Source organism: Microbulbifer hainanensis (assembly GCF_014904735.1).
GTDB lineage: Bacteria > Pseudomonadota > Gammaproteobacteria > Pseudomonadales > Cellvibrionaceae > Microbulbifer > Microbulbifer hainanensis.
This window is the reverse complement of the sequence record NZ_JACZCR010000027.1, coordinates 173015-230685: the sequence shown is the minus strand read 5'-3', so window position 1 is coordinate 230685 and position 57671 is coordinate 173015. Positions and strand designations below refer to the sequence as shown.

Here is a 57671-nt window from a genome sequence, read left to right as displayed (position 1 = left end):
GGCTTGCATTTGTTCCGGTGGGCGCAAGCGCACTGGCGTTCGCGCCGCCATTGCTGTTGATAGGGGTGGGAATCTCCTTTCCGTGGGGCTTGATGGATGGCCTCGCCGTGGCCGTTGTGCCCAATGAACGCGCAGGAATGGCGGTGGGATTTTTTGGTACTTCCCGGTTGGTCAGCGAGGGAACTGCCATCGTCGTCACAACCGCGCTGCTTGTTGAACTGCTCCAACTTCGTCTTCCATCAGAAACGGTATCCGCTCTCGTATTTGCTCGAGACCTGACTGGGGAAACGCCTATGAGCACCGGTGTGCTGGCGACCTATGCCAGTGCCTTCCAGTGGACTTTCCTTACTCTGGCAACGGTTGTCACTCTCTGTGCTCTTGCCATCTCAAAGGCGCTCTTGGTTCGAGACGATAATATTAGGGAGAGCTTGCCAGGGGATCGTGAAATGCTGCCAGCTAGTCGGCAGAAAGTTGAATCTCAAACAGAGGCGCGCTTCGCGCTGGAGGGTTCCGTATGAAGATCGGAGTTATTGGCGCCGCAACCGTCGGATGGACGCTCGCCACAAAACTGGCTGACAAGGGGCACTCCGTGCAAATTGCCAATAGCCGAGGGGTGGATTCGCTCGTGCCTCGGGTCGCCGATGCAGGCGTGCCGCTGCAGGCCGCTTCACTGGAAGAGGCGCTAAACAATGACCTTGTCTTATTGGCAGTGCCGTGGACCAAGGTGCGCGAGGTGCTCGGTCAGGATGTGGACTGGGATGGCCGGATCATCGTCGATGCTACGAATATCTTCACCTCTTACGCGCCCGACTTCCAGATCGAAGACCTGGGAAACGATAGCGGTAGTGAAATTGTTGCGCGTCTCGCACCCACCGCGCGGGTCGTCAAGGCTTTTAATACGCTGCCGATCGAGAAAATGTTCGCGCCTTTGCCCGCGAAAGAGTTGAAGCGGGTTCTATTTGTCGCCGGTGATGATGCCCGAGCTGTCCAAGATGTCATGAGCATCGTCGAGGACGTGGGTCTTGCGCCTGTTGCTATCGGATCTCTGGCCGTGGCAGGACGGCAAATGGAGCTCCAGGGCCCGTTCAGTGGACTGGAACTGTTTAGAATCGGGCGGGAGATTAGTTCGTGACCTCGTTAGGTTTTCTTCAAGTTACAGATATTTGACGGGTGCCAACAAATGAATTTGTTCTTGAATAATCTTAGATTCCTCATGCCTCGGGGAAGAGGTCTCGGCTCCAGGTCTCACTCATTCAGAAAATCAAACTGATTGTCGAAAAGCATCATATTCTCTGTTTTGTTGAACCGTTTTAAAGTCTCCGTGGAAATGTGTCGAGCTAGAAGGGCCATTGCGGAGACTCTTTAGATGAAATTATTGGCGCGGTATAAAGCGTACACAAACGGAATATAGATGCTGTTCAATTTCGGATACATGAAGCGCAAATTTTTCTCGGAAATTTACCCTAAAATCACAACGTCATTTCTATTTTTGAGATTGTTCTCGCTCCGGCAGAGCCATTGGTGACTTTATAATCAGCCTTAACAGGCGCTTGTAACCGTACTCCTTCAGGCTTCGGATCAGATGGTCGATCACAGCAGTTCCGGTAACGCTGCGATGTACGGTACAAGGACTCTCGGCCGGGAATTCTAAAAAATAGGGAAAGATCGATCGCAGCCCGCGGCTGCGATCACTCTATTTGCGCACCAGTAACAGTCCGGATTCCGTATGGTCGGTATACGGGAACTGGTCAAACAGTGCGAAGCGCTCCACCCGGTGGGTCTTGCTGAGTTCCGCCAGGTTTTCCAGCTGTGTCTCCGGGTTGCAGGAGATATACAGAATGCGCGGGAAGCGCGCGACCATCGCGCAGGTATCGGCGTCGAGGCCGGCGCGGGGCGGGTCCACCAGTACGGTGGAAAACTCATAGCTGTCCAGGTCGATATCCTTCAGGCGGCGGAAGGGCCGGACCTTGTCGATGGCCTGGGTAAATTCCTCGCTCGACAGCCGCACGATATCCAGGTTGTCGACGCCATTCGCCACGATATTTTCCTGCGCGGCGTTGACCGAGACTTTGGAAATCTCCGTCGCCAGCACCTTGTCGAAATGTTCGCACAGCGGAATGGTGAAGTTGCCATTGCCGCAGTAAAGCTCCAGCAGGTCTCCACTACTGTCGGCACAGGCGTCTTTCGCCCAGCTGATCATCGCGCGGCAGATTTCCCCGTTCGGCTGGGTGAAGCTGCCTTCTACCTGTTTGTACTGGTAGGTTTTATCGCCGATCGGCAGCTTTTCAATGACGTAATCCCGCTCCAACACCACCTTCTGTTTGCGCGAGCGCCCGAGAATGGGGAAGCCGAGCATTTCCTGCAGCGCGCGGGCTTCCGACTCCCACTGGTCATCGAGCTTCTTGTGGTAAATCAGCGTAATCAGTGCATCGCCGCTCAGGGTGGTCAGGAACTCGGCCGAAAACAGTCGCTTCTTGAGCGTATCGCTGCGGTTGACGGCCTCCAGTACCTTCGGCATCAGGGCATTGATCAATTCAGACCCTACGGTGAACTCGTCGATGATAAACGGCTGCTTGTACTCGCCCTGGCGGTACATCGCGTAGTGGGCCACCCCTTTTTCGTGCCACACCTTGAACTCTGCCCGCAGCCGATAGTGGATCGGTGGCGATGGGAACAGCTCGGGAGCCAGGTCGGTATAATCCCGGTAGGCCTCGCTCAGGCGCGCGGCCTTCTGCGCGAGCTGTTCGTTGTAGTCGTCGGTGTTAACGCGATGAATGGCCATACTAGAATTCGTTTGTGACAAGATTGGGCGGGCGCGGATTATAGCGGTCCGCGCATACTGCGGCCAGAAAGGAGTACACATGGCAATTGGCCAGTTAGAGATCTTAGTGCGGGGCCAGGGCCTACACGAGTTTACCGAACAGGTGGCCGACTGGCTGGCCGGGCAGGGTGCGGATGAAGGGTTGTGTACGCTGTTTATCCAGCACACTTCTGCCAGTCTGCTGATTCAGGAGAATGCGGATCCCTCGGCGCAGGTCGACCTGGAAAACTGGCTGAACCGGCTGGTTCCGGAAAACGACCCCCTGTACACGCACACTCTCGAGGGCCCGGACGATATGCCGGCCCACATCAAGGCGGCGCTGACCGCCACCAGCCTGTCCGTGCCCGTACTGGGCGGGCGCCTGCTACTGGGCACCTGGCAGGGACTGTACCTGTGGGAGCACCGTCACCACCGCGGCCACCGGCGGGTGATACTGCACGTCTAGGCGATCAGAGGCAATTTGTAGGCTTGGGCAGACCGGCGATCTTGCTGCCGATCCTGGCGGGGCTTGGAGGAAACAACTGCATCAGGTAGATACTGCGGCCCTTGTCCGCACCCAGGTGCTGGCCCACATATTTCACCAGTGGGCGCATGGCCGGGGACAACTCAAATTCACGGTAGAAATCCTGCAGCAGGGCGATCACCTGCCAGTGCGCCTCCGTCAGGGTGATACCTTCGGCTTCGGCGAGGTGTTTGGCCACGGCGGGGCTCCAGTCCTCGCGGTTGCGTAGGAAGCCCTCCTTGTCGAGTGCTATCTGGCGGCCTTCTATTTCGATGTTACTCATCACTTGAACCAGCTGACGACGGGATGATGTTCGGTACAGAGCGACACCCAGCGGGCGTCGTCGATGGCTTCGATTGAGCCGGGCACCGCCAGCCCGCGGGCGGCGGCGTCCGCTGCCAGGCAATAGAGTTTGGCGGCGGCGAGCTTTTCCGGCATTTCCCTGCTCAGTGCGTAAACGCCGTCCTCAATCAGTAACAGCGCGTCGCCATCCCGGACGGCATTGGCGCAGTCGCTCAGTGCACTCGAGCTGAATGGCGATTTGCTGACGATATGCAGTGTCATTCCGGCTCCGTTAAAAATTCAGCGCGATATCAAAACCGGCGATAAATTTACCGACATCGACGACCAGTACAATCTCTGCGCCGGTTATTTGCAGCTGCGCTGGATCGATACCCCGTTGGGAAAGGCTGAGTTTGCAGACATGCAGGGTTTCCACGCCGAACATCGGCAGGGCCTGCAGGTTGCGCTGCAGGCTTTTCTGCTCGATGGCCGCCGGTTCCTGGCCATCGAGCAGCTGGAAGACGCCGTCGTTCACAAACAGCAATTCCGGAGACTGATCCATGGCCGCAGCGGCGAGCACGGCTTCCAGTCCCTCGCGGGCGAGAGCGCTGCCGTAGGGCGCCTGGCGACAGATTGCCAGAGTGCGGTTGGCCATTGCGATACCTCCTATTGCCCGAAAGTGATCAGGCGGTCGGAATTGACTGCGGCGTCGGCGAGTTGGCCGAGCCCCGCCAGCTCGAATCCCTCGGCCAGATTTGCAGCGGGTTTTTCCAGCCGGTTGGCCTCGCTCGAATTGAGGACGCCGCGGCGCTGGGCGGCGGCGATACACACCACCAGATCCAGCTTGTGCGCACGCTGCAGTGCCTGCCAGCCCTCGGCAATGTCGGCCTCATCCTGCGGTGGCGCGGATAGGGCGCTGCCATTGTGCACGCCGTCGCAGTAGAAAAACACGCGATACAGCTCGTGCCCGGCAGCCAGCAGCGCGCGGGCGAAGCGCAGCGCGGTGGCCGCGGATTGGGAGGCGTGCGGGGCGCCGTAAACCGCCAGGGAAAATTTCATAGATTGCCAGATAGTAAAATGCCCCGCGGGGCGGGGCATTGACTGCTACCGGGTGACTAAAGCCACCGCTTTAATCGTCGGATGCGAAGCCGATGATGTGCAGCAGGCTGGTAAACAGGTTCAGGATATCCAGGTACAGGCGGGTGGTCGCCATCAGGTAGTTGGTCTCACCGCCGTGGATGATCGCGCTGGTGTCATACAGGATGAAACCGGAGAACAGCAGGGCGATAACACCGCTCAGGGCCACGCTGGCAAGCGGCAGGTAAACGCCGAACATACCGGCGATCACGAAGCCCAGTGAGCAGACTACCGCGGCGATCAGGCCGACAAACAGGAAGCCGCCCATAAAGCTGAAGTCTTTGCGGGTAGTCAGCACATAGGCGGACAGGGCAAAGAAGATCAGCGCGGTGGTTCCGAGTGCCTGCATGACAATCTGGCCGCCACCAGCCATGCCGAGGTAGTGGTTCAGCATCGGGCCGAGGGATGCACCCAGCAGACCGGTGAATGCAAACACGACGCCGACACCCTTGCCGGAATTGGCGGTGCGCGGCAGGACAAACCAGATCAGTGCCAGGGCACCGAGGGAGCAGATCAGGCTCATGCCGCGGCCCATGTTGATGGCCATGGCGATACCGGCGGTAAAAGCACTGAACAGAACGGTCATTGCCAGCAACGCGTAAGTGTTGCGCAAAACCTTGGCCGATTCCGAGCGATCCACTGCACGGGTTGTTGAATAAACTTGCGGCTGCATTAGCAACTCCTGCTATTGAACGATGGAAGAATCATATAGCCAGTGATATAGACCATCAAGTCGGTCCTTCAGTTCACGGCGCCGTCTCGAGTTAGCAATGGCGCTGGGCCTTATACCCATGATTGGGGCGATTCGCCGGAAAATCAATCCGCAATAGACGACATCCGCTTCATCCTTCATCGGGCAGTTCGATATCGGCGATCAGTGGCAGGTGATCGGAAGCCTGGCGCGTCAGTTCGGTGCGGGGCACAAGAATGCGGTGCACTTTCACTTCGGGCGACACGAAGATGTGGTCGATGCGGACCTTGGGCATGCGGCTGAAGAATGTGCCCTGGGGCGTGTGGTTGGGGGCCTCGATCTGCGCGTCGCGCAGGTGACCGTGCAGGCGCTTGATCTCGGCGGCGTTCGGCAATGCATTGAAATCGCCCACCAGTACCTTGTGCCCCTGACACTGTGGATGCGACAGCCATTCGGGCCCCAACAGCGCTTCCACCTGGTTCAGGCGCTCGGCTTTGGACAGGCCCAGGTGCGTGTTCAGGATATGTACTTTGCGGCCGTCGTGTTCCACCTCGATCCACACCGCGCCGCGGGGCTCGTCAGCGGCCGGATTGAAGAGACCTGCCTTGCCCGGCGGCGGTCCCGGCAGGATGTCTTTCTTCACGACGCGCATCGGCAGGCGAGTGAGTATGGCGTCGCCATAACGCTCTTCCTCCACGTGCAGCGCCGGGTGGAACTGGAAGTCCATCTGCAGCAGTCGCGCCAGGCGCTCGGCCTGGTCGAGACCACCGCTGCGCTCGCGCATGACATCCAGCTCCTGCAGGGCGACCACGTCCGGGTGATAACGGGCGATGACCCGCGCGATCCGCTGGGGGGACAATTTGCCGTCCATACCCTGACAGCTGTGCACGTTGTAGGTCATGACCCGCAGGGTTTTGACCTTGCCCGCGCGGGGCCGCGTCGGCCGGGGCTTTGCGCCGCGGAGAAATGCCCGCGCCGCCGAGCGCAGTTCTTCCGGTCGCCAATGTCCCCGATTCGGGTCCGGCGGCGGTATATCTTCCGGCATCAGGGCGAAGGCGTGGGTTTCGTTGGGACCGGCTCCACCGTGACTGCCGTTCTCCATGGCAAAGGTCATCGGTTCCGCGCCGTCGCACCAGCCGAACATCATGAAGTCGCCGGCATCCTCGTGGTGGCACAATTGAGCCATGTCGGCGGCGGTCTCCTCGGGAAAGGGGTGTCCGCGCCCGACGATGCGCGGTCCGTCTTCGGGTAGGCGGATGGGACCCTCTCGCCACCAGCCGTGAACCGGTGACTCGGGGTCTTCGGGAGCTGTTTTGTACAGGACCAGCGGCACCTGGGCCTTTTCCACGATCAGCTGGGCCACTTTCTCGCGGCCGAACCCGTTCAACTCGACGTTGTACAGCATCGCCACCGGTCCGAGCGCGGCCAGTGCCAGCGGCGCATCGCTCTCGGTGTGAGGTTCCGCGTCGCTCGGAATCAATTTTTCGATCCACTCGCTGCCGAACAGCCGCGCCCGCTCCAGCTGATGGCCGCGCTGGCCGCTACTGCGGTAATCATTTGCACCACTGGGCAGGTCCGCCAGGGCCTCGCTCAGGGCATCACCCAGGCTGCGGCCAAAGCGCTCCTCGTAGGGTTGGGTCTGTTCCTGACCGTGGTCGGAAATGATCCACACGTCGTAGTGGCGCCGGTCGGAGCGGTGCGCGGCGCGCCAGATGCGCCCAATGGCATCGTCAATGCCCTTGAGAACCCAGTGCGCAAAGGCCGAGCGCGGTCCGCGGCGGTGGGACTGCTCGTCGTAGCCGAGCAGGTTCACGTAAATTACCGGCAGCGCCCGGGCAATATCGATCTTGACGCCGATGGTGCAGAGTTCCCGCATCAGGATCGTTACGGCCACCCGCGTGGGCACAAACATCAGTTCGCGTATCAGGTCCTGTCCCTGAATCACGCCGCGGACACAATCGACCAGTGCCAGAAAGAACTCGACCACCACCAGCGCGCCGGTGCGCACCAGGCTCCAGGCATTGGTGAGCAGCAACAGAATGACAGTGAGGGGGCTCGCTTCCCGCAGGGCCGGTCCCCAGCCCTGGTCGGCGGGGCAGAAGTGCGCCTCGCCGTGCTCGGCGCCGGCGCGGAACAGGCTTAGGTAACAGCTGCCGCCCTTGAGTAGAGGATCCCGACACTGCGCAGTGAGTCTTTCTTCTACCCGGGCGGCCACTTCCGGGTCGTACATGCGCACGAGTTCTTGTGACTCCTGCAACATGAAACCGAACGCGGGAACCGCCTGGCGGATGCCGTAGAACAGCTCTGCCTGTACTGCGGGAGTCGTGGAGGGCACACCGGGATAGAGGTGCTCCAGGTGGTAGTGTTCCTTGCGGATCAGTCGCCGCAGAAATGGCATCTTTCCCTTGCCCAGCGCCTTTTCCAGCTGCGGATAGGCCAGGCCGTCGATCTGGATCAGGATCAGCCCGGGGTCACTGGCCGGGCACTCGCTGCGCGGCAGGCCCATCATCCGGGCCATCCATTCGCTGCGGCTGAAACGGCGGCGCCAGCGGCGCAGGGCGGACTCGATTCGGCTTAACATCGGACCAGTGGCTTATCGCTGCTGGGGTTGGGAAAAGGCGGCGCCGGCCGCGCTGGTGACGCCCTCGAGGATTTCCCACTGGGCGCCGATCATATTGCGCAGGCGCATCCACTGGGCAAAGAGGGAATCATCGAGGGACCAGGGCTGGTCGAGTAGGGGTTCATAGAGCTCCAGTGCGCGTTCAGCACAGTTGTCCATGGAAAAGTCTTCCGCCGTACGCAGGGCCTCGGCACGGAGCTTTTGGCGTTCCGCGGGCGGCATCTCCATCAGCCATTCCATTGCCGCGACAAATTCCGCTTCATCTTCCCGCGGTAGGAGGCGACCGTTGAGACCGTCGCGCACCACCTCGCGCGTGCCGTTGGCGTCGAGGGCAATGACCGGGGTGCCGGCGGCCATCGCCTCGGTCAGCACCATACCCTGGGTTTCGCTGGTGGAGGCAAACACAAAGGCGTCCATGGCGGTATAGGCATCCCGCTGGGCGTCACCCTGGAGCGTGCCAGGCATATGCAATCGCGCGCCGAGGCCGCGGGCAGAGAAATTCTCGCGAATTTGTGTGGCCATGGGGCCGCTGCCTACAAGTAGAAAGTGGGCCTGCGGATGGCGCTGCATACTGTCGGCAACGGCAGCGGTGAGAAATCCCAGGTTCTTTTCCGCCGCCAGGCGGCCCAGGTGTCCGAACAGCAATGCGTCTTCGGGAATACCCTGTTCGCGGCGTATCCGCCCGCCGTCGCCGCCGCGGTATTGCGCCACATCCACCCCGGTGGGCACTTCCGCAATCGGTGTGGTGACACCCCGTTCGCGCAGCAGTACGGCGATACTCTGGCTCGGGGCAAAGACCAGGCTGGCGAGATTGGCGTAGCGGGTAGCCAGTTCAATCACAAAGCGTTTTAGCGCCTGTGAATCTGCCGGGACATAGTGGGTATAGCGCTCGTAGAGCGTGTGGTGGGTAAAGACCAGCGGCAGCTGTCGCGAGCGGGCGATGCGCAACGCGGTCATCCCCAGCAGAAAGGGGTGGTGGGCGTGGACGATATCCGGGCGGAAGGCATTGAGCCGTTCGGTGAGGTCACCGGAAAACGGCAGGGCCACGGAAAAGTCGCTGCCGTTGAAATTCTGGATGGCGTGAATACGTAGCACATCTTTTTCGTGTTTCACGCGCTGGGCAAATTCGGGGGCCACGACTAAAACCTTGTGGCCGCGTTCGCGGTAGGCCTCGCTGAAGGCTGACACCGACCGCGCTACACCGCCCACGTGGGGCAGGTAGGTATTGGTGAGCATGACGATGTTCACAGAGGGGAAAGCTCCACGTAACTGGTCGCCGGATCCGCGCTGGCCGGTACATAGCCCAGCGCGCGTATCTCCATGGGCGGCGCTTGCCGGTACCACTCGGCATTCCAGCTCACACGCGGCTGGGCGCCGGGAGTGATTTCCAGCGAGATGCGGCCGAAGCGCGTCAGCGCCGGTCCGAAACGTATGGGGCCTTCCGCCGCGGTATCCGCCAGCCATTCCGGCGGCAGGCCGCCTATCAGCACCAGCGTATCGCCTTCCTCGCGCACGAAGCAATTGCGCTGCATCGCCACCCATTCGGCTGCGGCCCAGGCGTGCTGGCCGTCGCCCATGCAGCCACCGAGCGAATGCGGGTGAATGGCCTCGGGCCACTGGCCGGTTGGCGACGCCAGCTTGGCGACACTGCGCATCAGCTCAACGCAACGGGTATCGCCGGCGCGCAACAGCACCTGGGCAATGTGCAGCGTCAGGTAGGCGTTGATCCCGGAGTGGATCATGTCCTGGAAAAAGCCCCCGTGCACGAAGCACTGGTCGATCAGGAATTCCGCCAGATCGGTCAGACGCGGGTCATCGGGCGGATAGAGCTGCAGCGGATAACCCGCGGCAATAGACCCGATGGCACCGGCATCGAGACGCCGGTTGGGAGAGGCGGGCATGGCGGCCCGGCCGAGGCGCTCGGCACAGCCGGCGAGGCTTTTATCGATGGTTTGCTGAAAATCATCCGCCTGGGCGTTGAGTGTTGTGCTGTCACTATCCATTCCCTCCCGGGTACAGATGGCAGCGGCGGCGCGCTGTCCAGCCACGCCCCAGAAATCATCCCAGTAGTAGCAGTCGTTTGGTCCCAGGTGTTCGGCGCTGAATCCCGCCGGCAGCAGACCGCCGCAACGACCGCGGCCCTTGGGCTGACGCTTGGCGTCGATCCAGCGGGCGCCACGCAGGACCGGTTCGCGCCACACACCTTTCAACTTGCGGTTGGTGAGCTGGCAGTAGAGATCGTAAATCCACAGCGCTTCGCCGTTGGAATCCCATTCGCCGTCCTGGGAGTGGAAAAATCCGTCGCGTTTCTGCCGCGGGGCAAACTGATCCAGGGCCCGCTCCGCCCGTTCCACCAGGCCAGCGTACAACAGCGACTGGATCATGAAGGCGGCATCGCGAAACCAGAACCGCTTGTAGGTGTAGGGGCCGGGATAGACATCTTTCGGAGAGTGCAGCACCAGCGTGCGGATCGCTGCGTCGTAGAGAAATTGAAACTGCGGATCCGGCACTGTCATGGCGCAGTGGTCTTTCAGGTTGTCCGGCCAGTTGGCGGGCAAGCTGCCCTTGTGGCGGCCGCTGTACAGGGGGATTTTTACCTCCACATTCAGCGGCTGGCCGGGTTCTATCCGGAACAGGGCGCCGGCCGTCGCCATGCCCACGTCGCACTCGCCGTGGGTGCGGCCGCCCTGATCATCGAGGTGCAGAAAGATATCGCCGCCGCGGTAATCGGAGGCGAGGTGACGGTCGACGGCGCGGCCGAAATCCACCGCCAGTTTGTCTTCAATCATCCAGTGGTGGCGGCTGTCGTCGAGGCGGACCTTGTGAATGAAGCTGACCCCCTCGGCATTGCACGGGCGCAAGGCGACAACCAGCCAGCCCCCGGCATCGCTGGTGGCGTGCAGTCGCATCAGGCAATGGCTGTCACTGCTGTCCCGCTCCACGCTGGCGGAATTGGTCAGGCGTGCGCCGCCCTGTGCAGATTCGGTCACGACGGCGATATTGTCATTCATCTCGAGGCGCTGGGCGCAGTCCTCGAGCGTGGCCGGTAACAGGGGCTCGCCGCCGTCTTCCAACACCCAGGCATCAATCGACCAGCCATCGTAATGGGGTGTCAGCATTCCGCGCGGATCGACAATGGGCATCTCCTCGCAGTCGGGTATGCCCACAGCGGTCCAGTTGCGGTGGCTCAGGTTGCAGTGGGTGATGGAAAAGGCGCGCGGAATAAACGCGCTGTCGTAGGGATCGAACTGCCGCTGAATCCAGTAGGGCCAGACCCAGTCCAGGTTGTGTTGGATAACCTTGCTGTTCATCAGGGCGCGGGCGTGGAAAATTACTCCGGCACGCAGCAATTCGATGGGCTCCGCTACTTCCGAGGGTTCGGCGAAGCGCTGCAACCGCGCCATGACCGAGAGTGGATCGAGGAAGCCGTGCGCAGTGGCAAATTTGCGCACGAAGAACCGCCAGGGCAGCCATTTCATCCAGGGCATCAGAGATCCTCTCTATCAATTTTCTGCGCGAGGACACGTCGCGCGATGCGCGTCAGTCCGATCAGGCCGATCACCGCCAATACAAAACCGGTGCCATAGAGTGCCCACTGGAGCGGCGTGCGTTCCGGACCCGTCTGCCCAAGGGTAGTCAGGTCAGCGGCAATCGAGCCCAGGTACACATTGTTCAGAGTGATGGGAATGATCCCGAGCATATTCCCTAACACAAAGTCCCACAGGCGCACCGGCGTCAGCCCGAAAAAATAGTTGGACAGCTTGAATGGAAACAGCGGCACCAGCCGCGTCAGCATGATCATGCGCCAGCCTTCCTCCCGGATCACCTCCCCCAGGTGCGGCGGACGGACATGGGACATCAGCCAGCGCGATGGCCGTTCACCAACCACATAGCGCGCAATCAGGAAGGCGATCGTCGAGCCGAGTACGGTCCCGGCAACGACCAGCAGCATGCCCTTGATCACACCGAAGACGAAACCGGCACCCATGGTAAAAACCACGCCCGGCAGCAGCAGCACGATGGCCGCCGCCATGATCAGGATGAATAGCAGGCTCGCCTGCCAACCCCGGGCATTCAGCCACTGCATCACTTCGATCAGGCGATCATCCAGGTCGTAGTGGTGCAACAGGCTGAGCGCACCAACGACGGCCAGGATGCTGATTGCCAGAATCCAGATCGGGGCGTATTTGACCGACATCTTTACTTACGAGTCCTTCGGGCGCGCCTTTTAACGATTGCCACCTAAAAGACTAGCCAATTGGTGTCGCGAAGGGGTGGATTAGCAGTCCGGGGAGCCAGAGAAGTCCCGGCAGAAGGACATTCATTGCGTGACGCGCGAGTCGCTATTGTTGCGACTAGCTCCGCCTGCCGCTCTATGGTTAAGAGAGGCACTTGAATTCATGGATTCAAACTTTGTGGAGAGAGCAATATGCGCCTGTATATGGAAGTGCGTATACCGGTCGAAAAGGGCAATGTCAGTTTCGCCGACGGCACGATGGAAGAAGCGCTGATGGATTTTATTGATGCCGCCAAGCCAGAGGCGGCCTACTTTCACCTGCGCGATGGGAAGCGCGCCGCGGTGTTTATCTTCGAAGAAACCCAGCCAGCAAAACTGATGGCCCACAATGAAGCGCTGTTTGCCGCCCTCGACGCCGAAATCTGGACTCAGCCGACCCTGACGCTGGAGGATCTGAAAAGCCAGATGTAGTGAGCGCCGATCCCCGTCAAAATCGAAATTGCAGGGTCAGTTCGGTAAAGCCGGTGTCTTCCGATGGGCCGGTTTCACGAATGAAACTGCCGGGACTGAAAAAGGTGTGAATGGCGGTAAAGACCAGCCCGCGCCGGATCGTGTAGTCGGAGGTCAGTGACAGTGCCGCGCCGACAAAACGCTCCTTGCTGCCATCCGGGTTGCGGACTATCTGGCCACTGGGGCTGTAGATACCGTCTTCGGTCTGCAGACGCCAGAAAAAATTCAGGTCCGCGGTCAGTCCCCATTGCTCGCGGGGTTGCAGATCGACGAAGGTATGAAAATTATAGAAATTGCGCGGCCCCAGTATGGCCGCCTCGGAAAAGTAATTGCCGCGGGGGAATAGGGGGTTGAAGGTCTGCAGATCCGGGTTGTCAGGGTTTTTATCGCCGCTGGCAATGTTGAGGCTGAGTCGCAACTGTGGCTGCCAGCAGTTTTCGGGCCAGCGGTAGGCGGTTTCCGAAGCCACTGTCCAGGCGCGGATGTCCCCGTGATCAAATCGGCCGAACTGGTACAGCGTTTCCCAGTTCCAGCGCCAGTTGTCCCGCTCTCCCCACAAGCGCGCGCCGAGTGAGTGGCGGTGCTCCTGACCATCCCCCTGGGTATAGATTGCGTCCTCGTTTTCATAGCCGAGGTAATAGATATCCAGGTTGCCGCCCCGCGGGAGCGACTTGCGTGTGGCGTAAACACCCCAGAGGGCGAGCTCATCGTTAGTCCCGTCGTCGAATGTGCCCGGCCGGTCGCGGCGCGGACGCGCGACGATTGCGTTGATGTCCCAGTCGGGCAGGGTCGCAATTCCCCGTAAGCCATCGAAGGTGCGCCGAACATTGGGGCCCTCGCGCACATCCACCAGGCGACCGGACCCCAATACCACTTCCTGGCGGCCTGCGCGCAGCGTCAGCGTTCGCTCGTAATTTCGATAGAGCGGCAGGTCTACAAAGGCATTCTGCCAGGCCAGGCGATCCTCATCCACGGGGCTGGGGCCGCCACTGCGTCCGGCTTCCAGCGCGCTGGTCAGCTGGCCGAAAAAGCGCAATCCGTTGTGCAAGTGCCAGTCGCCGAACAATGAATAACGCTGTAACCAGACGCCCCGGGTATCCTGGGGGGCGTCGCCGAACTGGGGGTCCTTGGTGTACTCGTAGCGCTGACGAATTTCGCCGCCGAGTGTCAGATAGGATTCACCTTGCGGATCCAGGGGGATGAATTTCCAGCAGAGCGGCCAGTGCTGAGAACGGGGCAGGTCGCGTAACGCGCTGTAGTCCTCCTCGAAGCGCAATTTCTTGATCGGTGGCAGCGTGAACGTCTCTGCCGCGGAGAGGGCGGCCGGAAGGCAGAGTAGGGAAACGGCAATCCATCGCATCATCAAACAATCAGCGCCCCATTGTCATTGCATACCCGGATCACCTACCACAGGTGAGACTGTCATAGTGGTGCGGTGAGCTTCCGGTGCCAGCCAGTGGGTCACTAGCGGCTCCTTTTCGCCGGTGTGAAAGGCCCGGGCACGCCCCTGGATTTCACTGTCGAGCGCGGTGATGCGCTGGTGGTGGCGCAAATGGGCAACCCAGGAGTCCTCGATAAAATATTCGACCATACGGCCGGGTTGTGCCACATCCTCAAAAAGTCCCCAGGCATAAGCGCCGTGTCGCTTGCGGGACGCCTTGAGTTCGCGCATGGCAGCCATAAACGCACCGCGATCGGCCTGCTCGATTAGATATTCGACGGTCACCATCACCGGTCCGCGATCGAGTGCCACGTCGCTGGCAACCACGGGTTGTGGCCAATAAGCCGAGGGCGAGTGGTCGATCCCCTCACCGCGCAGTAGCTTGAAACGCCAGGCCAATGCGCCGGCGATGAGGATGCCGGCAGCGGCGCCCAACTGGGCAGTGGAAATGTCCAGATGTGACGCTACCTGTCCCCAGATCACGCTGCCGAGCGTCATGCCGCCAAAGAATACCGTTATGTAGATCGACAGCCCCCGCGCCCTGACCCAGTCGGGCAGGGCCATCTGCGCGGAGATATTGAGCCGTGACAGCACCGTGATCCAGCAGGCGCCGGCGAGCAGGCTGGCGGCAATGGCCGCATCGGCGCGCTTGACGACTGCCAGGACTACCAGCACCAGAGCCGTCCCGACGGTGCCCAGGGCCACCAGTTCATCGGGACTGAATTTCTTTGCGAGCCGGGGCAGGAAAAAAGCCCCGGCGACTGCGCCGACACCCACGGCGCCGAGGATGATCCCGTAGAGTTCCGGGCCGCCCTGTAATTCCTGCCGGGCAACCAGCGGCAGCAGGGCCCAGAAGGCGCTGGCAAACAGGAAGAATGCGGTCGCCCTGATCAAGGTCGAGCGCAGGGCACGGCTCGCTTTTGCATAGCGCAGCCCCGCGCGCAGTGCGCTCCAGAAGCGTTCGGCGGGCAGGTCACTTTCCTCTTCAGGGGGCGGTTTCCACCAGAGCAGCGCAGCAATCACAAACAGGAAACTGATCGCGTTGATCAGGTAGGGCCAGCCGATACCGAAGGCCGCAATGATTGCGCCGGCCAAGGCGGGTCCGATGGCGCGGCTGATGTTGACGCCTACGCCGTTAAGAGCGATGGCGGATGACAGATGTGGCCTGGGTACCAGCTGCGGAACTATAGCCTGCCACGCAGGAGCCACGAACGCCGCCCCGGCGCCGGACAAAAAAGTGAAGACCAGTAGCAGCCATGGATTGATCTGCTTGCCCATCACCAGCGCGGTTAATATCAGCGCTGTTACAGACATGGCCGCTGTCACGATGATCAACAGGCGGCGCCGGTTGACCAGGTCGGCAAGCGCGCCGGCCGTGAGGGCAAACAGAAAAACCGGCGCGCTGGTTGCGGCCTGCACCAGCGCGACCATCAGCGGCGAGGGCGAGAGGGAGGTCATCAGCCACCCCGACGCGACATCGTTCATCCAGGTGCCGATATTGGAAAGCACTGTCGCCGTCCAGAGTACGGTGAAGGCAATATGGGAGAAGGGCGCCCACGCTGGACTGCTTGGCGGCCTGGATTCCTCACTCATAAGCAGGCTTCAAAAGGCAAAACAGGAACAGCCCAGAGCGCCCCAGAATGCGGTTTTATCGGCCACGGGAATCGGCGAATTCCAGGCGATCTGGTGGCTGTGGCCATGCAGCGTGCAACCGCTGGCACAGCCATCACTGCAGGCCCGTGCGCCAGTGACAGGCGCTGTGACCCGGCCATAGGCGCGCATTCCCGGCGTCGGTTCGCTCCTCACCGGACTCCAGTCCGGGCTGACCGGCGGTAGCGGAGGGTCCAGGTCGCTAAAGGGGCCGGCAGCGTAGACGATGTCACCGCCCAGGATGGTCAATTGCGAAACGATCTGTCGAATCTCTTCCGCGGGTACCTTGAAATAGTCGGCCGACAAGACACTGAGATCTGCGTACTGTCCGGGTGCCAGGCTGCCCTTGACCTTTTCTTCACCGGAAAACCATGCGGAACCCTTGGTCCAGAGCCCCAGCGCCGTCTCGCGATCCATGAGGTTGTTCGAATCGTACAGTGCAAGGCCGCCGACGGTCTTGCCGGTGGTCAACCAGTAGAGTGCCACCCAGGGATCATAGGAGGCGACTCGTGTGGCATCGGTGCCGGCGCCTACCGGCAAGTCCATTTTTAACATCTGGGCGATGGGGGGCGTGTGTTTCGCTGCGTCGGCACCGTAGCGATCCACAAAATATTCCCCCTGGAAAGCCATCCTGTGCTGGACCGCGATACCGCCGCCGAGTGCCCGGATTCGCTCCATATTGGGCTCACTGATCGTTTCGGCGTGATCGATAATAAAGCGGGTCTTAAACGGGGTCTTGCCGTTTACCCGCTCAAATACCGTCAGAAACCGGTCGATGGATTGGTCGTAAGTGGCATGGATGCGAAATGGCCATTCCTTTTCCGCCAGCAGGGCGACAATCGGTTCCAGTTCTTTTTCCATTGTCGGTGCCAGATCCGGGCGCGGCTCGAGGAAGTTTTCGAAATCCGCCGCCGACCACGTCAGGTTTTCGCCCGCACCGTTCATTCGCAACAGCGCATCGCCAGCACCGGGCTCGGTCATGGCGACCCAGCGTTCGTAATCCGACAGTTCCTCACCGGCCTTCTGTGCAAACAGGTTGTAGGCAATGCGCACGGTCAGCTGGCCCTGGTCGTGCAGCTTCTGAATTACCTTGTAGTCATCGGGATAATTCTGCCCGCCACCACCGGCATCGATGACGGACGTGATACCCAGCCGGTTCATCTCGCGCATAAAGTGCCGGCTGGAATTCATCTGGTCGTCGAGGGAAAGTTTTGGGCCCTTCGCCAGCGTGGAATAGAGGATCAATGCGGACGGTTTGGCGATCAGCATGCCGGTCGGTTCGCCCTTGGCATCTTTCTCGATGACACCCCCGGGCGGGTTCGGTGTGTTGCGGTCGATCCCCACTGCCTTGAGGGCCGCCCTGTTGAGCAGCGCGCGTGCGTAAAGGTGCAGGATAAAGACCGGGGTATCCGGCGCCGCCTGGTTGATTTCGTCCAACGTCGGCATGCGCCGCTCGGCAAACTGGAATTCGGACCAGCCTCCCACCACCCGTACCCATTGAGGTGCCGGTGTATTCTCGGCCTGCCTTTTCAGCATGCGCAGCGCATCGGCCAGCGAGGGCACATTTTCCCAGCGCAATTCCATGTTGTAATTGAGGCCGCCGCGAATCAGGTGCATATGGCTGTCGTTGAGGCCCGGAATCACCCTTTTGCCCTCGAGATCAATCACGCGCGTTTTGTCATTGGCGAAACGCATGATTTCCTTTTCATCACCAATGGCCTGCACCACACCACCGGAGAGGGCGATGGCACTGACCTCCGGCTTATTCGCGTCCAGAGTCGTGATGGTGCCATTGTGCAAAATGGTGTCGGCCATCATTTTCCCTCTTTGGTCAGCGGCGCGGCCCGCGAGCGGCCCCAGAAAAGCCAGGGCGCCGAGCGCGGCAGATCCCTTGATCACATGTCGGCGTGTGGGGCCACCCTTGCCGGTGCCAGTTTTATCGTTGGATGAATCAGACATGCGGTTACCTCAATAACAGCCTTCAATCACTGGCAGAATGGTTGTGCAACATGGCAGGCCTACTTGGAACTGGTCACCGTGTTGTAACTGGTCATCAGGTTCCTGTAGTCCGGAATATGGTCGCTCAACAGAGTAGCCAGCCCTTCAACGTCATTGCGCCAGTCGCGGTGCAGCTCACAGGCCACACCAAACCAGGTCATCAGCTGGGCGCCGGCTTCGGCCATGCGGTTCCAGGCGGAGTGGCGGGTCAGTTCGTCAAAGGTTCCGGAGGCATCGGTCACCACGAATACCTCAAGTCCCTCCTCGATTGCCGAGAGGGCAGGGAAGGCGACACAGACCTCGGTGACAACACCGGCGATCAGCAGCTGCTTTTTACCGGTCGCTTTCACGGCTGCGACAAAGTCTTCGTTGTCCCACGCATTGATCTGTCCGGGCCGCGCTATGTAGGGGGCTTGCGGAAACTTCTCCTTCAATTCCGGAACAAGGGGCCCGTTGGGGCCGTCTTCGAAACTGGTGGTCAGGATGGCTGGAAGCTTGAAGTAGGCCGCGGCATCGGCCAGGGCGAGGACATTGTTCTTGAACTTGTCCGGGGGAATATCCCGCACCAGCGACAGAAGACCGGCCTGGTGATCCACGAATAGAACAGCGGCGTCATTCTTGTCGAGGCGTATATAGCGAGTGCTCATTGAAGATACCTTGCTGGTTGTTTGGCGGGCGGGTTAGGAGTCAAGTCACCGCCGGGTTGGGTGAGGGCGCGGATTGTTTGGTGTCGCGCCCGGATATTCGGCTTTCACAGTAGGGGACTGCTGCTATTTCTTGGCGGGCACAGGCTCCTGAACCGGACCGTGTTTCACCCGCTCGTCGGCTTTGTGCACCATGGTGTAGGCATAATCGACACCCATGCCGTAAGCGCCGGAATGTTCGCGGACAATATCCATGACCGCATCGTATGTATCCCGGTGGGCCCAATCCCGCTGCCACTCCAGCATCACCTGTTGCCAGGTTACTGGCACTACACCGGCTTGGATCATGCGTTGCATGGCATAGTCGTGGGCCTCTTTCGATGTCCCGCCGGAGGCATCGGCCACCATATAGATTTCATAGCCGCCTTCACGCATGGCATCGAAAGAGAAGGTGTTGTTGCAGACCTCTGTCCAGAGTCCTGATACCACCACTTTTTTCTGACCATTTTTGGCCAGTGCATCGCGGACTTTCTGGTCGTCCCAGGAGTTCATCGAGGTCCGCTCAAGCAGCGGGTGCTCGGGAAAAACCGCCAGCAGTTCGGGGTAGGTGTGTCCTGAAAAACTTTCGCTTTCCACTGTGGTGATCGTTGTCGGGATATTGAAAACCTTCGCCGCCTTGGCCAGTGCCACGACATTATTTTTGAGAACCTGGCGATCGATGGACTGCACGCCGAAGGCCATCTGCGGTTGCTGGTCAATAAATATCAGCTGGCAATTGCCGGGTATTAACAATTCGGGTTTGCTGGTCATTAAGGTACTCCTGGGGTGATCCTGCGATAGAGCGGTATTGTGCAAGGTAAGCGGACGCCGCTTTCTACCAAAGCTGACGTGACATTTTTCACCGAATGCTTCGGTATCAGATTAGATCAGGATTGGCCGAATTTTCGGGTGTAGGCACTCTGGCGCGTATTTCTGTTTAAAGACCAATGAATAGAACGACGCGATGAGCGCAAGGAAAATAGGCGGGCGGGAGAAAGCGAAGAGCGCCGGTTACCGATCTGCCATTCTCAAATGCGAGAGCAATTTAACTCGGTAATTGCAGTATTTTGGTTGAAATTAATTTTCCCACTGAATGAAAGTAGCGCCATATGTCCTGGCGGGATACGGGCTAAATTGGCTCAATTTACAACCGATCCACGTGGAACAAGAGCGTTCAAGTGACAAGTTCCACAATTGGGGTGGGGGATCTTTTGGTGCAAGAAATGCTAGCTCCATTCCAACCTGTCGAGGTGAGTAAGAAAGCTCCACATGGACATCTATTTTTTGTTCTGAGATTGATCGCCACTATTTTCAATCGACGTTGCCAGCATCCTCCAAGCTGTAACTTATTGAGAGGATAAATCGTCAGATAAATACCCTCGTCTCTGTAGATGTCGGCCAAGATCTCTAGATTAAGCAATGCATTGACGAAAACGGCTTTGATTATTGAAGAGTTTCAATAGCTGTCGGTGATGGCTATAGCCATTGCCTTTGTGACACTACCTGCGGCGTAGCACTACGCGGCATCGGTCGTTCCGGCGGTACCAGCCGCGACATCACCGAAAGAGCAACGAACCACAGAAAGTGGAAGGAAACGCCAATGACCCGCTTCAATTCTTCCCTCCTTTTGCTCTCGTTCATCCTGCTTGTGCCTTTGCCGTCGGTCCAGGCGTGTACTTATGTGAGGCTGGTCGGCGCCGATGGGTCTTCCCACCCTTCCCGGACCATGGAGTGGGGCGTATTCGAGTTCAATCATTTAGCCTTTACGGCTACGCCCCGCGGGGTAGAAATGAAATCGATGCCAATGCCCGACGGTAAGGCCGGCGCATCCTGGACAACCAAGTATGCCCTCGGAGGCATCACGATCATCCGCGACAGCGCTTACGCAGATGTGATGAACGAGCGGGGGCTGGCCATCAATCTCCTCTACTTGCCCGACTTTGCCAAGTATCAGACCTACGATCCGGACCAGGCTAACATTTCGATGAGCCCCACCGACCTAATGGCGTATCTGGCGAGCCAGTTCGCTACAGTGGCCGAGGTGAAAACCGGCCTGAAAAAAATTCGCGTTGTCCCCGTGGTCGAACCGGCCCTCGGCATTCCGGCACCCGTACATTACGCCATCACCGATGCATCCGGAGCGGAAATTGTGGTGGAGTATCTAGATGGCAAACTGAACATTTATGAAACCACAATCGGCGTCATGACCAACTCTCCGGGCTATGACTGGCACCTGACCAACCTGCGCAATTATGTGAACCTGCGCCAGACTGACGTGCCGCCCATCAAGGTCAACGATCTCAAGCTGACACAGATCGGTGTCGGCAGCGGGCTGATCGGCCTCCCAGGCGATTACACGCCGCCCTCGCGCTTCGTCCGTGCTGCCGCCTGGAGAGAGATGGCGCGCAAGACGCAGGGCGGGTTCGACACCACGCGTGAGGTGTTCCGGATCCTCGATAACTTCAATCTCCCCATCGAAGGGGCGGGCGACCATGTGCCCAAGGGTTTTGAGCCGGTTAAATACGGCTCGACCCAGTACACCATGTCCTTCGACATCAAGAACCTAATGATTTACTACCATACCGACGACAACCGGACCGTTAGGTCCATTGATATGAAGAAGGTCAATTGGGACGATTTGAAGGGTGTGCAGTCGATGCCACTGCGGACAAAAGATATTCCGCCCGTACGAGAAGTTACGCCGAAGTTCTGAGTTGCAGGTCCATTTGAATATTCGTATTCCGAGGCAGATGCAGATTGAGCCGATCTAACGCCCTAGGCAGTTTGGCAGGATTCAAGCGTAGGCGAGCACTTTAAAAACCGATACAAGCCGGGATCTCTCATGATGCGGAAGTAAAGGGTTAGCTTCGCTTTCGCTCGCTGGTCTCCGTGCTGGCGCATTCCGGCTCGAACGGGGTTCTCATCCAGGGCTGCCCCATCCCCATACAAAAAAACCCGGCATAAGCCGGGTTCTTTTGTCTGGCGGTGGGGCAGGGATGCGCTTCGCTGCGCTCGCGGCTCTCCGGGCTGGTGCCCTCCGAGTCGAACGGGGGTTCTCATCCAGGGCTACCCCAATCCCATAAAAAATCCAGTGTATGCCGGACTCTTTGATTAAGAGGAAGGCGGGATTAGCTTCGCTGCGCTCGCTGGTCTCCGCGCTGCCGCGCTCCGGCTCGAACGGGGTTCTCATCCAAATCCACCCCAACAGATATAAAAAAACCCGGCATGAAGCCGGGTTTCTTTATATGGCGGTGGGGCAGGGATTCGAACCCTGGGACCTGTTACAGTCAACGGTTTTCAAGACCGCCGCTTTCGACCACTCAGCCACCCCACCAATTTGTCCGGCGCATTATACCGGTCGGATTTCTCGGTACAAGGGGACGGACAATTTTTTTAAGCAGTTCAATGAGTTAGGCGATTAATTGAACAGCGCCGTTACCGGCGCCGTTCGATTTCCGCCCAATCACGAGCGCTTTCAGCCGGCCTCTGCAGAACCGTCGCTGACGCTGTCGTTCGCCTGCGGAGCCTGGCGGGCGACGCGGGGGTCGTTGGCCGGACGGGGCAGGGGACGCGGGTTGTGCTCGATCGCTGCAGGCTGGGCAGTGTCCAGCGGATGCAGCAGACCGATATCCCGGCGCTCAGTGACAATTTCCAGGTCGCGCAGCGGCTGCGGGTTTTCGCGCGGATCATTGCTAGCACGGCCACGCGGAGTCGCGGCGGCTGCCGGCTTCTCAGTGGTGACCTGGGCAGCAGTGGGTGTTACTTCAGCTGCAGCTTCTGCCGGCTTTTCCGCGGGCGCTTCTTCGGCTGGTGCTTCAGCAGTCACTTCCACTTCTGCTTCAGCTTCGGCTTCGGTAGCAGGAGCCTCCGGTACAGGGGCTTCTTCCGCCTTGGCCTGTTCGGCTTGCACGGACGGCTTTTCAGCGACCGCTTCTGCCGGCGCCTCGGCTTTTTCTGCCGGAACTTCGACCGCTTCCTCAGCAGCAGCGGCTTGGGCTTCGGTGACGGCGACCGTAGAGGCCTCGATGGGCGCTTCTTCGGTCGGAGTCGGTGCCTGCTTCTCCACGGCTTCTACTTCGGCCGGGGCCTCGGTTTCAGCTTTGACTGCCGGTTTCGGAGTCTCGGCCTTGGCTTCCGGAGCTTCAGGGGCCGGCGTTTCCTTGCGCTTCTCTTCGGCGCTGGGCTCGCCCGCGCTACCTGTACCCTCGGTTGCCTTTACTGCGGCTTCACGAGGTTCGGTCGGCTTGCGGCGCTTAGCGGCTTTTGCTTCGCTTTCCGCCTCGTCGATGGCCTCATTGACTTCGCGTTCCAGCTCTTCCTGGTTCTGGGCAACGGCGGCTGCAGCTGCGTTGTCACCGCGGCGGCCGCGGCGACGGGGCTGCGGGCGACCGCGAACATTGCTCGGCCGGCGTGCGGGACGTTGCTGGTCCTGCTGCTCGGTCTCTTCAACTTGCTGTTCTACGGCTTCCGCTTGTACTTCCGTTTCGCTGGTAGTGGCCTGCTGGCCCTCTTCGCGACGGCGGCGACCCTCGCCACCACGGCGGCGGCGGCGACGGCGTTGCTGGCCTTCGCCACGTGTACCTTCGCCACTGGCCTGTACTTCTTCACGCTTGTCTTCGCGCTTTTCCTCACGCCTGGTGTCGCGTTTGGCTTCGCGCTGGTCCTTGCGTTCCTCCCGTTTGGTTTCGCGCTTCTCCTCATCGCGACGCTCGTCTTTACGGCGCGCGGGACGGTTGCCACCACGGCCACCGCGATTTCCACGCTGCTGGCCGCGGGAACGCTGCTTCTGGTAGTTCTTGCCGCGGCCCTTGGACTTCTTGTGCTTCTTGGTTGCGTCTTCATCGCTCTCGAACAGGGAGGCGATGGCGCTGATCAGGCGACTGAAGAGACCAGGCTGCGGCTTTTCGACCGGGGTCGGCGCCGGTGCGGTGTGGGCGATTTGCTGTACCGCAGGCTGGGCCGGCGGACGTGTCGGCTCCTCTTCAGTGGCGCTGGTGTCCTCGATAGTGCCGGAAATCTTGTAAGAGGTTTCCAGGGTGGCGGAATCATCGTCGCGCAGGCGCAGTACTTCGAAGTGCGGTGTTTCCAGGTCGGCGTTCGGAACCACAACCACACGGGTGTTGTTGCGGGACTCGATGTTGGAGATGGCTTTGCGCTTTTCGTTGAGCAGGTAGGTCGCGACGTTCACCGGTGTGATCGCGCGGATCTCTGCACTGCGTTCCTTCTTCGCTTCCTCTTCCACCAGGCGCAGGATGGACAGCGCCAGGGATTTGGTGCCGCGAATAGTGCCCTGGCCGCTACAGCGGGGGCAGACGCGGAAGGTGGTTTCGCCGAGAGACGGACGCAGGCGCTGGCGGGACATCTCCAGCAGGCCGAAGCGGGAAATGCGACCGATCTGTACACGCGCGCGGTCCATGCCGAGGGCTTTCTCCATGCGCTTTTCAACTTCGCGCTGGTTGCCCTTGTTCTGCATATCGATGAAGTCGATCACGACCAGGCCGCCCATGTCGCGCAGGCGCAGCTGCCGGGCGATCTCGTCGGCGGCTTCGAGGTTGATATTGCGCGCAGTCTCCTCAATGTCACCACCTTTGGTGGCACGGGAGGAGTTGATGTCGATCGAAATCAGGGCTTCGGTCACGTCGATGACGATAGAGCCGCCGGAAGGCAGTTTCACTTCGCGCTCAAACGCGGTCTCGATCTGGCTTTCAATCTGGTAACGGTTGAAGAGCGGGATGGCGTCTTCGTAGTACTTCACCTTGTTGGCGTAGTGGGGCATGACCTGGCGGGCAAACTCCGCGGCCAGCTGGTAGGCGCCCTTGTCGTCGACGATCACCTCGCCGATATCGTCGCGCATATAGTCGCGAATGGCGCGGATGATGACGTTACTCTCCTGGAACAGGAAGTGCGGGGCCTTGGAGGTGTCTGCCTCGGTCTTGATGGCATCCCAGAGTTGCAGCAGGTAATTGAGATCCCACTGCAGTTCTTCGCCGCTGCGGCCAACGCCGGCGGTGCGCACGATGATGCCCATGCCGGAAGGTACTTCCACGTTGGAGAGGGCATCGCGCAGATCGGAGCGCTCGTCGCCTTCGATGCGACGGGAGATGCCGCCAGCGCGCGGGTTGTTCGGCATCAGCACCAGGTAGCGTCCGGCGAGGCTGATGAAGGTGGTCAGCGCCGCGCCTTTGTTGCCACGCTCTTCCTTGTCCACCTGGACGATGACTTCCATGCCCTCTTTGACCACATCTTTGATCTTGATGCGACCATCGATATCTTTGGGCTGCTTGATGAAGTACTCGCGGGAGATTTCTTTCAGGGGCAGGAAGCCGTGGCGTTCTTCACCGTAATCGACAAATGCGGCTTCGAGGGAGGGCTCAACGCGGGTAATTTTACCCTTGTAGATGTTCGCCTTTTTCTGCTGGCGGGTGCGGTTTTCGATGTCCAGGTCGTACAGCCACTGGCCGTCGACCAGGGCTACGCGCAACTCTTCCGGTTGAGTTGCGTTGATCAGCATTCTCTTCATGCGTGTCTTATATCCTTGCGTTGCGCTAGGGAGAGACACTGAAGTACGCAGGCTTGTTGTCTGGTGCCGCGCGGAAATGGCCGCGGGGCAGGCAGGGACGGGCGGGGAAGTGCTCCCGGAAGCCGTCTTTCGGCCCTTCGGAGCGGGTTTCTACCCGGTTGTCACACTGCTTTAACTCCGGATACGTGCAATGGGCACAGTATCCGTTGGTACCATTAGCACCATTTGGTAGTACTACCCGGCTCCGGCTTCGCGGATACCACGTTCGGGCCAGGCGCCATCCGCCATACATCGAGTCGGCGGGTAGCGAGGTTTACGTCTTTCGTTCGGCTCTGTTGTGATCGGCTTGTGGCCGATCCCCCCTGGGGTCTCTATGTTTTTCTGCCGGGTTGCTGAAACTTAGCCATCCGGTATGCCAGTTCGGTCGCTGGCGTTCTCTACAGAGCGGGACGTAAGTGTATGAGTCTTCCTTTCAAGCGCTGCGGGCTTCAGCCCGTCTTACCTTCGCGATAAATACCCGCATTAGGGCGGGACAGTTGTAGCCGGCGAGGCGCCCCGGGATTCTCTGTCGGGGCAGACCTTGTCGGCGAAGTTTTTTCAATGACGCGGCCCATCTAATTACAGAGGCGCGCACTGGCCGGTTGGCGGTATTTTCTCTGAAACCGAGGCTGTCACTCCCCTCAGGGAAGTCGCTCACGGCCGAAAACCAGCCCAACTCAGGCCGGCCGAATATAGCATGCCGGACAGGGCGCTTCAATTACAAAGGCCCGGGCGCTATTATGCGCCCCATGCGAAGTACATCCCCCCCCGAATCGGCGTCAGACGCCGCCCCCACTGACCGTTGGAGCCCTGCTGGTGGTGTCCAGTTGCTCACGGTTCCGGACGAACTGGCCGGTCAGCGTATCGACAACTTCCTGCAGTCGCGCCTTAAGGGGGTGCCGCGCTCGCGTATCTATCGCATCCTCCGCAAGGGTGAAGTGCGCGTCAATAAAGGTAGGGTGAAAGCGGAATACAAGTTGCAGGCGGGCGACGTGGTGCGGGTGCCGCCCATTCGCGCTGCAGAACAGGCTCCGGCCGCGGTTGCCGGTGATCAGCTGCGCCAACTGGTAGAAGAATCCATACTTTATGATGACAAGGGGCTGCTGGTCATTAACAAGCCGGCCGGCCTCGCGGTACACGGCGGCAGCGGTGTGCGGCTCGGACTGATTGAGACGTTGCGCCAAATGTATCCGGAAAGCCCATTTATTGAGTTGGTGCACCGGCTCGACCGGGATACCAGTGGCGCCATTATGGTGGCGCGCAAGCGGAAAGTGCTGCAGCACATCCAGGCCGAGCTCCGTGCCGGCCGGATCGGTAAGTCCTACCTTGCCCTTGCTGCGGGCAAGTGGCCGCGGGGTCGCCGGGTGGTGGAGGCTCCGCTGAAAAAGAACACATTGAAGAGCGGTGAGCGGATGGTATCGGTCAATCCGGAGGGGAAACCCTCGGAGACCCGCTTTCAGGTACTCGAGCGGTTCAAGGGGGCGACCCTGGTCGCGGCCGAACCGGTCACGGGCCGCACGCACCAGATTCGGGTCCATGCCCAATTTGTCGGCTGTCCGCTCGCGGGAGATGCCAAGTACACTGATGACGCGGTTAATCGGGAGTTTCGTGAATTTGGCCTCAAGCGCCTGTTCCTGCACTCGCAGCTGGTGCGCTGTACGCTGCCCGATGGTGAAAAGGTTGAAGTAAAGGCGCCGCTCTCGGCGGAACTGGAATCCGTTTTGCAGTCGCTGCGCGATCAGTAACAGAGAGATGTGGCTATGTTGGTAATCCTCGACTGGGACGGCACTGTGTGTAACTCCGAGGACCGCATTGTGTCCTGTATGTTGCGCGCTGCGGAGCGGGTAGGGCTGCCGGTGCTCGCGCCCGAGGTGGTCGGCAATATTATTGGTCTCGGCCTGCCGGAGGCGATCGCGTCCCTGTTTCCTGAGACTGCCAGTGACCAGCGCCAGCAGCTGCGGGATCTGTATTCCGAGGAGTGGCTGGCGGCGCGAGCCGAGCCGCTGCCGTTGTTCGATGGCGTCCTGGCGACGCTTGACCAGCTGTTGGGAGGTGGTCATCAGCTTGCGGTGGCGACCGGCAAAAGTCGCCAGGGCCTCAACCGCGAGTTTGAAGAGCACGGTATGGCTGATCTTTTCGTGGCCAGCCGCTGCGCTGATGAGACCGCTTCCAAGCCGCATCCGCTGATGTTGCATCAGTTGCTGGAGGAGACCGGGTGCGGGCTCGAGAAAGCAGTGATGGTCGGAGATACGGTCTACGACCTGGAGATGGCCGCCGCGGCGGGCATGGCATCAATCGGTGTCAGCTACGGCGCGCACCATCCCGAGCGTCTTGCGGCGCTCAATCCACATGCAATCATTGATCACTTCTCAGAATTGTTGCGCTGGCCGCCGCTCGTAGCTTGAGGTGTGGTGGTTAGTGGGTCGAGCCCAAAAGCGCGCAGCAAGTCTACCAATCGAATTAATGGGAGTCCGATGAGGGAATTGAAGTCATTCCCTTCCATTTTTTCGAACAGTGCTATACCAAGACCCTCTACTTTAAACGAACCGGCACAATCAAACGGCTTTTCCTGCTCAAGGTAGTAATTGATCTGCGCTTCACTCAGTTGGCGGAAGTGCACGGTGAATCGTTCGATTTCGGTGCGCTGTTTGCCGGACGCAGAATCGAGGACGCTGAGTCCCGTATAGAAATTTACCTGTCGGCCGGAGCACGCTTGTAGTTGGGTTGCTGCGCGAGTGTGGTTGCCCGGTTTGCCGAGCGCCTGGCCGTCGCACTCGGCCACCTGGTCGGATCCAATGATCAGTGCATCCGGAAAAGTCCCGGCCAGTGCTTGCGCCTTTTCCCTGGCGAGTCGTCCGGCCAGGGCGCTGGGTTGTTCGCCCAGGAATGCTTCTTCATTTATATGGGGGGAAGCGCACTCGAAGGGGATCTGCAGCTGCTCGAGGAGGTCTCTCCGGTAGGGTGAGCTGGAGGCTAGAATCAAAGGGCGAGCCATATCTGAGGTTCCGCTGAAAAAGGTTGTCTAAATTCGACCTGCGGCGCCGATCTTGCGGCGGTTGAATTGTTTTGACAAGGGTAGGGCTTGTCCATAGAATTGCGCGCTTATGTCGATACCCCCACTTCCCAAGCGCATCGATGCACGCAAGCTGGTGCAGCGCGAACAGCAGCTGATCGGTACGATTCCGTCGGATCAGCTTGAACGGTTGGCCGCTGCTGTGGAATCGATCGAAGGGGAGGTGCGCGCCGAGCTCGATTTCGGGCGGGATCTGCAGGGGCATCGCGTGGTCAATGGCAAGCTGCATTGTTCAGTGCAGCTGCTGTGCCAGCGGTGCTTGCAGGAAATGCCCGATGAGGTCGAGGCGGAGTTTCACTGGGGAGTGGTCTGGTCCGAGGAACAGGGTAATGCTTTGCCCAAGGATCTGGACCCGATCATACAGGACGGGGATGACCTCAACCTGTATGAGGCGCTGGAAGATGAGATTTTGCTCAATCTGCCAATGGTGGCCTACCACGAGCAGGAGTGTGTCGCCCGCGACCGCTTCCACTCTGAGGGCGGTGACGAAGAGGCCGGTGAGCAGCGAGAAAACCCCTTTAAAGTGCTGGAACAGTTGAAGGGTTCATCGAACAAGTCCTAGACCTGTCGATGAGTTTGGGCTCGCCGGTAGGCGCCCCGGTTCCAGTGTAATTTGTTGATTTAGGAGCAAGCCATGGCTGTTCAAAAAAGCAAAAAGACCCGTTCCCGTCGCGGCATGCGTCGTTCTCACGACGCCCTGGGCGCTGGCGCGGCTCTGTCCGTAGATCCGACTACCGGTGAAAAGCACCGTCGTCACCACGTGACCGAAGACGGTTTCTACCGCGGTCGCAAGGTGATCGAAGTCGGCGGCTCTGAAGAAGAGTAAACTTTGTCCAGCCAATTGCGATTGGCCGTGGATGCGATGGGCGGGGACTTAGGTCCCCGCTCTGTCGTTCCGGCCTGTATCAGATTCCTCCAGAAATTCCCCCAGTCGGAACTGAAGCTTTTCGGTCCGCACTCCCAACTCCAACCCCTTATTGATGCTGAAGGGCATCCCGAACTGGCCGCCCGTCTGGAAGTCATTTCCTGTGAGCAGGTCGTGACCCAGGCCTGCAACCCCATTCAGGCTGTTCGCCACAAGCGCGACTCGTCCATGGCGCAAGCCCTGCAGGCTGTGGCCAGGGGGGAGTCTCAGGCGATGGTCACTTCCGGCAATACCGGTGCTCTGCTGGCGCTGAGTCGGAACCTGCTCGGTAATATAGAGGGGGTTCGGCGACCGGCACTGGGCAAGTCCCTGCCGACGGAGTCCGGTTCCTGCTTCCTGCTCGATCTGGGTGCTAATATCGACTGCAGTGCCGAAGATCTCCTGCAGTTCGCGCATATGGGTGTAGAGGCGCAGCGCGTCCACACCGGCAATCGCGACCTCAAGGTGGCGCTGCTCAATATCGGTGCCGAGCCGCACAAGGGCACTGAAGAGATACGTCGAGCGGCCGAACTGTTCGAGGCCGACCCCAATATCAACTACGCTGGTTTTGTAGAGGGGCACGACATCTTTACCGGTGTCGTGGATGTCGTTGTCTGTGATGGGCTTATGGGCAACGTGGCAATGAAGTCCGCCGAGGGCGTCATTAGACTAATGGGTCAAAAGGCGTTCACGATTGAGAAAAAGGGCTCGTTCAAGCGTTTTTTTGGCCAGTTAGCCATAAAGCTGTTGCGAAAATGGCGTACACAGGTGGAACCCGCTCGCTATAATGGCGCCAGTTTTTTAGGGGTCAGAGGCAATGTGATCAAGAGTCACGGCGGTGCCAGCAGTGAGGCATTCTACCGGGCCATGATCACCGCCAAAGAGTGTGCCGAGGCCGATCTGGCCAGCCGGCTGGCGCAAGCCAAAAGCCGGTCCTGAGTGCAGGCGGTCTGACGGCAACCCCCGCTTACGACAACCAGGTTTAAGGATGTTCCATGACCAATGCAAGGCTCGCATTCGTCTTCCCCGGCCAAGGCTCCCAGCAGATTGGAATGCTGGCGGACGCCGCGGCTGAATTCCCCGAAGTACATGCCACCTTTGCCGAGGCTTCCGACGTGCTCGGCTACGATCTCTGGGATCTGTGCCAGAAAGGTGAGCAGGCAGATATCAATCTTACCGAGCGGACCCAGCCCCTGCTGCTGACTGCCAGCGTGGCGCTGTATCGCGTTTGGTGCGCGCGCGGCGGTGTGCATCCGGCTCTGATGGCCGGCCACAGCCTGGGAGAGTGGTCCGCACTGGTCTGCTCTGGCAGCCTCGGTTTTGCCGACGGCGTACGCCTGGTTCGCGAGCGTGGTCGCCTGATGCAGGAAGCCGTACCGGCGGGTGAGGGCGCCATGGCCGCGGTTATCGGTCTTGATGATGCGGCAGTGGAAAAGGCCTGCGCCGACTCCGCCCAGGGCGAAGTTGTGGCGGCGGTCAATTACAACTCTCCGGGCCAGGTAGTCATCGCCGGTAGCAAGGCGGCGGTCGAGCGCGCCATTGAAGCCTGTAAGGCTGCGGGTGCGAAGCGCGCCATGCCGCTTCCAGTCAGTGCGCCGTTCCATACCGAGCTGATGCGCCCCGCGGCGGAAAAGCTGGCACCGCAGATCGAAGCCACAACCTTTCACGTGCCGGAAATAGCTGTTATTCACAATGTTCACGCCAAGCCGGAAGCCGACCCGGAAGCGATCAAGCAGCTGATGGTCGAGCAGATTTACAGCCCGGTGCGCTGGACTGCCTGCGTTCAGGCGATGGCCGCAAGCGGTATTGCCGAGCTGGTGGAGTGCGGTCCGGGCAAAGTGCTGTCCGGACTGGCCAAGCGAATCGATCGCGGGCTGAGCAGCCACAATATCGAATCACCGGCGCAGCTCAACGAGGCGCTGGTGGCGACGGCAGAATGATTCTCGCCCGGACCTGAGGTCGGGGGAACTACCAGGAGTAACAATGACACTAACAAACAACCTGCAGGGTAAAGTGGCGCTGGTGACCGGTGCCAGCCGCGGAATCGGCGCCGCTATTGCCGATACGCTGGGTGCGCTGGGCGCCACTGTGATCGGCACTGCTACCAGTGATGCCGGTGCGGAAAAGATCAGTGCGCGCTTTGCCGAGAAGGGCGTTACCGGTGCCGGCAAGGTGCTGGATGTGACCAGCGCCGAGAGCCTCGCCGGGCTGCTCGAGTCAGTAAAAAGCGAATTTGGCGCGCCCACCATCCTGATCAACAATGCCGGCATCACCAAGGACAACCTGCTGATGCGCATGAAGGACGATGAGTGGGATTCGGTCATCGACACCAACCTGTCTGCGGTTTACCGTATGACCAAAGCCTGCCTGAGAGACATGACAAAGGCCCGCTGGGGGCGCATTGTCAATATCAGTTCCGTGGTCGGCAGCATGGGTAACGCGGGCCAGAGCAATTACGCGGCAACCAAGGCCGGTGTTGCTGGATTTGGTCGTTCGCTAGCGGCAGAAGTGGGTTCCCGCGGTATCACCGTTAATACGGTGGCACCAGGTTTTATCGATACCGATATGACCAAGGTGCTGCCGGAAGCTCAGCGCGAAGCACTGTTGAGCAAGATTCCACTGGGTCGACTGGGACAGCCGGAAGAGATCGCTTCCGTTGTCGCATTTTTGGCCAGTGATGCCGGTGGTTATGTCACTGGCGAGACCATTCATGTGAATGGTGGCATGTATATGTCTTGATGATTTTTGTGAGAAAATCGTCGTAACCTACTGATTGTTAAAGTTTTTGTAATCTAGCTGATGGTCGTGAAAGGCTGCGCATTACATCCCGAAAAAGTTGGGGTACAATGCCGCCTCGCATTAACCAGAAGCTGTGTGAGCCGGTCGTTATTTGCGCGTATCACAGAGGCGGAATAACAATAACGACTACAACAGATTTTTATCCACTAGGAGTTAAATTGAATCATGAGCAGCATTGAAGAGCGCGTTAAAAAGATCGTTGCTGAACAACTGGGCGTGAAGGAAGAAGACGTAAAGCCTGAAGCCTCATTTGTTGAAGATCTGGGCGCTGACTCCCTTGACACAGTTGAGTTGGTCATGGCTCTCGAAGAGGAATTCGAAACCGAAATTCCCGATGAAGAAGCCGAAAAAATTACAACTGTTCAGCTGGCCATTGATTACATCAAGGAAAACCTTGGTTAATCTCCGCTGGGTAGTTTAAGCGTCGGGTAGCCTTCTGCACCCGAGGCTGAGTGTATTGCGAGAGCCGTTCTATGTTGCATAGTACGGCTCTCCTTTTATTCGCACTGGAGAAATGTGACCGCAAAATTGTGCTTCGTCGACAAACAGTTGGCGGAAAACGCAGCGGTGGATGAATGATTTTCGGGGGAACACGAGTGTCGCGTAGAAGAGTAGTCGTAACCGGAGTGGGTATGGTTGGCCCGCTGGGCAATACCCTGGACGAAAACTGGTCCGGCGTTCTCGCCGGTAAAAGCGGTGCTGCGCCAATCGAGTCTTTTGACGTTTCGGCTTTTTCCACTCGCTTTGCCGCCACAGTAAAGAATTTTGATCCGACACCCTATATGCCGGAAAAAGAAGCACGCAAAATGGACGTGTTTCTGCAGTACGGCATGGTGGCGGGCATTCAGGCCGTCGAAGACAGTGGCCTGGAAGTTAGCGAAACCGATGCGCCCCGTGTAGGTGCTTGTATCGGTTCCGGTATGGGCGGGATTGCGGCGATTGAAAACAACGCCATGCTGATTGCCGAAAAGGGTCCGCGTCGCGTGTCTCCCTTTTTTGTGCCCGGTGCGATCATCAATATGGTCGCCGGCAACCTGTCGATTAAATACGGCATGAAAGGTCCGAACCTTTCGACCACAACCGCCTGTACGACCGGTACACACGCCATTGGTCTCGGTCTGCGTACGATTCAATACGGCGATGCCGACGTGATGGTCTGCGGCGGCGCCGAGATGGTCACTACCCCGGTCGGATTGGGCGGCTTCTGTGCAGCCCGTGCGCTGTCGACCCGGAACGACGATCCGCAAGCGGCAAGCCGCCCCTGGGATCGCGATCGCGACGGCTTCGTGCTGGGTGAGGGCGCCGGCGTGCTGGTACTCGAGGAGTACGAGCGGGCGGTCGCACGCGGTGCCAAGATCTACGCCGAGCTGACTGGGTTCGGTATGAGTGGCGATGCCTTCCATATGACTTCGCCGCCGGAAAATGGCGCCGGGGCGGCGCTGTCTATGCAGAACGCGCTTCGCGATGCCGAACTCAATGCTGGCGACGTGCAATATATCAATGCCCACGGTACTTCGACGCCGCTAGGTGACAAGGCGGAAATCGCCGCTGTGCATTCAGTATTCGGCAGCGCCGCCGATAAGATTGCCGTCAGTTCCACCAAATCCATGACGGGCCACCTTCTCGGTGCCGCCGGCGCAATCGAAGCCATCTTTTCGGTACTCGCGCTGCGTGATCAGGTCGCGCCGCCCACCATCAACCTGGACAACCCGGATGAGGCCTGCAAGGGCGTCAACCTGGTACCGATGGAAGCCCAGGCAATGTCGATTGATGCCGTGCTCTCAAACTCCTTCGGTTTTGGCGGTACCAACGGATCCCTGATCTTCAGGCGGGCCTGATCCGGTGCGTCCGCCGGTAGAGGCGGGCGCATATTGATTCCGGAGAAGCCATGTCTAGCCTTGCGCAATATTTCACCGAAAGCGGCACCGCAGATTCCCTGCCAGCAGACAGTGCCTTTGCCGGCGGTCTGCTCGAAACCATGCGCGGCCATCACGGCCAGCTGCCCCTTTGGTCGCTCCACCGCGAACGATTGCAGCGAAGCGGTCAACTAAACCGTCAGACGCTCGATTCTATCGAGGTTACTGTCCGGTCACTTGTGGCGAGTAGCCCCTGGCGCGACGCCAAGTTGCGATTGCGGGTAGGCGAGCGGGACGGCCGCCAGCACTGGGACTTCACCCTTTCCCCCCTCGACCCGACCCCGGAACTGCTCGGCGGCGCGCGGCTGTTTCCCTGCTCAACGCGATTGTCCGTCGGCGAAACTGCCAACCCGGGCTGCAAATTACTGCAGCGCACGGGATATAATCGCGCCAAAGAGGAATTGCCGACGGCGGAGGGCTTCGACGGCTTGCTCCGAGACACCCAGGGGCGGGTGATCGAGAGTCTGCGCTGTAACCTCCTGCTCTGGATCGGTGGCCACTGGTGGACGCCAGATCTGCGCCGCTGCGGTGTGCGCGGTGTGATGCGCGACTGGCTCTCTGCGAAAGTGCACCTGCACGAAGCCGATATCGATTTGGCCACGCTCTGCACAGCAGACGAAGTGGCTCTGTGTAATAGCGTACGCGGCGTGATGCCTGTACGAGAACTCTTCGGTCACCGCCACTGGGCGCCGGGCCCGGAAACGCGGCGATTGCAGCAGCTGATAGCGGAAGAATTGTGGTGAAAAAGAAACAAGCAAAAACCAAGAAGCCTGTCTGGCGCTACCTGCTGGGCCTGGCTTGTGTACTGCTGATAGCTCTGGCTGCGTTCCTGTGGACGGCACAGGAGGCCCTCGTACGGCCGCTGGCCGTGAGCGAGGATGGGTTGCGGTTCGAGGTTGCCGAAGGCAGCAACCTGTCGCGGGCCCTTCGGGAGCTGGAGCAGCAGGGGGTGATCAAATGGCCCCGACTGGTACTCGCCTACGCCTACTGGCAGGGGAAAACCGGGATCCACGCTGGCGAATACCTGCTGCCCGACGGCAGTAATGCCATGGACCTGGTGTCGCGCCTGAATCGAGGGGATGTCACCCGTTATCGGCTCACGTTGGTTGAGGGTTGGACGTTTCGTCAGGCTCTGGAACATGTGCGTTCCGGGCGGAATATCGTCCAGTCAGAGGCTGGCGCCGAACCGAAGACTGCCGCCAGCGCACTGGGTTTCGACGGCGAAAGTCCCGAGGGATGGATCTTTCCGGACACCTACATCTATCGCTCCGGTACCAGTGACATTGACCTGCTGAAGCAGGCGCACCAGCGCATGGTGAAAGTACTGGATGAAGAGTGGCGCAATCGCGCTGAAGACCTTCCTTACAGTTCCCCGTACGAAGCCCTGACTATGGCGTCACTGGTGGAGAAGGAGACGGGGCAAGCATCGGAACGCGGTGCCATCGCCGGCGTATTTGTCCGTCGCCTGAACAAGGGGATGCGACTGCAGACGGACCCCACGGTGATCTATGGGCTGGGGGATGAATTCGATGGAAACCTGACCCGCGCCCACCTCCGGCAGGCGACCCCTTATAACACCTATGTAAATAAAGGGTTGCCGCCGACACCGATCGCGCTGCCGGGTCGGGGGGCGATTCACGCGGCTCTTCACCCGGAAGAAGGAGACAGCCTGTATTTCGTCGGCAAGGGCGACGGCTCCCACCATTTTTCCGCGACGCTGCCCGAGCACAACCGTGCAGTGCGCGAATTCCAGTTGAAGCGGCGCGCGGATTACCGCTCTAGCCCGACAGCCAATGGAGACAAGTGATTTGCAGCGCGGAAAATTTATTACCCTCGAGGGCGGGGAGGGCGTGGGCAAGTCGACCAACCTGCGATTTGTCACCGATTGGTTGCGCGCTCGCGAGATCCAGTTTATCCAGACCCGCGAGCCCGGTGGCACACCGCTGGCCGAAGAACTGCGCAACATGCTGCTGAGCCATCGGGAGGAGGCGGTGGATCCTACCGCGGAACTGCTGATGGTGTTTGCCGCCCGCGCACAGCATCTCGCACAGGTCATCGAGCCGGCGCTGGCGCGCGGCGAGTGGGTGGTCTGCGACCGTTTTACCGATGCGACTTACGCCTACCAGGGTGGCGGGCGGCAGCTCGACCGGTCACTGATCGCGCAGCTGGAACAGACAGTGCAGGGTGACCTGCGCCCGGATCGGGTGCTGTTGCTGGATCTGGATCCGGAAATTGGCTTGCAGCGCGCTGCGGCCACTGGTGCGGCCGACCGCTTCGAGAGTGAACAACTGGCATTTTTCCAACGGGTGCGCGCTGCCTACCGCGAGCGCGCTGAGGCGGCGCCGGCGCGCTATGCCGTAATTGATGCGAGCCAGCCGCTGAATGAGGTGCAACTGCAGCTGCAGTCAGAGCTGGAGCGGCTGTGCGAACGTAGCGGCCGGATCCCGCAGAGCAACAATTGAGGTCCAGCCACTTGAAGGAAGCTCCTGAGAATTCACCCGTCCCGTCGCCGCTGCCCTGGCAGAAGACGCAGTGGCAGCGCCTGGGAGCGCAGTGGCGCGCGGGTCGCTGTCCCCATGCCCTGTTGATTAGCGGTCAGTCCGGACTCGGCAAGCGCCGCTTCGCTGAAGCGTTTGCCGCACTGGCGTTGTGCGACCAGCCGCGGGACGGACTCGCATGCGGTAGTTGCCGCGGCTGCCGGCTCTGGCAGGCGGGATCTCACCCGGATTTTCTGCGGGTGGAGCCGGAAAAGCCCGGCGGGCCACTGAAAGTCGAGCAAATACGCCAGCTCGGTAGTTTTGTCGGCCGCACCAGTGGCCGCGAAGGCGCCCGGGTGGTCTGGCTCGCGCCGGCGGAAGCGATGAATGTTAACGCCGCCAACGCGCTATTGAAGAATCTCGAAGAGCCGTCCTCCTCGGTCATTTTCCTGTTGGTTACCGATTCTCCCTCCGGTCTGCTGCCGACCATCCGCAGCCGGTGCCAGTCTGTCGCCTTTCCACCACCACTGGAGGAGGCGGCTTTGCGTTGGTTGCAGGAAAGCGGACTCGACGGCACCGATGCGCGGCGGGCGCTGTCGCTGGCCGGCGGCGCCCCTTTGCTGGCGCTGGCTCTCTCTGAACCGGAGTCGAGTGAAACCCGCGAACAGTTTATGGCGGACCTTACGGCGCTCTCGCAAGGCGCGGGCAGTGCCGTGACACTGGCGGGGCGCTGGGAGTCTCCCCCCGAGGGCGTTGAACTGGCACAGTTACTGCAATTCTGGCAGCAATGGCTCACGCAGATGATGCGCGCCCGCAGTTGTGACCTCACGTTCGACCAACAGATCATGGGGTTGCTGCAGCGCTTACCCGGGAATGAAGAAGCTGCGTTACGCCCACTGTTCAGTTTTTATGATCATCTACTGCAGGCCAGGCAGGCGCTGACTGGCGGGGCCAACCCGAACAAACGCCTGCTCCTGGAAGAGTTGATGATCCGCTGGGCAAAACTGTACGCATAGCGAGCACTGCTCGCTGTACAGTTTTGCGACCGGCCAGGGTTGGCCGGGCCGGGCTGAAATCCAGGGAGGGCTGCTAGCGATGGGCTCTCTACGCGGCCATGCTCGCTGTACAACTTCGCGACCGGCCAAGGGCCGAAGGCGCCGTGAATGCGTGGAGCGGCTGGATTGGCCGGGCCGGGCTGAAATCCAGGGAGGGCTGCTAGCGATGGGTTCTCTACGCGGCCATGCTCGCTGTACAGTTTTCCGACCGGCCATCGGTACCTGTTCAACTGGCAATCAGTCTCCGCCGCTGCGGATGGTTACCGGTTAACTGCTCGGGCACAGGCATTGCCGGGGAGTTCTGGACACAAACGATACGCTCAGATAAGTTACGGTCAAATTAGAACAACGAGGTCTGGCTATGAAAGCCATGGGTGGTGGTGCCCGCAACGGCATCCTTTCGCTGAAGATTCAGGATAAGTCCGTGCTGTATGCGGCCTATATGCCGTTTTTGAAAAATGGTGGTCTGTTTATCAGCACCGACAAGTCCTATAACCTCGGGGATGAGGTCTTCCTGCTGTTAAATCTTATGGACGAAGCGGAGAAGGTTCCGGTAGCGGGCAAAGTTGTCTGGATTACCCCGAGTGGAGCCCAGGGCAACCGGACCCCGGGTATTGGGGTGCAGTTCGGCGACAAGGACAATATCGCCCAGAGCAAGATCGAAACCTATCTGGCCGGCACACTGGAATCCAGCCGCCCAACCCACACGCTGTAGATGTATTACCTTTCTTATGCTCGTAGATAGCCATTGCCACCTCGACCGCCTCAAACTGGATAAATTCGACGGTGACCTGGACGCGGTCCTCGATCTGGCCCGCAGTCGCGGTGTCGGCAAGTTTCTGTGCGTGGGCATCAGCCTCGAGAACGTCGATGACGTGGTGGCGCTCGCCGACCGCTATGACGATGTTGTGTGCTCAGTCGGCGTGCATCCGCTTGACGTCGATTCCGGGCTGGCCGATGTGGAGAAACTGCTGGAACTGGCCCGCAAACCGCATGTAGTTGCGCTCGGTGAAACCGGCCTCGATTACTACTACAGCACCGAAACCCAGGCCGTGCAGCAGCAGAGTTTTATCGCCCACCTGCAGGCGGCCGGCAGGGCAGGGCTGCCCGTAATCGTGCATACCCGCGATGCCCGTGAGGACACGATTGAATTAATTCGTGAGCATGGCGACCGCGAGCGTGGAGGTGTACTGCACTGCTTTACCGAAAGCTGGGAGATGGCCCGGGCGGCCCTCGACCTGAATTACTATATTTCGCTTTCCGGTATTGTGACGTTCAAGAATGCGGAAGAGCTGCGGGATGTCGCTCGCAAAGTGCCGCTGGATCGATTGCTCGTAGAAACCGATTCTCCTTATCTGGCTCCGGTTCCCTATCGGGGTAAACCCAATATTCCGGCCTATGTGCGCGAAGTGGCGGAGTTTATCGCCGACTTGCGCGGAATGCCCTACGAGCAACTGGCCGAAATCACCACAGAAAATTTCTACCGTTTGTTTGATCGGGCCGCCTGAGCCCGGACACTGGATTGATTACCCCATGATGCAACAACAATTGCAGACCATGCTGGCTCTGCAGGACAAGATAAACACCCTGGTCAACGAGAACTGGCGTGCGCAGAAATTTCCCTGGTACCGCGCCATCTGGGTAGAGAGCGCCGAGCTGCTCGACCATTACGGCTGGAAGTGGTGGAAAAAGCAGCAGCCGGAACTGGACCAGGTCAAACTGGAGCTGGTGGATATCTGGCACTTTGGGCTCAGCCTGGAGCTGCAACAGGGTTCGCCGGAAACCGTAGCCATGCACATGCAGAAAGAGCTGGAGGCAGCGCAGCGCTCGCCCGGAGATTTCCGTTCGAATCTGGAAGCCTTCACGCTGAACACGCTGGCAAGCAAGCAGTTCGACCTGGTTGGATTTGCTCAATTACTGGCCGATGTCGAAATGACATTTGATGAGCTCTATCAGCGTTACGTGGGAAAAAACGTCCTCAACCGTTTCCGGCAGGATCACGGCTACAAGGACGGAACCTATGTGAAAACCTGGCAGGGCAGGGAAGACAACGAGCATTTGGCCGAAATCTGTGCCCGACTGGATACCGCCGCGACCGATTACAGCGAGCAGCTTTACCGAGCTCTCGCCGGTCGATATACCGAGTCAACTGCGACTTTGGTATAGGCCGCCGCCCGCCGAGGTGAAATTTGCCCGCAAATCTCTATAATGCGGGCCGCTTACAAACGAGGGAGAACTATCGTGAAAGCACCTGTTCGTGTTGCTGTTACCGGCGCCGCCGGTCAAATCAGCTATTCGCTGCTGTTCCGTATCGCCTCCGGCGAAATGCTGGGTAAAGATCAACCGGTTATCCTGCAGCTGCTGGAAATCACCCCGGCGCTGGAAGCGCTGAAAGGTGTCGCCATGGAGCTGGAAGACTGTGCCTTCCCGCTGCTCGCCAGCATCGTCCAGTCTGACGACGCTACCGTCGCATTCAAGGACGCCGAGTACGCTCTGCTGGTCGGCGCTCGTCCGCGCGGCCCGGGTATGGAGCGCAAGGACCTGCTGGAAGCCAACGCTGCCATCTTCTCCGCTCAGGGCAAGGCGCTGAACGATGTAGCCTCGCGCAATGTGAAAGTGCTGGTAGTGGGTAACCCGGCCAACACCAACGCGCTGATCGCCCAGCGCAATGCGCCGGACCTGGATCCGCGCAACTTCACCGCAATGACCCGTCTTGACCACAACCGCGCCCTGTCGCAGCTGGCCAACAAGACCGATTCCAGCGTGAACGACATCACCCACATGACCATCTGGGGCAACCACTCTTCCACTCAGTACCCTGACCTGCATCAGGTCAAGGTGGCCGGTGCCAACGCAATGGATAAAGTGGAGCAGGACTGGTACGAGAACGATTTCATCCCGACCGTACAGCAGCGCGGCGCCGCCATTATCAAGGCCCGCGGTGCGTCTTCCGCGGCTTCTGCAGCCAATGCCGCCATCGACCATATGCGCGATTGGGCACTGGGTACTGCTGAGGGCGACTGGACCAGCATGGGTGTCTTCAGTGACGGCTCTTACGGTATTCAGGAAGGCCTGATCTACTCTTTCCCCTGCACCTGCAAAAACGGTGACTGGGAAATTGTCCAGGGCGTCGACATCAATGACTTCTCCCGCGAGAAAATGACTGCGACTGAGCAGGAACTGGCGGAAGAGCGCGATGCCGTAGCACACCTGCTGCCGTAAAATCTCTGGCCACAAGCCGGCCCGGAGATTGGAAAAACCCGCACTTTGCTGCGGGTTTTTTTGTGTGTAAATTCAGGCCTTGAATGCCAGCGCTGCCCCGGCATGGCCGCTAACAGCAGGGAAGAAAGGTTCCTTCGGCAGTAGAGGGGCAAAGCGAACAAACAGGGAAGGGAACCCTTTCGTGGACGATTTATTCAAACCGCCGGAAAGCAATCTCGAGATCGACCGCGAGCAGCGTGTCCTTGAGAAACTTGCCCGCGAGGAGAGCTATCTCATCAGCCTGATTGCCGCGGCTGTTGCCACCGTGGTGGGCATTCTGTTTCTGGCGGATTTCGCCAACCGGGTACCACTGCTGGTCTTTCTACTACCGGCTTTATTCGCGGGCTTCGCGACCAAGTTCCTGGGTAGGCCTGTCGGGCTCGGATGCCGTTTCGCTGCGAGCCTGGCTTGCGGATCAATCCTGTTTTTCGCGCTCAGTCATGAAGGTGCCAATGCCATGAGTCTGTCTGTGGCCTTTCTGGGCATCCTGGTCTGCCTGGCAGTGTCCCGCAGGTCGCTCTCCCTCGAACAGGAGCGGGCCCTTTACCGCAGGCGACACAATATCGAGATCCGCTGATCGCCCTTTAAAATCAGGGGCTTATGGCCTGAATACTGGGACGGGGAGGGCGGTGCTACACTGAATTTCATGCAGTACCCGGACTCGTTACTATGGTCACTGAAGTCGGTCGCACCTCCCAGCGCAGCGCGTGTATCCTGCTGCAGCCTAACCAGTCTCTTTCATTTTCGGGAAACCTGTGGGTATTCGTGTCCCTCGTTGCTGTTTCCCTCGGCATCAGCCTCGCATTCGCGCTGGCTGGGGCCTGGATGATACTGCCTTTCGCCGGACTCGAGCTGCTGTTGCTCGCCGTACTCTTCGGTTACGTCTACATGGAAAGCACACGCCGCGAAGTCATTCGAATCAATGGCGAACGGGTGGTGCTGGACTGCTGTAAGGGGCACCGGCAGCAGAGTGTCTATCACCAGGAGTTCTCTCGCGGTAGCCTCGCGGTACTGGTACGCATGGGCAGTAGTGCAACAGAGCCGGCTTCTGTTAGCTTCGCAGGTCCGGAAGGTTGCCTGGAGGTGGGGGACTTCCTCACCGATGCAGAGCGTGCGAATCTCATTCGCAAACTCAATGAATGCGGCATCTGCGCACGCAAAGAAAAAGGCTACCAGCTACAGGAGTTTTGAAGGGGCCGAAAAGGCCCCCGCCAGCGGCCCCGCTTTTCGCTATAATCCCCGCCACTTTTCCGCACAGTACTACAGGGGGTTTCTATGACTTTTCCCAAGATCGGCAACCTGGCGCCGGCTTTCACACTCCGCAATCAGGATGGAGAAAAGGTGTCGCTGAAAGACTTCCGTGACCAAAGCAATGTGGTGCTCTATTTCTATCCCAAGGCCCTGACTCCGGGATGCACCACCCAGGCTTGCGGAATTCGCGACAGTGCCAAGGAATTTGCCAAGCGGGATACCGTGGTACTTGGGGTGAGTCCGGATCCGGAAGCCAAATTGCAGAAGTTTATTGAAAAGCACGAACTCAATTTTGACCTGCTTGCCGACGACGACCACAAGATTGCCGATAAGTACGGCTGCTGGGGACTGAAGAAATTTATGGGCCGGGAGTTTATGGGGCTACTGCGGACCACTTTCATCATCGACAAGAGTGGCCGACTTCGCCATATCATCGACAAGGTCAAAACGAAGACCCATCACGACGACGTACTCGAGTGGATTGACGACAATCTGTAATTGTCCGCCCGCGACTGCCTTCCACGGGAGTGGCGCCATACTGGCCGCTCCCGTCGCCACCTCCCACCCCGCTTCGCCAATTTCTTTTGAATATCCAAAACATAGGTACGAACGTACCTTTTTGGCGCTCAACTGTCTTTTGTGACACGATCAAAAAAAACTCTTTGTCGCCCCTTGCATTCAGATTTCTTGGTCTATACTGGCTGGTGTGAAGGAAAGGTGCGCCGGTACCGGAGTGGTAAGTCAAAGGGAAGTTGCCGGAGCGAATAGTTTAATATTTGTACAGCTCTGTGAAGGATTCGATGTCAGTTTCAGGTGTATCCCGGCACCCGGATAGTAGCCCGCTTTAATACCAAAATTGGTGGCAGGTTGAGGCAAAAGGGGTTCGCAGGAAGCGGACATTAGAACAATAACTGCGGCTCACGGAACTCAAAAGGAGCAGCTCGATGAACCAAATTCAGCCAGACCAGACATCGCTCTCAGAAGACAAGCCCCTGCAGCAGGCCAGAATTTCGGGAGATCCCAATATTCTGGACCAACTGTTGGCGCCGCCGGAAGCTACAAGCTTTGGCATCGCCGCGCGAGTTATCGACGTACTCGAGCAGCGTATTGGCAAAGCGTCGCTTGCCATCCGGCCAGTGGCATCCGATCTCAGCATGTCGACACGTACACTGCAACGGCGCCTGCAGGAGCACAGCCTCAGCTTTGCCTCCCTGCGTGATCATGTGCGTTTCCGCCACGCAGTGCACTTCCTCAAGGATACGGCACTGAGCGTTGATGGGATTTCCCGCATTCTGGATTTCTCAGACAGAACCAGTTTTACCAGTGCTTTCAAGCGCTGGACGGGTATGTCACCTACGGGCTACAGACGCCAGGTGCGCCAGCGCTTCTGACCCTGTCGCCATCGAGTGCCGGCCCGGGTACACATGACCTGGGTCGGTACGTTGCCTAGCATGTTCAAACCCGTTAGAGTTGGCCAAAATTTTTGTTAGCTAACTCTTTGAGGATTTGCATGAGCTTTTTTATTCCCGCCGCTATGGCGCAGGACGCCGCCCCGTCGCCTCAGGGCAACCCACTGATTACCCTGTTGATGTTCGCAGGCCTGTTCGGCTTTATGTGGTTTTTTATTATTCGCCCGCAGCGCAAGCGTCAGAAAGAGCACCAGGAACTGGTCGGCGCCCTGAAAAAAGGGGATGAAGTAGTTATGACCAGCGGAATGTTGGGCCGAGTGGAGAAGGTCGATGACGATTACATCGTTCTGGAAGTGGCCGACAACATGACGTTGAAGTTCCAGAAGGTAGCGGTGCACGCCATCCTGCCAAAAGGAACGATCAAGAAAATCTGACTTGCGTGAGATAAACCCACGCCAGCGAGAACCCGGCAAGCGCCGGGTTTTTTGTAGGTGCCATCGAAGTGAGAGCTACAATGTCCCTGAACTATCCACCCCGGATCTCCCTCGCCAGACTGCCCACCCCACTGCAGCCGTTAGAGCGCATTACGGAAAAATATTCAGTCCCCCACGGTGGTCCCAAGATCTGGGTCAAGCGGGATGACCTTACCGAAACGGCCATGTCCGGCAACAAGCTGCGCAAGCTGGAATTTGTTGCGGGAGCCGCGCGTGCGCAGGAGTGCGACACCCTGATCACCTGCGGGGGTATCCAGTCCAATCACTGCCGCACAACCGCGCTCGTGGGGGCACGCCTTGGTCTGCGCGTACAACTGATTCTGCGGGGGGAGCACAGTGGCGCGGCAGACGGTAATCTACTGGTCGATCAGCTCGCCGGTGCCGCTACCGCCTTCTACCCGCCGCGCCAGTATTTTGCCGAGCTACCCGAGCTCTTTTCTTACTGGCAAAACTATTACACCGAGCGGGGCCACAAGGCACTCTGCATTCCCACTGGTGCCAGTGACGGCCTCGGCATCTGGGGTTATATCGCCGGGGCGGAAGAACTATTGAATGACTGCCGGGAAAACGGCTTTGAGCCGGAACATATCATCTGTGCAACCGGCAGTGGAGGCACCCAGGCGGGACTGACACTGGGTTGTCAGCAGCTCGGCGTATCCACCGAGGTTACCGGCTTTGCTGTCTGCGACGACGAGGCCTATTTCCAGCGCAAGGTGCGCGAAGATATCGCGCACTGGTCTGAGTTGAGTGGGCACCAGGTTGACGAAAATTCACTCAACGTCCAGGTGAATGCGAAATACATCGGGCCGGGGTACGCCGTCGCCGATGAACCGGTTTATAGAACCATTGCCGAAGCGGCTGCGCTGGAGGGCCTTGTACTGGATCCCGTTTATTCCGGAAAAGCGTTTTACGGGCTGCTGCAGGAACTCCACAGCGGTCGCTATCGCGATTGTGAAAACCTGGTATTTGTACACACCGGCGGCCAGTTCGGGCTATTCCCCCACAGGGAAAAGTTTTCATTTCTGGCGTAACCACAGCGGCGGAATTGCGCAAAACCCGGGACGGCCGCAATAAACTGGTAGTGAATCAGGACTCCCATTACTATGGGCAGTTCAATCGCTTAGCGTAAGCTGCTAATCTGCGCTGCAAACAGCAACTACCGCTGTATAGAAAATAAACAGATATAAATTAGAGTAGTGGGGGTCACTTTTGGAAACCTTTGATAAATGGCTGTTGCAACTGGACAGCATGCTTGGCGGCGCCTTCTGGTTTCCCTACGTGCTGCTAGGGGTCGGTTTATTCTTCACCATCTACCTGGGTTTTCCGCAGCTGCGTTATTTTGGTCACGCGATCAAAATCGTCCAGGGGAAATACGACAAGCCCGGTGACCCCGGTGACGCCTCTCACTTCCAGGCCCTGTCCACCGCGCTGTCTGGTACCGTGGGTACCGGTAATATTGGTGGTGTTGGTCTGGCAATCGCCATCGGCGGCCCCGCTGCGCTGTTCTGGATGTGGATGACAGCCTTTCTGGGCATGACCACAAAATTCGTCGAAGTGACACTGTCACACAAGTACCGCATTAAAGCAGCGGACGGCTACTTCGCCGGCGGTCCGATGTTTTACATGGAGCGTCGACTGAATATGAAGTGGCTGGCGATTCTGTTCGCCGTCGCAACAGTAATCAGCTCTTTCGGTACCGGCAGCCTGCCGCAGGTGAACAACATTGCCCAGGCCATGTTCGATACCTTCGGGGTCGATAAGTCTGTCACCGGTGGCGTCCTGGCGATTTTGCTGGGGATGGTGATCATTGGTGGTATCACGCGCATTGCCAAAGTGACCTCCACAATCGTTCCGATCATGGCGGCGCTCTATATCATCGGCGCACTGGCAGTGATTCTGTATAACTACCAGAATATTGTCCCGTCTTTTGTTTCGGTGTTCCGCGACGCTTTCAATGGCACATCGGCCGCCGGTGGCTTCCTCGGGGCGAGCTTTGCTTACGCGTTTAACAAGGGCGTCAACCGCGGCCTGTTCTCTAACGAAGCGGGGCAGGGCTCTGCGCCGATTGCGCACGCCGCGGCGCGGGCGGATGAACCGGTATCCGAGGGTATGGTGTCGCTGCTGGAACCTTTTATCGACACCATCATCATCTGTACTCTGACTGGTCTGGTTATTCTCTCTTCTGGTGTGTGGACTGAAAAGTACATGAACAAGTTCGAGCGTGCCGATATGACGGTTGTCTCGGGCGTATACTCTGATCAAGAGTCCGGCGATGTAAGTGAACTGTTTAACTTCCTGCGCGGCAATGACAGCAAGGCCAAGCCATTTAACGGATCGGTCGTAGTGGCGGACGGCCACGCATTGAATCAGGATGAATTCACGATCATCAATGCGCGATCTGTAGCCGAGGACGTGGAATACCGGGTTGGCGATGACAACTACAGCGGTGTGCTGACAGTAGTGGATGGTCAATTCGCCAATCCAAATGTGGAGGTCTGGGGCAACTCCCTGCTGCACTCGGTCGCTCTCACCAATCGCGCCTTCCAGAAGGGCTTCTTCGGTGACTACGGCAGCTATATCGTGACAATCGGTATCCTGCTGTTTGCCTTCTCCACAGCGATTGCCTGGTCCTATTACGGGGATCGCTCGATCATCTACCTGTTTGGCCCCCGCGCGGTAATGCCGTACCGGCTGGTTTACGTGGTGGCATTCTTCTGGGCGGCGAAAGCGGATACGACGCTGGTCTGGCACCTGTCGGCAGTGGCGATTGTGCTTATGACGTTGCCGAACCTTTTCGGAATCAGCATCCTGGCGAAAGAAATGAAGCAGACCGTAAAAGATTACTGGAAAGATCCCAGCCACAAATAGAGTTCAGTGAGGTTGCCTCGCAATCCTGCGTGCATGAAGCCACACTGACACCGGCAATAAAAAAGGGCAGCCATTGGCTGCCCTTTTTTTACCCTGTCAATCTCGGTTAAGGATTGGCCTGGGCGTCCAGCGTTACGCCGGAATAGGCACTGTAACCGCGAATACTGATATACCAGGTGCCCGACTGCGGGTTGCTGATACTGCAGTTTTCGTTGTTACCGTACTTGTAGGGGCGGCAGTCCCAGCTGCTGGTTGTGGGCTGCGCACCGTAGCGTACATACAGATCGCCATCACCGCTGCCGCCGGACATCTGTACGTCCAGGGAAGACATTCCAGAGTCGACGTTCAGGGTGAAGTGCTGCCAGGAACCCTGGCTGCCGGACAGGTTGGTTTCGGTCCAGCCGCTACCGCTGCCGCCACCGCCATTCTCGTCATAGCTGCCGACCAGGCTGACGCCGGAGAAGCTGCTGTAGGCACGGACCATTACGTAGTAGGTGCCTTGCTGAACGTTGGAGATGGTGCAGGTTTCTGCGTTGCCGCTGAGATATGGCCGACAGTCATAGCTGGAAGTGGTGGGTGCAGAACCGAATTTCACATAGAGGTCTGCGTCACCAGTGCCGCCGGAGATCTGGAAGGACAGGTTGGAGGCCCCGGCAGGAACATCCAGTGTGTACTGGACAGTATTGCCGGTGCTTGCGGACAGGCCGGTAACAGCGACGCCGTTCTCAAGCTGGCTGCCAGTGCTGCCTCCACCGCAGCTGGATGTGGAAATGCCTACGGAGCTGAAGGCGTTGCTAACTGCTGCCTGGTCATAGCCCAGGTCCCCGGTTGCGGACATAACGCCGCACGCTGCGTCGTTATAATCGCTGGTCGAGTTCCAGTACATCTGGTTGGCGAGCAGGAATACGTCAAAGGCCTTGCGAGTGTCCCAGCCGCTGCTGGTGGCGACCAGATAGAAGGCGCGGTTGTAGACACCTGAGCTGTAGTGAACGTCCAGACCCGAGTAGTAATCGGCTGCATTATCAATGGAGTTGCCGTCTTGTGTCGGATTGTCCATGTAGCGCAGCGCACCACTGCCTTTGAAGATGTCCGCGCCTACCTGCCAGTCGTTGCTGCCGCGCATATAGTATTCCGCGGTTTCACCGGCCATATCAGAGAAGGCTTCATTGATGCCGCCGGGTTGTGCGGAGTATTGCAGTCCGGAATTCTGCTCGGTGAAGCCGTGGCTGACCTCGTGGGCAGAGACATCAAGGCTAACCAGCGGATAGAAAGTGCTGCCCCCGTCACCGAATGTCATCTGGGTGCCATCCCAGAAGGCGTTTTCATAGCTGTTGCCATAGTGGACGCGCATGCGCAGCTTCTGGGTCAACGGTGCAGTGTTGTACCAGTCGTTGTACATATTGAAGATGACGTTGCCAAAGAAGTGTGCATCATTCAGTGGCGAGTAGGCGCCGTTGATTGCGCGATAGTCGTTGTAGGGGCAGGTGAATGAATAGATGCTGCCGCCGCTGGTGGCATTGTTCATGTCCACCGTTTCGACGTTGGCGGTATTCATCGCGCAGTTGCTGTCGACTTGCAGCGGCGGGAAGTCCGTGCCGTATAAATATTGGCCCGTTTTCTGGTTGCCACCCGGTCCTGTTGCATCCTGGTGGTTGATACCTTCCCAGTGTTCCAGCACTTCACCGGTGAGGGCGTCGATGAAATAAAACGGTCGGGACGGCTCATCTCCATACTCCACCCAGCTCACCAGATAGGCGAGTCGCGCCTGATTCTGGTCATCCACGTGTACGTAGAGCTGCTCGGTGCGGTTTTTGGCGGCAAGCTGCAGGGCTGGCAAGGACAGGGCGCCTTTGAGTACGCCCTGTTGAGCGCGCTGATTTACCATGTGATCCATGGCCCGGCGCAGGGCATTGTCAGCCTTGATCGATGCTTTGACAGAAGGCACTTCCAGAGTCAGGCCAGTGATTACATCACCGGAAACCTCGGCAGCCACACCCTGGCCGCTGCTGGTTACCGACTGGCCCCATACAGGTATGCCACGATGCGACTGTTCATATCGTGATACCGTCTTGCCATTGGGCAGTGTGCGCGAGCGCACCATTTCCAGTTTTACATCATTCCCCGTAGTGGCGGCCAGGGCCTGGGCGTTGAGCATATCCGGGGTCGCCGGAACGCGGTTCGCCGCCTGGGCACCAACTGCCACTGCCAGTGTGCAACTGAATGCTATTAGACGCTTCATTGACTGTTTTTCCTTATTGCTTTTTTGCTTGAGTCCGCGCATCGCGCTGCTAGGGTTCTCCTTCGCCTGCGCGCCCGGACTGCAGAAACCTCCACGGCGAGCGGGCACAGTGCACGAAAACGGGACTGTGGTGTGGTCAGACTTCAGAAGACAGGCCGGAGTACCGGGAAGGGGCCGCGTTGGCGGCAGAGGTGCTCCGCTTTCTCAAACCAGTGCCCGGTGTTACCGGACGTCTGGCAGATTACATGGCGGATTGAGGTGAACAAGGGCAGGGTGAGGCTCAGACCTCATATTTTGTAATTTTTCACTATCTTTGCGCAATCAGTCACACTGAAAAGATGGCCATCCTAGAAAAGGATGAATATTGCGTACGATCGTCAAAGTTCTAGTGGGCATAAAAAAAGCCCCGCGAGCGGGGCTTTCCAGTGGTATATACGCACTAGACGTTCAGCAGCAGGAACTCCCTTTCCCAGGAGCTGATTACGCGGTTGAACTCTTCATATTCATCGCGCTTGATGGCGCTCCAGGCGCGGACGAACTTTTCGCCAAACATTTCGGCTGCCTCGTCGCATTCGAGCAACAGGCTGAGGGCATGCTCCTGCGTACGGGGCAGGGTGATCGGCTCCGAAGAGCAGTCCCCTTCGTAGGGTGCACTCGGTTTGACCTCGTTCACCATTCCCAGGTAACCGCAGGCCAGCGACGTGGCGATTGCCAGGTAGGGGTTGCAGTCCGCACCCGGGAAGCGGTTTTCGAGGCGTTTGGCCTGCGGAGAGCTGTCCGGCACACGCAATCCTGTCGTGCGGTTGTCATAGCCCCAGTGCAGGCTGGTCGGCGCTGCAATTTCCGGCGTAAACCGACGGTAGGAATTCACGTTCGGTGCAAAGAAGCTGATAAAGCCCGGCGTATACTTTTGCATGCCCCCGATAAAGTGCATGAAAGTTTCGTTTTCCCGGCCGTTGTCATCGACAAAAATATTCTTGCCGGTTTCCGCATCGACAATGCTCTGGTGAATGTGTAGCGCGCTGCCCGGCTCATGCTCCATCGGCTTGGCCATGAAGGTGGCATAAATACCGTGGCGCAGGGCAGTCTCACGCACTGTGCGCTTAAAAGTGAAAACCTGGTCCGCCAGCTTCAGTGGGTCGCCGTGCAGGAAGTTGATCTCCATCTGCGCGGTGCCGGACTCATGAATCAGCGTATCGACATCAAGACCCTGCGCTTCGCAGAAATCATACATATCCTCGATGATCGGCTCGTATTCGTTGGCCGCGTCGATACTGTAAGACTGGCGCGTCTTCTCTGTGCGGCCAGAGCGGCCCACCGGTGCTGACAACTTCTCGTCGGGATCCAGGTTGCGCTTGATCAGATAGAATTCCACTTCCGGCGCTACGACCGGTTTCCATCCTCTTTCCGCATATTTTTCCAGCACGAACTTCAGTATATTGCGGGTGCTGATGGGGTGCGGTTGGCCGTCCCGGGTATAGCAGTCGTGAATGATCTGCGCCGTCGGTTCGTTGGCCCACGGATTGAGGCGAATTGAATCCGGATCCGGGACCAGCAGCATATCGGTATCTGCCGGGTCTACTAGCTCGTTGTGCTCATCCACATAGTCGCCAGTTACCGTCTGTACCAGGATACTTTCCGGCAGACGGCTGTCCTGAGTCAGGAATTTGTCCGTGGGGGTAAATTTGCCCCGCGCATTGCCGGACATATCGGGCACCAGACACTCCACTTCGGAAATATCGTGTTCTGCGAGCCACTTTGTAATCTTGTCCATTTTGCACCTTGATCGAAATGATCTGCCCCGTGTTGGGTTGCATTAGTATACGCCCGGAGTCTCCAGTGGAGAGATGGCGCCGTCGTACATTTAGGGGCGGGAAAGCCCAGAAATTGCCGAGGCTGTGCCGGGCAAAAGTGCGAACGAACCAGTTTTTCGTTCGCAGGCTTTGATTATGACAAGAAACCGAATTATTATTCAATATAAATTGAATGATTGTTCGGTTTTTGCCGAATTGCCGGCGGGCTACCCGGGAGGCCGGGTTGCCGAAGCCTAGCTTGGAGACGTATCTATGACCGCCACCGGTACAGTGAACAAATTGATCGGACACACCGATTCCTACTACGCCGCCAGTGCCAACCCTGCGCCCGTCTATCCGGCGCTGGAAGGTACAGTGGAAGCCGATGTGTGCATTATCGGCGCCGGCTATACCGGCCTGTCTTCAGCGCTGCACCTGGCCGAGCGCGGCTACAAGGTTGTGGTGCTAGAGGCGGAAAGGGTCGCCTGGGGCGCATCCGGTCGCAATGGCGGGCATGTCGGTGTCGGGCAGCGCAAAGGCCAGGAAGACCTGGAAAAAATGCTCGGCTTCGATACTGCGAAACAGCTCTGGGATATGGGTGTTGAGGCGGTCAGGACCGTCGAGGACCTGATCACCAAGCACAATATCCAATGCGATATGAAGCGCGGCATCATGCATCTCGCGGCTAAACGCAGCCACAACGAGGACTTGAAAGCCGAGGTAGAGCTGCTCAACAAGCGCTATGGCTACGACCAGATGGAGTATATCGGAGAGGAAGAGGCCAGGGCGCTGGTGGGCTCCGAGCGCTATTTTGGTGCGCAGGTCGATAACGGATCGCTGCATCTGCACCCGCTCAACTACGCCCTGGGGCTCGCCGATGCGGCTGCAGCGGCCGGCGTACAGTTCTTTGAGCACAGCAGGGTCACCAGCTATCGAGGAGGTGCTCCTTGTGTTGTGGAGACTTCGGCAGGGCAGGTGCGCGCTAAGAATGTCGTGCTGGCCTGTAACGGATACCTGGGCAACCTGGAACCGCGCATGGCGGGCAAGATTATGCCCATCAACAATTTCGTGCTCGCGACCGAGCCGCTGCCTGAGGCGTTGGCCCATGAGCTGATTGCCAACGACTTCGCCCTGCAGGATACCCTGTTCGTCATCAATTACTGGAAGCTTTCCGGGGACAACCGCCTGATCTTCGGTGGCGGCGAGAACTATACATCGCGCTTCCCGCAGGATATCCGCAGCTTTGTTAAGAAGTACATGTTGGAGGTCTATCCGCAGCTCGCCGATACCCGAATCGACTACGGCTGGGGCGGCACACTGGCGATTACGCTAAACCGGATGCCGCATATGGGGCGTCTGGAGCCAAACGTGTACTACAGCCAGGGCTATTCCGGCCACGGTGTTCCGACGGCCACTTTCGCTGGCAAATTAATTGCAGAGGTGGTGGCTGGTACAGAAGAGCGTTTTGATATACTGGCGCAAATTCCAACACCTACCTTTCCCGGTGGCACACTGCTGCGCTGGCCAGGGTTGGTGACAGGAATGCTCTATTACAGCCTCATGGACAAGCTCGGTAGCTGATCGACTGCATCAGAATCGGGCACAGCCATGCACTGTGTAGGAGCAGCATTTCGAATTTGAATAATCATTCGGTTTGTGGGATAACAGACCTTCAAGTTCAATCGCTTGGGTGCAGCCATCGGCGGTATCGGATGCGCAAACCCTGAATAACAAAAATGACGGGGACGACCATGCCTGTTACAGAGAGACCACACAACAACCACAAGCACGTGCTGGCTTCGGCCATCGGTGCTGTTGTCATCGCGGTAAGCACCGGCGCGTCAGCGGCGGAGATCGAAGAGGTGACGGTAACCGCACAGATGCGTGCGGAGTCACTGAAGGACGTACCGATGGCGGTGAGCGCCTTTACCGGCGACACCCTCAAAGACCGCAACATGAGCGGTTTTAAAGACCTGTTCTCGATGACCCCGGGTATTTCCGGCGAGACCAACGATTCCTTCTTCGATTCCGTCTCCGTGCGCGGCGTCAACAACAACAGCTTCGGTACCGGCAGCGACCCGGCCCTGGGCGTCTTCCTCGATGGCGTCTACCAGAGCCGTACCGGCGCCACGCCGAGCATGTATGACATGGAGCGGGTCGAAGTGGTCAAGGGGCCGCAGGGCACCCTGTTCGGCCGCAACACCGCTTCCGGCGCCATTTCCATGGTCTCCCGCAAGCCGGGCGACACTTTCGGTGGCGACATTTCCGTCGGTGCCGGGCAGCTGGGCCGGGAAAACTTCCAGGGCGCAGTCGATCTGCCGGTCACCGAGAACCTCGCAGTGCGTATCGCCACCTACCACGACAAGGAAGACGGCAACATCGAGAACCTTGCTGGCGGTCGCGACCTCGGTGCCAGCGAAGACAACGCCATGCGTATGACGGCGGTCTACAGCGGCATGCAGGACACCACCGTGACCCTGGTTGCCCAGTACGAGGACCGCGAAGGCGACGGCACCATCTACCGTGCACTGGATACCAAGGGCGCCTACGACCAGGTGTACAACGACGCCCAGGGTAAAGATGAGTCCGAAATCGGCGATGCCATCCTGACCATTGAGCACGACCTGGCCAGCGGCACCACGCTGTCTTCCATCACCGGCTACAAGACCCACAACTACACCTACGCCGAGGACTTCGACGGTACCGCCAATCCGGTCGATACCTATACGCGCGACCAGACCGGTGATTTCTTCAGCCAGGAATTCCGTCTGACGTCCAACAACAGCGGCATGTTCAACTACGTGCTGGGTGCTTCCTACTACAAGGAAGACATCGACGCGGACCTGGCGGGTATCGATAACGAAGATTTCATCTGTGACGGCATCTACGCCGACGAGTGGGAAGAGGGTATCGGTACCTTCGACACTTGTGCCAGTCTGCCGCAAGATGCGATTGACGAGTTCTTCGGCTTCGAGGGTGACCCCTGGGAATACGCCCCGGGCAAACTGTCCATCGAAGCTGCCAACACCGTGGGTAAATTCAGCGGCTGGGGTGTGTTCGCGAACACCACATTCGACCTGAGCGAAGCCACCAGCCTCGGCCTCGGCGTGCGCTACACCGAGGATACCAAGAAGTATTCCGTCGACTCCCCGTGGCCGGACACCTGGACCGGGGGCTGGAACTACCAGGCCATGTATACCGATGGTCCGATCACCGGTGATAACACCTGGAGCAACGTCTCCGGTCGCGTCACCCTGAATCACGACCTCAGCGAGGCCGTCACCGTGTACGGAAGCGTGGCCACCGGCTACAAGTCCGGCGGTTTCGACTATCTGTCCTACCACATCACCGATCCGGCCTACGGCACTGACGAGGACAGCCAGTACGCATGGCTCGACGACCACGGTTACGAGGTGGACGCCAGCAACGCTGAGCCGAGCAAGTTCGACGAAGAGAATGTTCTGTCCTACGAACTCGGTGTGAAGGCGCGTCTGCTGGATAACCGCCTTGCGATCAACGCGGCGGCCTTCCAGTACACCTACGATAATATGCAGCAAGCCTTCTGGGTGGGGGCCGCGGCGATCACCCGCAATGTGGGTGAATCAAAGGGGCACGGCCTGGAAGTAGATGCCCGCTGGCTAATCACAGATAACCTGGATCTGTACTGGGGCCTGTCCTGGTTGGGTACCAAGTTCACCGGCGCACCGGAAGAGTTCTGTGAAGACTGCAATGGCAATGAAATGGCTTTCTCGCCGAATTTCTCCTCCTCCAGTGCGTTGACCTACCACCAGCCGACTGGTCTGGGTGAAATCACCTACACCGCGGAATACACCTACACTGGCGAGCAGTTCTCCGACCTGGAAAACACCGAAGCCGTGAAGCTGGACAGCCGCAGTGTCGCCAACGTGCGTCTGGCGCTGACCGCACCGGACGAAAGCTGGACCGCCGGCATCTACGCCGAAAACCTGCTGAACGAAGAGTACTACCACTGGGGCTATGCTGAGGCGCTGTACAACCTCCCGGCAACCAAGACCGACCCGTCGCGGGGCCGCGTAGTGGGTGTGAACCTCGACTATCGCTTCTGATTGTTTCTCATCTCTCACAGGATGAACGAAAAACCGGCGCATTGCGCCGGTTTTTCGTTTTTACGGGAGCAACCCCGGGCGCGATAATGGCTTGAAATTGGTGGTAAACTGCGGGCAACCGAGAAAAGGAAAAGCATCTTGTCCAATCTGGAACAGCGCAAACGTAAAAGCCAGCTGACACCGCGCCGCGAGCCGGTTCAGGCCCGCGCCCGGGAGCGTACCCGGCAGATTCTCGATACCACTGGCCGGTTGCTCGAAGAAGTGGGGCTCAATGACCTGACCACAATTCTGATCGCCAAGGAGCTTGGCGTTTCTGTGGGCTCTCTCTATCACTACTTTCCCAACAAGCACGCCATTCTCTATGCCATGGGAGAGCAGTGGCTGGCGAGCATGACCGCAGCACTGGAGGAGTTGGAGCAGCGCAACCTGGAGGACATGGCGCTTGATGGTTTCGTTGCCGAGCTCATCGAGTGCCTGCTGGCCGTCTACCGGGAGCAGCGCGGCCTGTTGCCACTGGTGCAGGCGATGTGGGGCATTCCCGAACTCCATGAACTGGACGAGCGCCACGATGAACTGATCATTACCCACCTTACCGGTATGTTTCAGCGGCTCGGCTTTCTCTGTCCCCCGAATGAAATGAACCGCCTGGCCCGTGCCACGCTCGAGACCTGTCACGCTATTTTCCTCGTCATCGTGAACCAGCGGGGCGTGCGCTCGCAGCGGACCCAGGCCGACCTGCAGCAGATGCTGCTGACTATGCTCGACGCCCACCGCAACGAATCCCGTCCCGGCGACCTCGATGACGTGGAGGCTCCCTGATGCCGCAATTGTCCGACAAGCTTGTTATCGCGATCTCGTCCCGTGCGTTGTTCAACCTGCAGGACAGTCACCGGGTGTTTGAGGAGCAGGGGCTGGATGCTTTCTCGGACTACCAGATAGCTCATGAGAACGACGTGCTGGAAAAGGGCGATGCCTTCCCGCTGGTGGAAAAATTCCTGCAGATCAACGAGCGCCTCGAAGGTGAACCCCGTGTGGAGGTGATTCTGTTGTCACGCAACAGCGCCGACACCGGCCTGCGTGTGTTCAATTCCATCGAGCATTACGGCCTCAATATCACCCGCGCGGCTTTTTGTAACGGTGAAAGCCCCTATCGCTATATCGCGCCGTTTGGCTGCCATCTGTTTCTCTCTACCGACGGCCGCGACGTTCGTCGGGCACTGGAGCAGGGCATCGCCGCCGCCACGCTGGTTGCGGGCGGCAGCCAGCGCCACGCGGACGACACCCTGCGCTTTGCCTTCGATGGCGATGCGGTGATTTTTTCCGACGAGGCAGAGCAGATTTTCAAGCGGGATGGTCTCGCCGCCTTTGCCGCGTCCGAACGGGCGTCAGCACAACAGCCCCTGGGCGGTGGGCCCTTCAAGGGCTTTCTCGAGGCCCTGCAGCGGTTGCAGTCGGAGTTCAAGGCCGACAGCTGTCCGATTCGAACAGCACTCGTCACCGCGCGATCGGCACCCGCTCACGAGCGGGTCATCCGCACGCTGCGCGCCTGGAATGTGCGCATCGACGAGTCGGTATTTCTCGGCGGCCTGCCCAAGGGAGAGTTCCTGCGAGCCTTCGGCGCCGATGTTTTCTTCGACGATCAGCCAAATCACTGTGCATCCGCGGCGGAGCACGTCGCCACAGGCCATGTTCCCCACGGTATCGCCAATCAGGAAGCCTGAGAGCGCTCATTTGCTCTAATTGGGCAGAGCGTGGCTCCAAGTGTGAACTCGCCACACGAAAATATTCTCCCGCAGTTGGCTCCGGTCGCTTTTGGCTGCTATTCTTTTCTCGCATAAACTTAGACGGTTTTTATAACTATCGGGGAGCCGCAGCGGGGTTGAGTCTGCAGGCAAGGGAACGCTAGGGAGAATCTATGAAGCTGCAGCAGTTGCGCTATATCTGGGAGGTGGCCCATCACGATCTCAATGTTTCTGCGACAGCACAGAGCCTCTATACCTCCCAGCCGGGTATCAGCAAACAGATACGCTTGCTGGAAGACGAGCTGGGCGTGGAAATCTTTGCCCGCAGCGGCAAACACCTGACCCGGGTCACACCCGCCGGCGAGGCAATCCTGAAAACCGCTGGTGAAATTCTGCGCAAGGTGGAAAACATCAAGCAGGTTGCGCAGGAATTCAGTAACGACAAGAAGGGCAGTCTGTCCATCGCCACTACCCACACCCAGGCTCGCTACGCACTGCCGACCGTCATCAAAGCCTTTATCGCCCGTTATCCGGATGTCTCCTTGCACATGCACCAGGGGACGCCGATGCAGATTTCTGAAATGGCCGCCGACGGCACTGCGGATTTTGCCATCGCTACCGAGGCGCTGGAGTTGTTCAGTGATCTGGTGATGATGCCGGTGTACCGCTGGAACCGGTGTATTCTGGTACCGAAAGATCACCCCTTGTGCCACGTCAGTAAATTGAGCCTGGAAGAAGTCGCCAAGCACCCGATCGTTACCTATGTTTTCGGTTTCACCGGGCGCTCAAAACTGGATGAGGCTTTCCTGGAAAAGGGACTGTCGCCCAAAGTGGTATTTACCGCGGCGGATGCCGACGTGATCAAGACCTACGTCCGGCTCGGGTTGGGTATCGGAATCGTGGCGGATATGGCCGTTGACGAAGGGGACGACCTGGTCGCACTGGATGCCAGTGAGCTGTTTGAGCCCAGCATCACCAAGATTGGATTCCGCAAGGGTATTTTCTTACGCGGATTCATGTACGAGTTTATTCAGCAGTTTGCCCCGCATCTGACCCGAGAGCTGGTGGATCAGGCTGCGCACGCTGCTTCACGGGCAGAAGTCGACGAGATTTTTGCCGGACTGGAGCTGCCGGTTTACTGACGGCGAAGTGAGTTCAACAAAAAAAAGCGGCC

53 protein-coding genes and 1 tRNA gene (1 of these 54 cut by a window edge) are annotated in these 57671 nt (G+C 58.9%); 34 read left to right on the top strand and 20 right to left on the bottom strand.

The features are described 5' to 3' along the window. A protein-coding gene (locus IG168_RS10795) for an MFS transporter (protein WP_193164392.1) crosses the window boundary here: on the top strand, positions 1-518 show its 3' end. It extends 1045 nt beyond the left edge of the window; 518 of the gene's 1563 nt are visible here — the last part of the coding sequence; its start codon lies beyond the left edge, outside the window; its stop codon occupies positions 516-518. Then, positions 515-1132: an NADPH-dependent F420 reductase gene (locus tag IG168_RS10790; RefSeq protein WP_193164391.1), complete on the top strand. Its 618-nt coding sequence runs from the start codon at positions 515-517 to the stop codon at positions 1130-1132. Before IG168_RS10795 ends, IG168_RS10790 begins: the two co-directional genes overlap by 4 nt. A 561-nt stretch (positions 1133-1693) precedes the next feature. Here the strand turns inward: IG168_RS10790 and trmA are convergent. After that, entirely contained in the window at positions 1694-2782 is a 1089-nt protein-coding gene (gene trmA, locus IG168_RS10785; RefSeq protein ID WP_193164390.1) for a tRNA (uridine(54)-C5)-methyltransferase TrmA, read from the bottom strand. Between the two features lie 79 nt (positions 2783-2861). On the opposite strand from trmA, the gene IG168_RS10780 reads away from it, so the two are divergent. Beyond that, positions 2862-3266: a secondary thiamine-phosphate synthase enzyme YjbQ gene (locus IG168_RS10780; protein WP_193164389.1), complete on the top strand. Its 405-nt coding sequence runs from the start codon at positions 2862-2864 to the stop codon at positions 3264-3266. 4 nt (positions 3267-3270) lie between these two features. Here IG168_RS10780 and IG168_RS10775 read toward each other — a convergent pair whose 3' ends face one another. From IG168_RS10775 to IG168_RS10735, 9 genes are all read right to left on the bottom strand, one after another. Further along, positions 3271-3606, bottom strand: coding sequence for a TusE/DsrC/DsvC family sulfur relay protein (locus tag IG168_RS10775; protein ID WP_193164388.1), 336 nt, complete (start codon positions 3604-3606; stop codon positions 3271-3273). Then, positions 3606-3887: a sulfurtransferase complex subunit TusB gene (gene tusB, locus IG168_RS10770; protein ID WP_193164387.1), complete on the bottom strand. Its 282-nt coding sequence runs from the start codon at positions 3885-3887 to the stop codon at positions 3606-3608. The genes IG168_RS10775 and tusB overlap by 1 nt, the downstream gene beginning before the upstream one ends. A gap of 10 nt (positions 3888-3897) precedes the next feature. Further along, on the bottom strand, positions 3898-4260 hold the full coding sequence (gene tusC, locus IG168_RS10765) for a sulfurtransferase complex subunit TusC (RefSeq protein WP_193164386.1): 363 nt from the start codon (positions 4258-4260) through the stop codon (positions 3898-3900). An 11-nt stretch (positions 4261-4271) separates the two neighbouring features. Next, entirely contained in the window at positions 4272-4664 is a 393-nt protein-coding gene (gene tusD, locus IG168_RS10760; protein WP_193164385.1) for a sulfurtransferase complex subunit TusD, read from the bottom strand. A 70-nt stretch (positions 4665-4734) separates the two neighbouring features. Further along, complete coding sequence (locus tag IG168_RS10755; protein ID WP_193164384.1) at positions 4735-5415, bottom strand: Bax inhibitor-1/YccA family protein; 681 nt, start codon at positions 5413-5415, stop codon at positions 4735-4737. Positions 5416-5584: 169 nt separating this feature from the next. Beyond that, the gene (locus tag IG168_RS10750) at positions 5585-8014 is read right to left on the bottom strand and encodes an endonuclease/exonuclease/phosphatase family protein (RefSeq protein WP_193164383.1); all 2430 of its coding nucleotides are present in this window, start codon (positions 8012-8014) and stop codon (positions 5585-5587) included. 12 nt (positions 8015-8026) lie between these two features. Next, positions 8027-9301, bottom strand: coding sequence for a glycosyltransferase (locus IG168_RS10745; protein WP_193164382.1), 1275 nt, complete (start codon positions 9299-9301; stop codon positions 8027-8029). Then, positions 9298-11541, bottom strand: coding sequence for a hypothetical protein (locus IG168_RS10740; protein ID WP_193164381.1), 2244 nt, complete (start codon positions 11539-11541; stop codon positions 9298-9300). The genes IG168_RS10745 and IG168_RS10740 overlap by 4 nt, the downstream gene beginning before the upstream one ends. Next, complete coding sequence (locus tag IG168_RS10735) at positions 11541-12251, bottom strand: TVP38/TMEM64 family protein (RefSeq protein ID WP_193164380.1); 711 nt, start codon at positions 12249-12251, stop codon at positions 11541-11543. Before IG168_RS10735 ends, IG168_RS10740 begins: the two co-directional genes overlap by 1 nt. A gap of 231 nt (positions 12252-12482) precedes the next feature. On the opposite strand from IG168_RS10735, the gene IG168_RS10730 reads away from it, so the two are divergent. Continuing rightward, positions 12483-12761, top strand: coding sequence for a hypothetical protein (locus IG168_RS10730; protein ID WP_193164379.1), 279 nt, complete (start codon positions 12483-12485; stop codon positions 12759-12761). A 16-nt stretch (positions 12762-12777) separates the two neighbouring features. Here IG168_RS10730 and IG168_RS10725 read toward each other — a convergent pair whose 3' ends face one another. The 5 genes from IG168_RS10725 to IG168_RS10705 form a co-directional block, all read right to left on the bottom strand. Continuing rightward, positions 12778-14163 (bottom strand): alginate export family protein, encoded by a 1386-nt coding sequence (locus tag IG168_RS10725; RefSeq protein ID WP_193164378.1) that lies wholly within the window; start codon positions 14161-14163, stop codon positions 12778-12780. A 21-nt stretch (positions 14164-14184) separates the two neighbouring features. Next, positions 14185-15834 carry an MFS transporter gene (locus tag IG168_RS10720; protein WP_193164377.1) on the bottom strand — a complete coding sequence of 550 codons (1650 nt, stop codon included), beginning with the start codon at positions 15832-15834 and terminating at the stop codon, positions 14185-14187. Between the two features lie 9 nt (positions 15835-15843). Further along, positions 15844-17850 (bottom strand): amidohydrolase, encoded by a 2007-nt coding sequence (locus IG168_RS10715; protein ID WP_193164376.1) that lies wholly within the window; start codon positions 17848-17850, stop codon positions 15844-15846. Positions 17851-17909: 59 nt separating this feature from the next. Then, positions 17910-18536, bottom strand: coding sequence for an isochorismate family cysteine hydrolase YcaC (ycaC, locus tag IG168_RS10710; RefSeq protein WP_193164375.1), 627 nt, complete (start codon positions 18534-18536; stop codon positions 17910-17912). Between the two features lie 123 nt (positions 18537-18659). Beyond that, positions 18660-19343, bottom strand: coding sequence for a hydrolase (locus tag IG168_RS10705; protein WP_193164374.1), 684 nt, complete (start codon positions 19341-19343; stop codon positions 18660-18662). An 829-nt stretch (positions 19344-20172) separates the two neighbouring features. Here IG168_RS10705 and IG168_RS10700 point away from each other — a divergent pair. Next, positions 20173-21285, top strand: coding sequence for a linear amide C-N hydrolase (locus IG168_RS10700; RefSeq protein ID WP_193164373.1), 1113 nt, complete (start codon positions 20173-20175; stop codon positions 21283-21285). A 533-nt stretch (positions 21286-21818) separates the two neighbouring features. Here IG168_RS10700 and IG168_RS10695 read toward each other — a convergent pair. Both IG168_RS10695 and rne read right to left on the bottom strand, forming a co-directional pair. Next, positions 21819-21906 (bottom strand) — tRNA-Ser (locus tag IG168_RS10695). Between the two features lie 141 nt (positions 21907-22047). After that, the gene (gene rne / locus IG168_RS10690; RefSeq protein ID WP_193164372.1) at positions 22048-25092 is read right to left on the bottom strand and encodes a ribonuclease E; all 3045 of its coding nucleotides are present in this window, start codon (positions 25090-25092) and stop codon (positions 22048-22050) included. Positions 25093-25958: 866 nt separating this feature from the next. On the opposite strand from rne, the gene rluC reads away from it, so the two are divergent. After that, the gene (gene rluC / locus IG168_RS10685) at positions 25959-26876 is read left to right on the top strand and encodes a 23S rRNA pseudouridine(955/2504/2580) synthase RluC (RefSeq protein WP_264300109.1); all 918 of its coding nucleotides are present in this window, start codon (positions 25959-25961) and stop codon (positions 26874-26876) included. A 15-nt stretch (positions 26877-26891) separates the two neighbouring features. Beyond that, entirely contained in the window at positions 26892-27536 is a 645-nt protein-coding gene (locus tag IG168_RS10680; RefSeq protein ID WP_193164370.1) for an HAD-IA family hydrolase, read from the top strand. Here the strand turns inward: IG168_RS10680 and IG168_RS10675 are convergent. Then, a complete protein-coding gene (locus tag IG168_RS10675) occupies positions 27494-28126 on the bottom strand; it encodes a Maf family protein (RefSeq protein WP_193164369.1) in 633 nt (210 codons plus the stop codon). The two genes, IG168_RS10680 and IG168_RS10675, sit on opposite strands and share 43 nt — an antisense overlap. A gap of 109 nt (positions 28127-28235) precedes the next feature. On the opposite strand from IG168_RS10675, the gene IG168_RS10670 reads away from it, so the two are divergent. From IG168_RS10670 to IG168_RS10565, 22 genes are all read left to right on the top strand, one after another. Beyond that, positions 28236-28766, top strand: a complete 531-nt coding sequence (locus tag IG168_RS10670; protein ID WP_193164368.1) for a YceD family protein — start codon at positions 28236-28238, stop codon at positions 28764-28766. Positions 28767-28838: 72 nt separating this feature from the next. Further along, positions 28839-29030 (top strand): 50S ribosomal protein L32, encoded by a 192-nt coding sequence (rpmF, locus tag IG168_RS10665; RefSeq protein WP_193164367.1) that lies wholly within the window; start codon positions 28839-28841, stop codon positions 29028-29030. Positions 29031-29033: 3 nt separating this feature from the next. Next, a complete protein-coding gene (plsX, locus tag IG168_RS10660; protein WP_193164366.1) occupies positions 29034-30047 on the top strand; it encodes a phosphate acyltransferase PlsX in 1014 nt (337 codons plus the stop codon). A 56-nt stretch (positions 30048-30103) separates the two neighbouring features. Beyond that, a complete protein-coding gene (gene fabD, locus IG168_RS10655; RefSeq protein WP_193164365.1) occupies positions 30104-31048 on the top strand; it encodes an ACP S-malonyltransferase in 945 nt (314 codons plus the stop codon). A gap of 43 nt (positions 31049-31091) precedes the next feature. Then, the gene (fabG, locus tag IG168_RS10650; RefSeq protein ID WP_193164364.1) at positions 31092-31847 is read left to right on the top strand and encodes a 3-oxoacyl-ACP reductase FabG; all 756 of its coding nucleotides are present in this window, start codon (positions 31092-31094) and stop codon (positions 31845-31847) included. 225 nt (positions 31848-32072) lie between these two features. Beyond that, complete coding sequence (gene acpP, locus IG168_RS10645) at positions 32073-32309, top strand: acyl carrier protein (protein WP_067080870.1); 237 nt, start codon at positions 32073-32075, stop codon at positions 32307-32309. 194 nt (positions 32310-32503) lie between these two features. After that, on the top strand, positions 32504-33745 hold the full coding sequence (gene fabF, locus IG168_RS10640; RefSeq protein ID WP_319024690.1) for a beta-ketoacyl-ACP synthase II: 1242 nt from the start codon (positions 32504-32506) through the stop codon (positions 33743-33745). A gap of 50 nt (positions 33746-33795) precedes the next feature. After that, positions 33796-34566 (top strand): aminotransferase class IV, encoded by a 771-nt coding sequence (locus tag IG168_RS10635; protein WP_193164362.1) that lies wholly within the window; start codon positions 33796-33798, stop codon positions 34564-34566. Further along, positions 34563-35630 carry an endolytic transglycosylase MltG gene (mltG, locus tag IG168_RS10630; RefSeq protein ID WP_193164361.1) on the top strand — a complete coding sequence of 356 codons (1068 nt, stop codon included), beginning with the start codon at positions 34563-34565 and terminating at the stop codon, positions 35628-35630. The genes IG168_RS10635 and mltG overlap by 4 nt, the downstream gene beginning before the upstream one ends. After that, positions 35617-36285 (top strand): dTMP kinase, encoded by a 669-nt coding sequence (tmk, locus tag IG168_RS10625; protein ID WP_193164360.1) that lies wholly within the window; start codon positions 35617-35619, stop codon positions 36283-36285. The genes mltG and tmk overlap by 14 nt, the downstream gene beginning before the upstream one ends. An 11-nt stretch (positions 36286-36296) precedes the next feature. Further along, positions 36297-37316 carry a DNA polymerase III subunit delta' gene (locus IG168_RS10620; RefSeq protein ID WP_193164359.1) on the top strand — a complete coding sequence of 340 codons (1020 nt, stop codon included), beginning with the start codon at positions 36297-36299 and terminating at the stop codon, positions 37314-37316. Between the two features lie 400 nt (positions 37317-37716). Then, complete coding sequence (locus IG168_RS10615) at positions 37717-38070, top strand: PilZ domain-containing protein (protein ID WP_193164358.1); 354 nt, start codon at positions 37717-37719, stop codon at positions 38068-38070. A gap of 16 nt (positions 38071-38086) precedes the next feature. After that, the gene (locus tag IG168_RS10610) at positions 38087-38863 is read left to right on the top strand and encodes a TatD family hydrolase (RefSeq protein WP_193164357.1); all 777 of its coding nucleotides are present in this window, start codon (positions 38087-38089) and stop codon (positions 38861-38863) included. Between the two features lie 28 nt (positions 38864-38891). Beyond that, positions 38892-39521 (top strand): dUTP diphosphatase, encoded by a 630-nt coding sequence (locus IG168_RS10605; protein WP_193164413.1) that lies wholly within the window; start codon positions 38892-38894, stop codon positions 39519-39521. A 75-nt stretch (positions 39522-39596) separates the two neighbouring features. Beyond that, positions 39597-40577 (top strand): malate dehydrogenase, encoded by a 981-nt coding sequence (locus IG168_RS10600; RefSeq protein ID WP_193164356.1) that lies wholly within the window; start codon positions 39597-39599, stop codon positions 40575-40577. A gap of 181 nt (positions 40578-40758) precedes the next feature. After that, positions 40759-41193 carry a hypothetical protein gene (locus IG168_RS10595; RefSeq protein WP_193164355.1) on the top strand — a complete coding sequence of 145 codons (435 nt, stop codon included), beginning with the start codon at positions 40759-40761 and terminating at the stop codon, positions 41191-41193. A gap of 92 nt (positions 41194-41285) precedes the next feature. Further along, a complete protein-coding gene (locus IG168_RS10590) occupies positions 41286-41807 on the top strand; it encodes a DUF2244 domain-containing protein (RefSeq protein WP_193164354.1) in 522 nt (173 codons plus the stop codon). Positions 41808-41891: 84 nt separating this feature from the next. Continuing rightward, positions 41892-42365: a thioredoxin-dependent thiol peroxidase gene (gene bcp, locus IG168_RS10585; protein WP_193164353.1), complete on the top strand. Its 474-nt coding sequence runs from the start codon at positions 41892-41894 to the stop codon at positions 42363-42365. 446 nt (positions 42366-42811) lie between these two features. Further along, a complete protein-coding gene (locus IG168_RS10580; RefSeq protein ID WP_193164352.1) occupies positions 42812-43258 on the top strand; it encodes a helix-turn-helix domain-containing protein in 447 nt (148 codons plus the stop codon). A 119-nt stretch (positions 43259-43377) separates the two neighbouring features. Then, positions 43378-43710: a preprotein translocase subunit YajC gene (gene yajC, locus IG168_RS10575; RefSeq protein ID WP_193164351.1), complete on the top strand. Its 333-nt coding sequence runs from the start codon at positions 43378-43380 to the stop codon at positions 43708-43710. Between the two features lie 80 nt (positions 43711-43790). Beyond that, positions 43791-44801, top strand: a complete 1011-nt coding sequence (locus tag IG168_RS10570; protein ID WP_193164350.1) for a D-cysteine desulfhydrase family protein — start codon at positions 43791-43793, stop codon at positions 44799-44801. A 178-nt stretch (positions 44802-44979) separates the two neighbouring features. Then, entirely contained in the window at positions 44980-46638 is a 1659-nt protein-coding gene (locus IG168_RS10565; RefSeq protein WP_193164349.1) for an alanine/glycine:cation symporter family protein, read from the top strand. A gap of 106 nt (positions 46639-46744) precedes the next feature. Here the strand turns inward: IG168_RS10565 and IG168_RS10560 are convergent, their stop codons facing one another. Both IG168_RS10560 and IG168_RS10555 read right to left on the bottom strand, forming a co-directional pair. Beyond that, a complete protein-coding gene (locus IG168_RS10560) occupies positions 46745-48877 on the bottom strand; it encodes a M4 family metallopeptidase (RefSeq protein ID WP_193164348.1) in 2133 nt (710 codons plus the stop codon). Between the two features lie 439 nt (positions 48878-49316). After that, entirely contained in the window at positions 49317-50651 is a 1335-nt protein-coding gene (locus tag IG168_RS10555; protein WP_193164347.1) for a glutamine synthetase family protein, read from the bottom strand. Positions 50652-50943: 292 nt separating this feature from the next. On the opposite strand from IG168_RS10555, the gene IG168_RS10550 reads away from it, so the two are divergent. The 5 genes from IG168_RS10550 to cysB all read left to right on the top strand — a co-directional run bounded on the left by IG168_RS10550 (position 50944) and on the right by cysB (position 57639). Beyond that, on the top strand, positions 50944-52251 hold the full coding sequence (locus IG168_RS10550; RefSeq protein ID WP_193164346.1) for an NAD(P)/FAD-dependent oxidoreductase: 1308 nt from the start codon (positions 50944-50946) through the stop codon (positions 52249-52251). Between the two features lie 170 nt (positions 52252-52421). After that, the gene (locus IG168_RS10545; protein WP_193164345.1) at positions 52422-54755 is read left to right on the top strand and encodes a TonB-dependent receptor; all 2334 of its coding nucleotides are present in this window, start codon (positions 52422-52424) and stop codon (positions 54753-54755) included. 138 nt (positions 54756-54893) lie between these two features. Then, the gene (locus tag IG168_RS10540) at positions 54894-55574 is read left to right on the top strand and encodes a TetR/AcrR family transcriptional regulator (protein ID WP_226876790.1); all 681 of its coding nucleotides are present in this window, start codon (positions 54894-54896) and stop codon (positions 55572-55574) included. Then, complete coding sequence (locus IG168_RS10535; protein WP_193164344.1) at positions 55574-56476, top strand: 5'-nucleotidase; 903 nt, start codon at positions 55574-55576, stop codon at positions 56474-56476. Before IG168_RS10540 ends, IG168_RS10535 begins: the two co-directional genes overlap by 1 nt. Positions 56477-56670: 194 nt before the next feature. After that, positions 56671-57639 carry an HTH-type transcriptional regulator CysB gene (gene cysB, locus IG168_RS10530; RefSeq protein ID WP_193164343.1) on the top strand — a complete coding sequence of 323 codons (969 nt, stop codon included), beginning with the start codon at positions 56671-56673 and terminating at the stop codon, positions 57637-57639. The last annotated feature ends 32 nt before the right edge of the window (positions 57640-57671 follow it).

Bases quoted from the DNA above. Each gene is read 5' to 3' on its own strand.
- IG168_RS10750 (WP_193164383.1), bottom strand. From the start codon at position 8,014: ATGTTAAGCCGAATCGAGTCCGCCCTGCGCCGCTGGCGCCGCCGTTTC.
- IG168_RS10635 (WP_193164362.1), top strand. From the start codon at position 33,796: ATGTCTAGCCTTGCGCAATATTTCACCGAAAGCGGCACCGCAGATTCC.
- yajC (WP_193164351.1), top strand. From the start codon at position 43,378: ATGAGCTTTTTTATTCCCGCCGCTATGGCGCAGGACGCCGCCCCGTCG.
- IG168_RS10670 (WP_193164368.1), top strand. From the start codon at position 28,236: ATGTCGATACCCCCACTTCCCAAGCGCATCGATGCACGCAAGCTGGTG.
- IG168_RS10580 (WP_193164352.1), top strand. From the start codon at position 42,812: ATGAACCAAATTCAGCCAGACCAGACATCGCTCTCAGAAGACAAGCCC.
- IG168_RS10730 (WP_193164379.1), top strand. From the start codon at position 12,483: ATGCGCCTGTATATGGAAGTGCGTATACCGGTCGAAAAGGGCAATGTC.
- IG168_RS10675 (WP_193164369.1), bottom strand. From the start codon at position 28,126: ATGGCTCGCCCTTTGATTCTAGCCTCCAGCTCACCCTACCGGAGAGAC.
- tusC (WP_193164386.1), bottom strand. From the start codon at position 4,260: ATGGCCAACCGCACTCTGGCAATCTGTCGCCAGGCGCCCTACGGCAGC.
- IG168_RS10705 (WP_193164374.1), bottom strand. From the start codon at position 19,343: ATGACCAGCAAACCCGAATTGTTAATACCCGGCAATTGCCAGCTGATA.
- IG168_RS10550 (WP_193164346.1), top strand. From the start codon at position 50,944: ATGACCGCCACCGGTACAGTGAACAAATTGATCGGACACACCGATTCC.
- trmA (WP_193164390.1), bottom strand. From the start codon at position 2,782: ATGGCCATTCATCGCGTTAACACCGACGACTACAACGAACAGCTCGCG.
- IG168_RS10560 (WP_193164348.1), bottom strand. From the start codon at position 48,877: ATGAAGCGTCTAATAGCATTCAGTTGCACACTGGCAGTGGCAGTTGGT.
- bcp (WP_193164353.1), top strand. From the start codon at position 41,892: ATGACTTTTCCCAAGATCGGCAACCTGGCGCCGGCTTTCACACTCCGC.
- IG168_RS10700 (WP_193164373.1), top strand. From the start codon at position 20,173: ATGACCCGCTTCAATTCTTCCCTCCTTTTGCTCTCGTTCATCCTGCTT.
- IG168_RS10780 (WP_193164389.1), top strand. From the start codon at position 2,862: ATGGCAATTGGCCAGTTAGAGATCTTAGTGCGGGGCCAGGGCCTACAC.
- IG168_RS10590 (WP_193164354.1), top strand. From the start codon at position 41,286: ATGGTCACTGAAGTCGGTCGCACCTCCCAGCGCAGCGCGTGTATCCTG.
- IG168_RS10610 (WP_193164357.1), top strand. From the start codon at position 38,087: ATGCTCGTAGATAGCCATTGCCACCTCGACCGCCTCAAACTGGATAAA.
- tusB (WP_193164387.1), bottom strand. From the start codon at position 3,887: ATGACACTGCATATCGTCAGCAAATCGCCATTCAGCTCGAGTGCACTG.
- fabG (WP_193164364.1), top strand. From the start codon at position 31,092: ATGACACTAACAAACAACCTGCAGGGTAAAGTGGCGCTGGTGACCGGT.
- fabD (WP_193164365.1), top strand. From the start codon at position 30,104: ATGACCAATGCAAGGCTCGCATTCGTCTTCCCCGGCCAAGGCTCCCAG.
- IG168_RS10790 (WP_193164391.1), top strand. From the start codon at position 515: ATGAAGATCGGAGTTATTGGCGCCGCAACCGTCGGATGGACGCTCGCC.
- IG168_RS10605 (WP_193164413.1), top strand. From the start codon at position 38,892: ATGCAACAACAATTGCAGACCATGCTGGCTCTGCAGGACAAGATAAAC.
- IG168_RS10570 (WP_193164350.1), top strand. From the start codon at position 43,791: ATGTCCCTGAACTATCCACCCCGGATCTCCCTCGCCAGACTGCCCACC.
- tusD (WP_193164385.1), bottom strand. From the start codon at position 4,664: ATGAAATTTTCCCTGGCGGTTTACGGCGCCCCGCACGCCTCCCAATCC.
- IG168_RS10545 (WP_193164345.1), top strand. From the start codon at position 52,422: ATGCCTGTTACAGAGAGACCACACAACAACCACAAGCACGTGCTGGCT.
- IG168_RS10740 (WP_193164381.1), bottom strand. From the start codon at position 11,541: ATGCCCTGGATGAAATGGCTGCCCTGGCGGTTCTTCGTGCGCAAATTT.
- IG168_RS10755 (WP_193164384.1), bottom strand. From the start codon at position 5,415: ATGCAGCCGCAAGTTTATTCAACAACCCGTGCAGTGGATCGCTCGGAA.
- IG168_RS10720 (WP_193164377.1), bottom strand. From the start codon at position 15,834: ATGAGTGAGGAATCCAGGCCGCCAAGCAGTCCAGCGTGGGCGCCCTTC.
- rpmF (WP_193164367.1), top strand. From the start codon at position 28,839: ATGGCTGTTCAAAAAAGCAAAAAGACCCGTTCCCGTCGCGGCATGCGT.
- rne (WP_193164372.1), bottom strand. From the start codon at position 25,092: ATGAAGAGAATGCTGATCAACGCAACTCAACCGGAAGAGTTGCGCGTA.
- tmk (WP_193164360.1), top strand. From the start codon at position 35,617: ATGGAGACAAGTGATTTGCAGCGCGGAAAATTTATTACCCTCGAGGGC.
- ycaC (WP_193164375.1), bottom strand. From the start codon at position 18,536: ATGAGCACTCGCTATATACGCCTCGACAAGAATGACGCCGCTGTTCTA.
- IG168_RS10775 (WP_193164388.1), bottom strand. From the start codon at position 3,606: ATGAGTAACATCGAAATAGAAGGCCGCCAGATAGCACTCGACAAGGAG.
- cysB (WP_193164343.1), top strand. From the start codon at position 56,671: ATGAAGCTGCAGCAGTTGCGCTATATCTGGGAGGTGGCCCATCACGAT.
- IG168_RS10725 (WP_193164378.1), bottom strand. From the start codon at position 14,163: ATGATGCGATGGATTGCCGTTTCCCTACTCTGCCTTCCGGCCGCCCTC.
- IG168_RS10680 (WP_193164370.1), top strand. From the start codon at position 26,892: ATGTTGGTAATCCTCGACTGGGACGGCACTGTGTGTAACTCCGAGGAC.
- IG168_RS10735 (WP_193164380.1), bottom strand. From the start codon at position 12,251: ATGTCGGTCAAATACGCCCCGATCTGGATTCTGGCAATCAGCATCCTG.
- IG168_RS10535 (WP_193164344.1), top strand. From the start codon at position 55,574: ATGCCGCAATTGTCCGACAAGCTTGTTATCGCGATCTCGTCCCGTGCG.
- IG168_RS10555 (WP_193164347.1), bottom strand. From the start codon at position 50,651: ATGGACAAGATTACAAAGTGGCTCGCAGAACACGATATTTCCGAAGTG.
- IG168_RS10615 (WP_193164358.1), top strand. From the start codon at position 37,717: ATGAAAGCCATGGGTGGTGGTGCCCGCAACGGCATCCTTTCGCTGAAG.
- acpP (WP_067080870.1), top strand. From the start codon at position 32,073: ATGAGCAGCATTGAAGAGCGCGTTAAAAAGATCGTTGCTGAACAACTG.
- IG168_RS10715 (WP_193164376.1), bottom strand. From the start codon at position 17,850: ATGTCTGATTCATCCAACGATAAAACTGGCACCGGCAAGGGTGGCCCC.